Raw genomic sequence first — 41,221 nt, forward strand, 5'->3', positions numbered from 1 at the left:
GGCTAGTTATATGAAAAAGCCCGCTCAGTGATCTGAGCGGGCTTTTTTGCGTTCTGCAGCGCCAAACGGAACGAAAATGCCAACGCAGGTTGAACGCGTCGGCGGCGGAGCCGCCAACCCTACGCGATAGACGTCGCATCGGCTGGTTAAACGCGTGGACGACAAAGTCGTCCACGTTACGTCGATATCGCTGCTTCAAACACCCCAGAGAATGTCGGTCTTGTTGTCGCGGGCCGAGCGCAGCATTTCCAGCATCGGGTACATGCGGGTTGAGAAGCTGACGACCTGGATCGGTTCATGGTCGTGATCGTCGGCGTCGCGGTCGTGCGCCTGGATGTCTTGCGCCACTTGCTCGGAGGCTTGGTGCCTGCGGCTTTCCTCGATCTCTGGTTCGATCAGCTCGACTGCGCGCGCGGCTTCGGCCGACGTGATGACGCCGCGTTCCGGCTGCTTGTCCAGCAGATCGAAGATGCGCTTGGCGTGCTCCTGATACATCAGCACTTCGGGATACGACTTGCATTTAAATGTGATCAACATAGCTATCTCTTGGTTTTGTTAGTGATTAAACGATAGCACGTCTCACGCACACTTATCGTGCGCCGACGCTCACACGGCGCGATCGCGCTGCTGCCGCATCAGCCAGGATGAAGCGAGCACCAGCATCGCCACGCCGAAGGCGGCGCCGGCCCCAAGCGCGGCATTGCCGGACGGCGGCGTGAGCGTGGCATCGGCCAGCAGCCAGGCCAGCGCGCCCCATGACAGACTGTTGAACAGCTCGAGCATGTTCATCATGAATCCGCGCTTGCCGTTCGCCCTGAAGTCGCTGCGCACACTTGGCCGGCCACACCAGAACACGATCAGCCCGGCGCCCAGCACCGCGGCGCAGACCGTAAAGCACAGCACCAGCCCGGCCAATGGTGACCTCACGACCAGCCACAGCAAGGGCACGCTGACCAGTAGCAGCACCGGCATTACCGCCGCCGCCAGCTTGGCCAGCCGCAGCGCGCGCGGCGACGCCGGCGACACCAGCAGCAGGTCGGGCGCATCCTCGGCCGACAGCGCGATCCAGGCCAGCGACCCGGTCAGCGAGCTGGCCAGCAAGGTCAGCCCGGTGCCGACCGCCGGCACGTGCAGGCCGCTGTCGCGAAACACCACGAAGCACATCGGCACCAGGTACAGCAGTTGCAGCAGCACCTGCGAAATCAGCTGCGGGTCGCGCACGATCAGGCGCCACTCCTTGACGATGACCGTATCGAACAGGCTGCGACCGAAACGCGCACGCACCGGCGCGGCCTTGCGCGTCATCGGCGCCGACCCGGCCGATGCCGACAGCTGCAGCCCGACGGCAAAGAAGCGGTGCGTATAACGCGTCGTAAAAGCGAACGCCGCGATGCCGAGCAGCGCCAGCACCAGCATCGGGCCTGGCTCGCCTAGCAAGGCGCGCGCCGGCAGCCATACGAAGCTGTCCGCGGCCAGCACGCCGTCCGGCCCCAGCATGCCGACCAGCAGCTCGCGCGTGCGGCCCTGCCACTGGCGCCCGAACAGCGAATACGACTGCGAAGCGATCACCAGCAAGGCCCCGGCCAGCGCACCGATCACCTGCGCCACCACACGCGTACGGCGCGCCCCAATCAGGCGCACCAGCCCGAGCGTGAGTAGCATCGCGGCGCAGGCGCACAGCACCCCGACCCCAAGCAGCGCCGGATACACGCCCAGCCAGCGCCACTGTCCATGCAGCAGCGCGCCGTGCGCGAACGGCGCCAGGAAGAACAAGTGAATGCCGACGGTGCCGGCCACCACGCCGGCCAGGCGCACCGTGAAGATGCTGCGCGAGGGCAGGGGCGACGACAGCAGCAGGTCGAGGTCGCCGCGCTCGAACAGCGCCAGCACGCTCGACTTGATGGCGGAAGAAAGCATGAAGGTGCTGCTTGCCGCCAACACGGCCGTCACTGCCAGCAGGATGCGCGGATCGTCGCCCGGCACGGCGCCGAGTCTGCCCATCGCCAGCCAGCCGACCGCATGCAGCGCCAGCCACACCAGCGCGACGGTCGCGATCGCGCCGCGTCCCGGCCGGCGTCCGGCACCAATGCCCTTGCTGCTACCCGCGCCGTACCAGAACAGGCGCAGTTCGTGCCGCAGCAACCAGGCCGCACTCCCAGGTGCCGGCATCCAGCCGCGCTTCATGAGGTGGCGGTCAGCTGCAGGAACACCTCTTCCAGGCTGCCGCCCTGCGTCAACGCGCGCAGCTCGTCCAGCGTGCCTTCGGCGATCAGCTGCCCCTGGCGGACGATGCCGATACGCTGCGCCAGCCGCTCCGCCACTTCCAGGATGTGGGTGGTCAGGATCACGCTGCCGCCCGCCGCCACGTGCGACAGCAGCAGGTCTTTCACCTGCCGCGCCGCCGCTGCATCGAGCCCGGTGAGCGGCTCGTCCAGGATCAGCAAGTGCGGCTGGTGGATCAGCGCACCGGCCAGCGCCAGTTTCTGCTTCATCCCGCGCGAAAAGCCTTCGGTCAGCTCGTGCGCATGCTGGCTCAGGTCGAGCCAGTCGAGCAGCTCCTGCGCGCGCGGCGCGGCAACCTCGGCGCGCACGCCCCACAGGCCGGCGACGAATTCCAGGTATTCGAACGGTTTGAGCTTCCCGTACAGCAGCGGCTCGTCGGGCAAATAGGCCATGTGCATTTTGGCCGCGGCCGGCGCCGTCGCCAAATCGACGCCGAGCACCTCGATCGTGCCGGCGTCCGGCGCCAGCAGCCCGGTGACCAGGCGCAGCGTGGTGGTCTTGCCGGCGCCGTTGGGCCCGAGCAGGGCATACAGCTCGCCGCGCCGCACGGTCAGGTCGAGGCCATCGACCGCGGGACGGCCGAAGTGCTTGCGCAGCCCGCTCAGGCGCAGCGCGGGGGATTCGTTGTTCATCTGCTCGTCCATCGCGATTCCTATTGCGGCGTGAACGAGGTCAGGAACTGCTCGACCTGCTCGGGCGGCGCCGCCCCTGGCTTACCGAGCACGATCACCTGGAACATGCGTGCGCCACGCGCCACGAAGCGCCCGTTCAGCTGCACCGGCCGGCCGTTACTGCTGCCGCCGGCGTCCACCTGCAAACCGTCCTTCGCGGGGGCGTCGGAAGAGTCGGCGGCGCCGATATTGCGCAGCAGCGCGCGCCGCATCGCCGGCAGCGCCGCCTGCGCCCGCGCGGCATCCGGCGCGGTGGCGCTGCCGACGGCGAAGGTGACGCCGTCGACCTCGGCCGCCGTCATCGTCATCTCCACCTTCAGCCCGTCGAGGTCGACCGGGCGCGTGAACGTGGCGGGCTTGGCCGGGAACAGCACCTTGTAGGCGCCGTCCGGGCTGGCGTGGTCGCGCCAGTTATAGGTCGGGTTGCAGGCCGCCAGCAGTGTCGCCGCCAGCAAGGCGGTGGCCATCAGGGCGGCGCGCGCCCGGGACAGGATGAGTGGTCGCATGGGGCGATGGTAGCAGTCCCGGCGTCCCCGCTCACCGCTTTTTTGCGCGGTGCCGGCGGCGTTGACGTATGATCTGCAATCACGTGCCGTCGCCCGGCGACTATCGAGGACCACCATGAAACGCAGAATCGGCTTTTTGCTCCCGCCCGGATTCCAGGCGCTCGATCTGATGGCCACCACCGTGTTCGAGATCGCCAATCACCTCGACGGCGGGCCGTTCTACGACGTGACGCTGCTGTCCGAGCAGGGCGGGGTGCTGGGCAGCTCGTCCAGCGTCGGCGTGTTCACCGAAGCCTTCGAACGCCACGACTACGACACCCTGATCGTGGCCGGCATCATGCAGCCCCTGACGCAGCGCCCGAGCAGCGCCTTCCTCGACTTCCTGCGCGATGCCAGCCACGCTTCGCGCCGCACCGCCAGCATCTGCACCGGCGCCTTCATCCTGGCCGAAGCGGGCCTGCTCGAAGGCCGGCGCGCCACCACCCACTGGGCGCTGGCGCGCGACCTGCAGCGCGCCTATCCGCGCACGCGGGTCGAGGAAGACCGCATCTTCATCAACGACGGCCGCATCTGGACCTCGGCCGGCATGACCGCCTGCATCGACCTGTGCCTGGCGATGGTCGAGGCCGACCTGGGCAAGGATGCGTCGAAACACATCGCGCGCCAGATGGTGGTGTATCACCGCCGCAGCGGCGGCCAGTCGCAGTTCTCCGCCCTGCTCGAGCTGGAGCCGAAATCCGACCGCATCCAGCAGGCGCTCAGCTACGCCAAGCGCCACCTGCAAAAGCCGCTGTCGGTGGACGAGCTGGCCGAAGCGGCCAACCTCAGCACGCGCCAGTTCAGCCGCAGCTTCCGCCTCGAGACCGGGCAGTCGCCGGCGCGCGCGATCGAAGTGCTGCGAGTGGAGGCGGCGCGCGCCCTGATCGAAAGCAGCAACCATTCGATCGACGTGGTCGCGCGCGAGACCGGCTTCGCCGATCCGGAACGCATGCGGCGCGCCTTCCTGCGCGCCTTCGGCCAGCCGCCGCAGGCGATCAAGCGCGCCGCGCGCGAGCAGGCCGCCACGCCCGCCTGAAACGGCACTGGATCAGTCTTCGCGTAGCGCGCGGCGGTAGCCGATCGCCTCGGCCACGTGGTTCGCCGCCACGTGCTCGGCGCCGGCCAGGTCGGCGATCGTGCGTGCCACCTTGAGCACGCGATGATAGGCCCGCGCCGACCAGTGCAGGTGCTGGGCCGCGCTGTGCAGCAGGCGCCGCCCGGCGTCGTCGGGTGCGCAATGGCGGTCGACCTCACCCGGCGTCAATTGGCTGTTGGCGTGGCCCTGGCGCTCCAGCTGGCGCGCATGGGCCTGCGCCACGCGCGCCGCGATCAGGTGACTGGCTTCGCCCGCGGCCTGCGCCCCCATGCTGTCGGGCGGCAGGGCCGCCACCGGCAGCTGGATGTCGATGCGGTCGAGCAGCGGTCCAGAGATGCGGCCCTGGTAGCGCATCACCGCCTCGCCCGTGCAGCGGCACTTGCCGCTGGCGTGACCGAGCCAGCCACAGGGACAGGGATTCATCGCCGCGATCAGCTGGAAGCGCGCCGGGAAGTCGGCCTGGTGCGCCGCGCGCGAGATCGTGATCTGGCCCGACTCCAGCGGCTCGCGCAATACTTCCAGCACGCGGCGGTCGAACTCGGGCAGCTCGTCCAAAAATAGCACTCCGTGGTGCGCCAGCGAGACTTCGCCGGGGCGTGGCAGGTTGCCGCCGCCGACCAGTGCCACGCCGGACGTCGTGTGATGCGGGCTGCGAAACGGCCGCCGGCGCCAGCGCTCGGGCGAGAAGCCGCCGGCCAGCGACTGCACCGCCGCCGACTCCAGCGCCTCACGCTCGCTCATCGGCGGCAGCAGGCCGGGAAAGCGCGCCGCCAGCATGCTTTTCCCCGCGCCAGGCGGCCCGATCAGGATCGCCGAGTGCGACCCGGCGGCCGCCACTTCGAGCGCGCGCTTGGCGTGCTGCTGCCCCTTGACCTCGGCGAAGTCGGGATACACCGGCGCTTCCGGCAGGGTGGGGCGCTGGTAGCGTGCCAGCCTTGGCGCGTCCGGCGTGTTGGCGAAATGCGCGCACACCTCGAGCAGCGTGCGCGCCGGATAGATGGCGGCCGCGTCCACCAGCGCCGCCTCGTCGGCATTCGCCTGCGGCAGGATGAAGGCGCGCGTACTGTCTTCATCTTCGTTCTGGCGGATCATGGCGAAGGCCATCGCCAGCGCGCCGCGGATCGGGCGCAACTCGCCCGACAGCGACAGCTCTCCCGCGAATTCAAAGCGCTCCAGCGCGTCGTCGCGGATCTGGCGCGAGGCCGCCAGAATGCCGAGCGCGATCGGCAGATCGAAGCGGCCCGATTCCTTGGGCAGGTCGGCCGGCGCCAGATTGACCGTGATGCGGCGCGCCGGGATATCGAAGCCGGAATTCTGCAACGCCGCACGCACCCGGTCCTTGGCTTCGCGCACTTCGGTGTCGGGCAAGCCCACGATCGCCATGCCCGGCAAACCGTTGGCCAGGTGGACTTCGACATTGACCGCGGGCGCTTCCATGCCGGCCAGGGCGCGGCTTCTGAGGACGGCAAGACTCATGGCACTCCTTCTGCTGGGAACTGAAGTGGCCCTATGCTAAGGCGCTCGCAGGTTCGCCTGTTGAGAGCGGACAGCGTGCGCATGCGCGCCGTATGAGGTATGCATATGCCTGTGAAATCGTCTTCCATTCCCGGATTTCTACCGGCTGTCACAAAAATCTGACATTGCATTTCATTAACGTTACATTGGCTTAAACGACATAAATACGCTCGCGCGTGCTGCGCGACACACCATCCACGAACCGGGGAGTAGCAGCCGATGTTATCGATCAAGCAGCTCAACAAGACCTACGCCAATGGCGTCAAGGCCATCAACAACGTCAGCCTGGAGATCCCGAACGGCATGTTCGGCCTGCTCGGCCCGAACGGCGCCGGCAAGTCGTCGCTGATGCGCACCATCGCCACGCTGCAGGACCCCGACAGCGGCAGCATCCACTTCCATGGCCTGGACGTGTTGCAGGACAAGGAAGCGCTGCGGCGCCAGCTCGGCTACCTGCCGCAGGACTTCGGCGTCTATCCGAAGGTGAGCGCCGAGAAGCTGCTGAACCACTTCGCCGTCCTCAAGGGCGTCACCGCCAAGGGCGAGCGCAAGGAAGTGGTCGAAGCGCTGCTGCACCAGACCAACCTGTGGGAAGCGAGGAAGCGCGGCCTCGGTACCTATTCGGGCGGCATGCGCCAGCGCTTCGGCATCGCCCAGGCGCTGCTCGGCGCGCCGCGCCTGGTGATCGTCGACGAGCCAACCGCCGGCCTCGACCCCGATGAGCGCAACCGCTTCCTCAATCTGCTGGCCAAGATCGGCGAACAGGTGGTGGTGATCCTGTCGACCCATATCGTCGAGGACGTGACCGACCTGTGCCCGCGCATGGCGATGATCGCCAAGGGCACGGTGCTGCTGCAGGGCGAACCGCAGGCCGCGATCGACACGCTGAAGAACCGCGTCTGGCGCCGCACCGTCAGCCAGGAAGCGCTGCCCGAATACCAGCAGCGCTTCAATGTGCTGTCCACGCGCCTGGTGGCGGGGCGGCCGCAGATCAATGTATACGCCGAGTCGCAGCCGGACGACGGCTTCACCAGCGTCGAGCCGGACCTGGAAGACGTCTACTTCCTGCAGGTGCGCGGCGCCGGCAGTGCGCTTGGCGCCGCCGCCGGCAGCGCCGCGCCGGTGACGGCGTAAGGAGCGGCCATGCTGAGAGAATTCTTCAAGTTCGAGCTGGACTTCCAGCTGCGCCAGCCGCTGCTGTGGGTGTGCGCGCTGATCTTCGGCGCGCTGGCCTTCGGCGCCACCACCACCGACGCGATCCAGGTCGGCGGCAGCATCGGCAACGTCAACCGCAATGCGCCGACCGTGGTGGCGCAGCTGCTGGGTTTCTTCAGCCTGATCTCGATGTTTGTGGTCACCATCTTCATCGCCGGCGGCGTGCTGCGCGACGGCGAAGTCGGTATTTCCGACATGCTGTTCGCCACGCCGATGAAGAAGCGCGACTACCTGGTCGGGCGTTTCTTCGCCGGCCTGGTGGCCTGCCTGTTCATCTTCGCGCTGATCGTGGTCGGCATGATGCTCGGGCCGCTGATGCCGTGGGTCGATTCCCAGCGCGTCGGCCCGTTCCCGGGCGCGGCATTCCTGTGGGGACTGGGCGTGATCGTGATTCCCAACCTGTTCTTCATCGGCGCGCTGTTGATGCTGCTGGCCGCCACCACGCGTTCGATCATGATGGTGTACGTCGGCGTGATGGCCTTTTTCGTGTTGTGGATCGTCGCCGGCAGGTTCACGTCGAACATCGACAACGAGTGGATCGCCGTGCTGATCGATCCGTTCGGCATCCGTGCGCTGGGCCGCGCCACACGCTACTTCTCGACCGCCGAGTCGAATTCCGGCCTGCCCGATCTTGGCGGATTCATGCTGGCCAACCGGGCGCTGTGGAGCGCGATCGGCGTAATGCTGGTGGGGCTCACCCTGACCCTGTTCAAGCCGCAGCGCGCCGGTACCGGCCGGCGCCTGTTCGGCAAGGCGAAAGTCCAGGCGTCCACGGCCCCGGCTGCGCGTCCGGTACAGCCTGCGCTGCCGCGCTTTGTGCCACGCTTCACCACGACGACGCGCTGGATCCAGTGCTGGCATATCCTGAAGTTCGACGCCGTGTCGGTGTTTCGCAGCGTGCCGTTCCTGGTCATGCTGCTGTTCGGTATCCTGAACATGGTGGGCAGCGCGAGCCAGCTCGATGCGATGTTCGGCACCAACGTCTATCCACGCAGCTACCTGATGATCGAACTGCTCAAGGGCAGCTTCAACTTCTTCCTGATCATTATCGTGACCTTCTATGCCGGCGAGCTCATTTTCAGGGAACGCCAGGCCCGGATCGCCGACGTCAGCGACGCCATGCCGATGCCGAACTGGGCGCCGCTGGTGGCGAAAAGCCTGGCGCTGGCGGGCGTGGTGCTGGCCTTCCTGTTCGCCGGTATTCTGACTGCGATCGCCATCCAGCTGGTCCGGGGCGGGGCGCCGGTCGAATTCGGGGTGTACGTCAAAGGCATCTTCATGGCCGGCTTGCCGTACGTGCTGATGGCACTGGTCGCGGTGGCGCTGCAGGTGGTGACCAACAACAAATTCATCGGCTACCTCTTGATGATCGTCCTGATGATCGCGCAGATCGTGCTGAGCGTGCTGCACTTCGATCACAACCTGTATAACGTCGGGCTGCTGCCGGAGACGCCGTACTCGGACATGAACGGCTTCGGGCACTTCGTCGCCGGGTGGGCCTGGTTCGCGCTGTACTGGACCCTGTTCTGCGTGGCGGCGCTGATCGTGGCCCAGGCGTTCTGGGTGCGCGGCCTGGTCAGCGGATGGCGGGCCCGCCTGCGGGATGCGCGGCGCCGCCTGAAAGGTGGAGCGGGCGTGGCGCTTGCGCTGTGCACGATCGCCTTCGCGCTGGTGGGCGGCTGGATCTTCCACAACACCGTCACCCTGGACCGCTACGAGGCCAGGGACGTCAGCATGGACAAGCAGGCGCGCTATGAGAAGCGCTATCGCCAGTACAAGGACCTGCCGCATCCGAAAGCCGTCTCCGTGCGCGCAGCGGTCGACATCTTCCCGGAGCAGCGCCGCGTGATCGTCAGGGGCAGCTATGTCCTGCAGAACAAGACCGGCAATCCGCTCGACACCCTGCGCCTGCAGCGCAACGCCGACGTGGTCACCACCCTGGGCAAGCTGCCCGCGCACAGGGTGATCCTGGACGACCGGGAGTCCGGCTTCCTGATCCTGAAGCTGGACCAGCCCCTGGCGCCGGGCGCGCGCATGCCGCTCGACTTCACGGTCGATGCGCGCCGGCCGGGCTTCTCGAATTCGGGCAAGGCCGACACCTTCAACCTGAATGGCACCTTCTTCAACAATCGCGAGTTCTTCCCGATGATCGGCTACCAGGACGACTTCGAGCTGCTGGATCGCAACGAACGCCGCAAGCGTGGTCTGGGCGAACCGCAGCGCATGGCCAGGCTCGAGAACGCGGCAGCGCGCGCCGACACCGTGTTCGGCGCGGGCGCCGACTGGATCGACTTCGAGACCACGGTCTCCACCAGCGGTGGCCAGATCGCGCTGGCGCCGGGCTACCTGCAAAAGTCGTGGAAGGAAAATGGCCGCAACTACTACCACTACAAGATGGACCGCAAGATGATGCCGTTCTTCGCCTACCTGTCGGCCGACTGGAAAGTGAAAAAGGGCGAGTGGCACGGCATCCCGATCGAGGTCTATCACGATCCCAAGCATGGCTACAACGTGGAGCGGATGATCGAGGCGACCCGCAAGTCGCTGGACTACTTTACCACCCAGTTCACGCCCTACCAGCACAAGCAGGTGCGTATTCTCGAGTTCCCGAACTACCAGCGCTTCGCCCAGTCGTTCGCCAACACGATCCCGTTCTCGGAATCGATCGGCTTCATCGCCGACCTGCGCAAGAGCGAAGACATCGACTACGTGTTCTATGTCACCGCGCACGAGATGGCGCACCAGTGGTGGGGCCACCAGGTGACCGCGGCCAATGTGCAGGGCGCGAGCATGCTGCTCGAATCGCTGTCGCAGTATTCGGCGCTGATGGTGATGGAAAAGGAATATGGCCGCCATCAGATGCGCCGCTTCCTGCGCTACGAACTCGATCGCTACCTGCAGTCGCGCGGCGGCGAGAAGATCGAGGAGCTGCCGCTGGCGCGCGTGGAAAACCAGGACTACATCCACTACCGCAAGGGCAGCCTGATCTTCTATCGCCTGCGCGACGAGATCGGCGAAGAGGCGCTGAACCGCGCGCTCAAGCGCTTCCTGGTGGACAAGGGCTATCAGGAGTCGCCGTTCACGACGTCGGCCGAGCTGCTCGAGTACATCCGCGCCGAAGCGCCGCCAGCCAAGCATGCGCTGATCGCGGACATGTTCGAGAAAATCGTGTTTTACGATAACCGCGTGCTCGAAGCCAGCGCGAAGAAGCGCGCTGACGGCCAATGGGACGTGACGATGAAGCTGCACCTGGCCAAGATGGAAGCGGACGGCAAAGGCAAGGAAACCGCACGCACTTACGACGAGCCGGTGGAGATCGGCGTGTTCGCACGCACCAGGGGGGCAAGCGAAGCCGACGAGCGCACGCTGCTGCTGGACAAGCGCGTGCTCTCCGGCGACAACCCGGTAGTAACGGTCACGGTGAAGGAGCAGCCGTTCGACGTCGGCGTCGACCCTTACAACAAGATGATCGACCGCGTGGCGCGTGACAACCGCAAGGAGGTCACGATCGAGTAAGCCGCGCCGGCTTCGCCATGGGCGCCGCTGCAGGACCCCGGTCCGGCAGCGGCGCCGTTTCAGTACGGCGCGACCAGCATGCGCGAACAGGCATACTGGCGTCATCCGCATTTTCGATGGCTTCCGATGAAACCGATTCTGCTCGCAGTCAGCGCCGCGCTACTCCTGTCTTCGACCCTGGCGCATGCTGCACCCACCCCCGCCGCGCAGGCCGAAATCGCGCACCTGGTCGGCTACCTGAAAGCGTCCGGCTGCAGTTTCCATCGCAACGGCAGCTGGTACGAGGCCGGCAAGGCGGCCCAGCATCTGGACCGCAAATACGAGTATCTGGTCAAGCGCGACCTGGTCGCGACCAGCGAAGACTTCATCGCGCGCGCCGCCAGCGAAAGCAGCATCAGCGGCAAACCGTACCAGGTCCGCTGCGGCAACCAAGCGCCGGTGGCCAGCGCCGCCTGGCTGAAAACCGAGTTGGCGAAATACCGCACCGCCCAGCGCGCATCCCGTTAAGCGCAATCAGATTTCGGCTGGTGCAATGCCAGCCGATGTGCTGTCGCCGACTGCGATCGGGCACTGTCGTGCAACGTGTCGAATTTGCCGAATTCGCCAAAAATTTCGTGCGTCCTAGTACTCCTGTGTATTGACGAACAGTTACCCGTGTGTGACGATTTGTTCTCAATCAATAAAGACAGCGCTTATCCAGGGTGCATGATGTAGAGGCGGCCACGACGATGGTCTGCCCGCATGACGGGAGGGGAAAGCGATGCTTGCGAACGCGTGGTCGTGCTGGAAAACGTTGGCGCCGCTGGCGTTGACGCTGGTGGTACTGGTAGCGGCGTTGTCGGGCGGACCGGCGCAGGCGGGCCAGGCCGATTCCGTGGCGCAGATGGTGCACCTCAAGCGCTATGTCGAGGCCGATCGCGCCATCGTCGAGCGGCTGGCCGGCAATGCCAACGATGCGGCGGCGCTGGCCGGCGGCGTCGACCTGGCGCTGGCGCGCGCTCAGGACGGACACCTGCAGGAGGCGCGTACCCTGGCCGCGCGCTGCGTGCGCGCCAATCCCAACGCCAGCCCGTGCGCCGAAGCGCTCGGCAATGCGCTGGCGGCGCAGGCGCGCGCCGGCGGCGTGTTCGGCCTGGTGCGCCATGCGCGTTCGATCCGCGACAGCTACGAACGTGCGCTCGAACTCGATCCCAAGAACTACCGCGCACGCGTTGCGCTGCTGCGCTTCTATCTCGGCACGCCGTTCTTCCTGGGCGGTAGCGAGAGCCGTGCGCGCGAACTGGCCAGCGAAGCCCAGCGCACCGACCCCGACCTGACGCGCCTGATGCGCGCCCTGTATGCGCTGGAAGAGGGCCGGCCGGCCGACGCCGAGCAGTACATCCTGGCGGCCGACCTGTCCGAGTACGAGCTGGTGCAGGACAGCCAGCGTGAGCTGCTGCAGGAGCTGGCCGGTGCCCACCTCGACGCCGGCCGCTATCCCGAGAGTGCGCGCCTGTACCAGGAACTGGGGCGGCGCGTGCCGTCGAGCGAAGCCGGACCGTACGGACTGGCGCTGGTGGCGCGTGCCCAGGGCAAGCTGACCGAGGCCGCGGCCCAGCTGGAACGGGCGGCGCTGGTCGCGCCCAAACCCTACGTGTACAAGACGCTGGGCGAGGTGGCCGAAGCGCGGCGCGACAAGCGGCGCGCGATCTCCGCCTACCGCGCCGCGCTCACCGGCCATCCGCCGCTCGATCCGCGCGAGCAGGAAGAGGCCAAGGCGCGCCTGGCGTCCCTGAAGCAGCGCTGAACATCAGCGTTGAACGCCAGCCGCGCGACGTCGGACGCGACGACCGCACGCCGCTGCCGCTCACGCCGCGATGAGCGGATGCTTGGTAACCGCCACCGCCACGATGTAGCCGAAGCAGGCCAGCGCCGCGACGAAGGCGAGGGCGCGTACCCGCGGCGTGCGGCCGCGCTTGAGGGCCAGCGTGCCCAGGCCGATGTAGAGCAGCAGCGCCAGCAGCTTGGCAGCCAGCCACGGCGCCCGCCATGGATACTGGCCGCTCCACACCACCAGGCCGATGGCGCTGGCCAGCAGCAGGGTGTCGACGACGTGCGGCGCGATACGCACCCAGCACCGCTGCAGGTGGGCGGAGCCGGACAGCATCCATAGCCCGCGCAGCAGGAACAGGGCGCCGCTCGATGCGGCGAAGGTCATGTGAAGGTGCTTGAGGGCGTAGTAATCCACTCAGCCGCACTCGCCGACGTAGTGGCAGGATGCGCAGCGGGTGCAGCCGTCGACCTTGCGCAGCGCGCGGGCGCCGCATTCGGGGCACTTGGCGCCGTTGGTGGAGGGCAGGGCTGACAAAGGTTCGGCGACAGTGTCGTCATGCGCGTCCGATTCGGGCAGTGGCTGCGGCGCGGTGTCGGGCTGCGCCGCGACCGCGCGCGCGGCGAAGGCGCGCGCCAGCTGCGGCACCGACGCCCCGTTGCCATGTTCGTCGAGGAAGCCGCGCCGGATCAGGATCCGCTGCAGCATGAAGGCGATCGCCGCGACTTCGGAGTCGTGGTACACCGGCACCTGCACGCCATCGTCGCGTACCAGGTAACCGCAGCGCACCGGGCCTTTTTCCCACACCACGTCGCGCATGTCGGCCAGCGCACGCGCGATCGGCCCGCCGGCGCGCGCCACCATCGACAGCAGGCGCATCGAGGCCGTGATCCACTGGTGTCCGCCGGTGCGCTGGTTGGCCGGCATAAAGAACTCGAACGGCCGCTCGATCGTCACCGGCTTTCCCTCCCACACGCCTTCGGCGCGCAGGAAGCTCACCGTCAGGTAGGCGCTCTTGCGGCCTTCCTGGGTCGAGTACTCGATCTTCGAGGTCACCGATTCCAGCTCGCCCAGCGGCCGCCGTTCGAAGCGCTTGCGCAGCGGGTCGTCGTTGGCCGGCGGTATCGGCGGCTCGGGCTCGATCTGCGACGGCGTTTGCGGCGGTTGCGGCGCGGTCGACAGCACGCTGCCCAGTACCGTGTTGGGACGATAGGTGGCGAGGCCTTTCAGCCCGGCGCGCCAGGCTTCCAGGTACAGGTCGCGGAAGTCGTCATAGGGATAGTCTTCCGGCACGTTGACGGTCTTCGAGATCGCGGTATCGATGAAAGGCTGCACCGCCTGCACCATGCGCAGATGGTCGAGCGCGCGCATCTCGAGCGCGGTGACGAATTGCGGCGGCAGCGCGTCCATGTCGTGGCCGGCCTGGCGGTACAGGCGCCAGGCGTGGTCCGCCACCTCATAGCTGCGCGTGCCGCCGTCCGCCGTGCGCTTCTTGCGCAGATAGGTCCAGGCATACGGCGGCTCGATCCCGTTCGAGGCATTATCGGCAAAGGCGAGCGAAATGGTGCCGGTGGGCGCGATCGACAGCAGGTGCGAGTTGCGGATGCCGTGGCTGCGGATTGCGTCAAGCAGATGCGCAGGCAGGCGTCCGACGAACTGGCCGCGCAGATACTGCTCGGCATCGAACAGCGGGAACGCGCCTTTCTCTTGCGCCAGTTCGATCGAGGCGGCATAGGCGCTGTCGCGCAGTTCGGTGGCGATACGCGTCGCCATCGCGCGCCCTGCGTCGCTGTCGTAGCGCAGGCCGAGCATCACCAGCGCGCTGCCCAGGCCGAGGAAGCCGAGGCCGATGCGGCGCTTGGCCCGGCTTTCGGCCGCCTGCTGCGGCAGCGGCCATTCGGTAGCGTCCAGCACCAGGTCGAGCATGCGCACCGCTACCTGCGCCACCGCGCGCAGGCGCTCGAAGTCCAGGCGCGCTTGCGGCGTGAACGCATCGTCGATGAAGGCGGTGAGATTGAGCGACCCGAGATCGCAGCAGCCATAGGCCGGCAGCGGCTGTTCGCCACAGGGATTGGTAGCGCCCAGGCGCTCGCAATACCACAGGTTGTTCTCGAGGTTCATGCGGTCGACGAACAGCACGCCCGGCTCGGCATGGTCGTAAGTCGAGACCATGATGCTTTCCCACAGCATGCGCGCACGCACGGTGCGGTACACCCACAGGCCGTCGTCGCGCCGATAGCCGCCGGCGGCCAACAACTCGTCCCCCGGCTCCGCGCGGTGCACCAGTTCGAAGCCGGCGTCGGCTTCCACCGCGCGCATGAAAGCGTCGGTGACGCCGACCGAGATATTGAAGTTGGTGAGCGCGCCCTTGTCCTTGGCGGCGATGAAGCGTTCGATGTCGGGGTGGTCGACCCGCAGCACGCCCATCTGGGCGCCGCGCCGGGCGCCGGCCGATTCGACCGTGCGGCAGGACGCGTCGAACACTTCCATGTACGACACCGGGCCGGAAGCCTGGGAGGCGGTGCCGTGCACCTTGCTGCCGAACGGGCGGATGGCGCTGAAGTCGTAGCCGACGCCGCCGCCGCGGCGCAGCGTCTCGGCCGCTTCGGCCAGCGCGGTATAGATGCCGGGCAGGCCGTCGTCAGTACCGGTAATGGCGTCGCCCACCGGCTGCACGAAGCAGTTGATCAGGGTGGCGCGCAGATTGCGGCCAGCGGCGGCATTGATGCGGCCGGCCGGCACGAAGCCCTGTTCCTGCGCCCACAGGAAGCGCGCCTCGTGTTCGGCGCGCGCGTCCGGCAGCTCGAGCGCGGCCAGGGCGCGCGCCACGCGCCGGCGGACGTCGTCCACGCTGCGTTCGTCGCCGCGCGCGTATTTTTCGCGCAGGACGTCGAGCGACACCTCTTGCGGCGCAAGGCCGCCGGGGTGCTTGTCGATCGCATTCATGTTCGCTGCCGGTCCATGAATGCAGGTCCCCTTACTTCTTGTCGAGATTTGGCGGCACGACCACGGTCGGGTCTTCCGGCGCTGCCGGGAAGGCCGTGTCGGCGCGGGCGCCGGCAGCCGCGGTGGCAGCCGCTTCGGCGCGGGTGTTGGCGGCGCTGGCGGCGCCCGGCTGGCTTGACAAGCGTGCTTCCAGTTCGATCACGCGCAGCTCGAGCGCTTCGAGCTTGGCGCGGGTCTTGGCCAGCACCTGGGCCTGGATATCGAATTCCTCGCGCGTGACCAGGTCGAGCTTGGCGAAGCCCTGGGTCATCGCCGCCTTGACGTTGCGTTCGATGTCCTTGGCCGGACCGCTTTCGAGGGCCTGGTTGATCTTGCCCTGAATATCGCTGAAGAAGTTGCTGTTCATATCCCTGTATCCCTTTATGCCGGGGCTGCACGCACCACGACAGTGCAATGCAGCCTGATTTGGTGCGCCATGCCGCGCGCTGGACGCCCCGCGCGGTCGCTTGTGTTGAAGCAACACCGATATGGGGCGTGTTTACCAAAAAAACAAGGCGTTTTTTTGGCGCTATTGGAGCTGGCACGCATCCTGCTAAATCAACGATGAATGCGTTATTAGAAAAGGATTTTAAACCGCAACAGCTTTACCGTTCACAAGGGGGTTTGTCATGAAGTGCAAAGCAACACATGCAGCAGCCAGCCTGGCCATCCTGGCCTTTACCAGCATCCCGGGCATGGCTCAGGAACAACCCGCCGAACACCAGGTGAGCTACAACGCCAGCATCACCAGCGACTACCGTTACCGCGGCCTGTCGCAAACCCGCCTCGACCCGGCCCTGCAGGGCGGCGTCGACTACGTGCATGGCCCGACCGGCCTGTACGTTGGCACCTGGCTCTCCACCATCAAGTGGACCGAGGACCTGGGCGGCGACGGCAATATCGAATGGGATCTTTACGCCGGCAAGCGCGGCCAGCTGACCGAGACGGTCAGCTACGACGTCGGCGGCCTGTATTACTACTATCCGGACAACAGCCTGGACCCGAGTGCGAACACCTTCGAACTGTACGGCAAGCTCGGCTTCGGCCCGGCCTACATCAAGTACTCGCACTCGACGACCAATCTGTTCGGTACCGCCGACAGCAAGCGCAGCGGCTACCTGGACCTGGGCGCCGACCTCGATGTCGGCAACGGTTTCCTGCTCAACCTGCACGTCGGGCGCCAGCGGGTGAAGAACAACAGCGCATTCTCGTACACCGATTACAAGGTGGGCGTGACCAAGGACTTCGGCGTCGCCAGCGTGTCCCTGGCCTGGATCAAGGCCAACACCGATGGCTACCTAAGTCCGGAAGGCAAGAACCTGGGACGGTCGGCCGCCGTGCTGTCCGTGTCAAAAACTTTTTGATAGCAAAAGAGGCAATACCATGAAAATGATTACCGCCATCATCAAGCCCTTCAAGCTCGACGAGGTGCGAGAAGCGCTGTCGGAAATCAACGTGCAAGGCATGACGGTGACCGAGGTGAAGGGTTTCGGCCGCCAGAAAGGCCACACCGAGCTGTATCGTGGCGCCGAGTACGTGGTCGACTTCCTGCCCAAGATCAAGATCGAAGCCGCCGTCGACGATGCCGTGGTCGACCAGGTAATCGATGCGATCCAGGGCGCCGCCCGTACCGGCAAGATCGGCGACGGCAAGATCTTCGTGGCCGACCTGAACCAGGTCATCCGTATCCGCACCGGCGAGACCGGCAACGACGCACTGTAAGAGGGAAAGTTCCATATGAAGCGTATAACTACAACGATCCTGACCGCCATGCTGGGCCTTGGCACGGCCCTTCCGGCCATGGCGGCGCCGTCCATCAACAAAGGGGATACCGCCTGGATGTTCGTCGCCACGCTGCTGGTGGTGATGATGGTGATTCCAGGCCTGGCGCTGTTCTACGGCGGCCTGGTGCGCGCCAAGAACATGCTGTCGGTGCTGATGCAAGTGATGATGGTGTTCTCGCTGATCATCGTGTTGTGGTGCCTGTATGGCTACTCACTTGCTTTTACGCCGAATAACGCCTTCATCGGCGGCTTTGACCGCCTGTTCCTGAACGGGATCTGGGATCCGGCCGCCGGCACCTTCGCCATGGCCGCTACTTTCACCAAAGAGGTGATGATTCCTGAATTCATCTTCGTTGCCTTCCAGGGCACCTTCGCCGCCATTACCTGCGCCCTGATCGTAGGCGCCTTCGCCGAGCGCGCGCGCTTCGCGGCGGTGCTGGCCTTCGTGGTGATCTGGTTCACCTTCGCCTACCTGCCGATGGCGCACATGGTCTGGTTCTGGGCCGGTCCGGATGCGATCACCGATGCCGCTTCGCTGGCCACCGTCACTGCCGGTGCCGGCTACCTGTGGCAGCAGGGCGCGCTCGACTTTGCGGGCGGCACCGTGGTGCACATCAACTCGGCCGTGGCCGGCCTGGTGGGTGCCTATGTGATCGGCAAGCGCATCGGCTACGGCCGTGAATCGATGGCTCCGCACTCGCTGCCGCTGACCATGGTCGGCGCTTCGATGCTGTGGGTCGGCTGGTTCGGCTTCAACGCCGGCTCGGCGCTCGAAGCGGGCGACGTCGCGGCCCTGGCCTTCATCAACACCCTGCTGGCAACCGCCGCCGCTGCCGTATCGTGGGCCTTCGCCGAGTGGATCTTCAAGCGCAAGCCGTCAATGCTGGGCGCCGCTTCCGGCGCCATCTCGGGCCTGGTGGCAATCACCCCGGGCGCTGGCTTCGTGGGTCCGATGGGCGCTCTGATCATGGGCCTGCTGGCAGGCGTCATTTGCCTGTGGGGCGTGACCGGCCTGAAGCGCCTGCTGCGCGCCGACGATTCGCTTGACGTGTTCGGCGTGCACGGTGTGGGCGGTATCCTGGGCGCGTTGCTGACCGGCGTATTTGCATCTCCGTCGCTGGGCGGCCAGGGCGTGTGGGATTACACCACCAATGCCATGGACACCGCTTACTCGATCGCGGACAAGGTTCTGGTGCAGGCGCACGGAGTGGTCGTGACCGTCGTCTGGTCGGCCGTGGTCGCCTTCGTCGCCTTCAAGCTGGTGGACATGGTGATCGGCCTGCGCGTGCCGGAAGACGAAGAGCGCGAAGGCTTGGACGTGACCAGCCATGGCGAGTCGGCTTACCGCTATTGATTCCTGAGTAGTCGAAACGGCAACAGGGCGCCATCCCCGCGCAAGCGGGGGTGGCGCTTTTTTGTGCGCGCGGCATTCCCCTTTAAAATGGACGCGTCAGCCCCACATGACATACCCGACTCAATAAGAAGCGCATAAAGGACGTCCCACATGGTTCCGCACCTCGCCACCGCCCAGACCGGCCCCTTGCTCGACCTGGAAAAGAAAATCCTCGAAGCCACGCCCGCGATCGAACGCTGGTTCCGTCTCGAGTGGCAGGAGCACACCCCGCCGTTCTATTGCTCGGTCGACCTGCGCAATGCCGGCTACAAGCTGGCACCGGTCGATACCAACCTGTTCCCGGGCGGCTTCAACAACCTGGCGCCCGAGATGCTCCCGCTGACGGTGCAGGCCGCGATGGCCGCGATCGACAAGTATTGCCCGGACGCCCGTAACCTGGTGCTGGTGCCGGAAACCCATACCCGCAACCCGATGTACCTGCAGAACGTGGCGCGCCTGATGCAGATCTTCCGCCAGACCGGCCTGCACGTGCGCCTGGGCTCGTTCTCGCCCGAGATCACCCAGCCGACCCCGCTGGCGCTGCCGGACGGGAACATGCTGGTGCTGGAGCCGCTGGTGCGCTCGCCCAACGGCCGCCGCCTGGGCCTGGCCGACTTCGACCCGTGCACCATCCTGCTCAACAACGACTTATCTGGCGGCATCCCGCCGATCCTGGAAAACGTCTACGAGCAGGCGCTGCTGCCGCCGCTGCACGCCGGCTGGGCGCTGCGCCGCAAGAGCAATCACCTGAAAGCGTTCGATGAAGTGGCCAAGAAATTCGGCAAGCTGATCGACATCGACCCGTGGCTGGTCAATCCGCTGCACAGCAAGTGCGGCGAAGTCGACCTGCGCGAGAACGTCGGCACCGAAGAGCTGGCCGACAGCGTGTCGGCGCTGTTCTCGAAGATCAAGAAGAAGTACAAGGAGTACGGCATGAAGGAGCAGAAGCCCTTCGTGATCCTGAAACCGGACGCCGGCACCTATGGCATGGGCGTCATGACCATCAAGGACGCCAGCGAAGTGCGCGACCTGACCGCCGCCCAGCGCGCGCGCATGTCGGTGATCAAGGATGGCGTGGCGGTGACCGACCTGATCATCCAGGAAGGCGTGCCGACCCACGAGTCGATCGACGACGCCGTGGCCGAGCCGGTGGTGTACATGATCGACCGCTACGTGGTGGGCGGCTTCTACCGCGTGCACGCCGAGCGCGGCATCGACCAGAACCTGAATTCGCCGGGTTCGCAGTATGTGCCGCTGGCGTTTGCCCAGCAGCATGCGATGCCGGATCTGAAGGCCAAGCCGGGGACGGCGGCGCCGAACCGGTTCTATGTGTATGGCGTCGTGGCGCGCCTCGGCATGTTGGCGGCGTCGCTGGAGCTGGAGCGTACCGATCCGGATCCGGAAGTATATTGATCCGAGGATAATCCTGCGGATCGACCGCAACCTTCACGTTTCCTTTCGCACCACGTACATGAAATGCGACCTCAGCACCGGCGCGATCGCCGTCAGCAGCTCGCACGCCAGCCATGGCGCCCCGGCCAGCACGCGGTGGATCGGCGGCGCCAGCACCAGGCTGCGGTAGCGCTGGCCGGCGCCGGGCCACCACTCCTGCAACTCGGCGCGCGTGACCTTGCGCACGTTGCGGTTGCGCGGATTGTCATACCTGAAATCGAACACCAGGCACCAGCCGCCGGGCCGCAGCGCGCGCCACATCTGCGCCGCCAGCTCGCGCCGCAGCGATGGATCGAGCACCGAGGAAAACACCGTCTGCGCCGTCACCAGGTCGAAGCCTTCCTGCGGCATCGCCTCGAGCGTGCCCAGGTGCCACAGGACCCCGGGCGCGGTGCAGCGCCGCGCGTGGTCGAGCCGGTCTTTCTGCAGCTCGGTGCCGGTGAGTTTGGACGGCGTGGCGCCCCAGTCGATCAGCTGGCGCAGGAAGCCGCCGGTGCCGCAGCCGACGTCCAGCACTTCGACCGACGACAGATCGGAGCCGACTGTGTTCGACAGCAGCTCGGCGAAGCCGCGCGCCCGCGCCGCCACCTGCTGCAGGATCTCGGGACGGTTCCAGGCATAGCGCGCCAGCGCGGCGCCGCCGTGCCAGGCGCGGTAGACATGGCTGATGCGTTCCTGCTCGGCTTGGCTATTGGATTGGGGTTCCATGACGCTATGTTGACCCGCATGCGATGCAGCGCGATTGAGGCTGCTCACGTGGAAGGGCTGAGACCTCACAAATTGCCAAGGTGCATCTACTAGTTCGACATTGAAAAGCGGGGTGGCGGACCGAACCGGGGCCCCGGCCGCGAGGTTTGCCGTTTCGGGCTAAAATCAGGTCATCACCTCAATTGGATGCCCCATGAAAATCGCTTTTCTCGCCGACCCGCTGTCCGGCTTCAAGACCTACAAGGACTCGACCTTTGCGATGATGCGCGAGGCGGCGCGGCGTGGCCATGCCGTGCATGCCTTCGAGCAGCGCGACATGGTGCTGGAAGGGGGCGTGGTCAGCGCCAAAGTCGCGCGCATTCACCTGACCGGCGATGCGGACGACTGGTACCGCGCCGACCCGGCCGAGGACGTGTCGCTGTCGACCTTCGACGCCATCATCGAGCGCAAGGACCCGCCATTCGACATGGAATATGTCTACGGCACCTATCTGCTGGAGCTGGCCGAGCGCCAGGGCGCGCGCGTATTCAACCGCCCGTCGGCGATCCGCGACCACAACGAGAAGCTGGCGATCGGCCAGTTCAGCGACTACACCTCGCCGACCCTGGTGACGTCGAGCGAAGAGCGCCTGCGCGCCTTCCATGCCAAGCACGGCGACGTGATCTTCAAGCCGCTGGACGGCATGGGCGGCGCCGGCATCTTCCGTGTGAAGAGCGACGGCCTCAACCTGGGTTCGATCATCGAGACCCTGACCGCCAACGGCCGTCACACCATCATGGCGCAGAAATTCATCCCCGCCATCGAGAAGGGCGACAAGCGCGTGCTGGTCATCGGCGGCAAGCCGGTGCCGTTCGTGCTGGCGCGCATCCCGCAGGGCGGCGAAGTGCGCGGCAATCTGGCTGCCGGCGGCCTGGGCGTGGCACAGCCGATCAGCGAGCGCGAACGCGCCATCGCCGAGGCCCTGGGCCCGGTGCTGGCCGAGCGTGGCCTGTTGCTGGTAGGATTAGACGTGATCGGCGATTTCCTGACCGAGGTGAATGTCACCAGCCCGACCTGTTTCCAGGAGATCTTCGACCAGACCGGTTTCGACGTGGCAGCGATGTTCATCGACGCGGTCGAACAGGAAGCAAACAAGCAGGCACAGCAAGCAAGCAAGTAACCGAGCGAATATTGACATGGTAGGCATTCTGCTCCTGACCCACGCACCGCTGGGCCAGGCCTTCATCACCGCGGTGGCGCACGTGTTCCGCGGTCCCACCGAACGCTTCGAAGCGATCGACGTGGTCGCCGACCAGGACCCGCACGAGGTCAACAGCCTGGCCAAGGCCGCGATCACGCGCCTGGACGAAGGCGACGGCGTGCTGGTGATCACCGACATCAAGGGCGGCACGCCGTCCAACTGCTGCAACGCGCTGTCGAACAGCGACAACGTGCAGATCATCGCCGGCATCAGCCTGCCGATGCTGCTGCGCGCGATCACCTACCGGCGCGATACGCTCGACGTGGTGGTCGAGATGGCGCTGGCCGGCGCCCAGAACGGGGCAGTGCGGGTCGACAACCGGATCCGGGTCGGCAGCGGCTGATCCGGCGGCGCTCAGGGAAAAGCGCACAGGCGCGATGGCGATACAGATTCGACAATTAAAACGATAAAGCGAACATGATTCAACAAGAACTCGAGATCATCAACAAGCTGGGCCTGCATGCCCGTGCTTCCGCCAAATTCACCCAGCTGGCCGCGAAATACCAGAGCGACGTCTGGCTCACCCGCAACGGACGCCGCATCAACGCCAAGTCGATCATGGGCGTCATGATGCTGGCCGCCGGCAAGGGCGCCAAGGTGACCCTGGAAGCCGAGGGCAAGGACGAAGAAGCCGCGGTCGCCGCCCTTAGTGCCCTGGTCAACGACAAGTTCGGCGAAGGCGAGTAATGTCGCCGCCCGCTTACGGGTTCGACACGGCGCCGCGTTCTTCGGGCTCCAGCATGGCCGCTTTTCTCCTGCACGGCATTCCGGTCTCGCGCGGCATCGCCATCGGCCGCGCGCACCTGCTCACGCCGGCCGCGCTCGACGTCAAGCACTACCTGGTGCTGGAAGAGCAGGTCGAGGCCGAGGTGCGCCGCCTGCAGGACGCGATCGCCGCCGTGCACCGCAACCTGCAGGAACTGTGGACCGACCTGCCCAAGGACGCCCCGACCGAACTGGGCGCCTTCATCGACGTCCACGCCCTGATCCTGTCCGACCCGATGATCTCGGAAGCGCCGCTCGACATCATCCGCGCGCGCCGCTACAACGCCGAATGGGCGCTGGTGACCCAGATCGACGAGCTCTCGGCGCAGTTCGACGAGATCGAGGACGAGTACCTGCGCGAGCGCAAGCACGACATCCAGCAGGTGGCCGAGCGCGTGCTGAAGGTGTTGACCGGCACCGCCCTCAGCGTGCCGCCGATCGTGGTCGACCCCGACCAGCCGCCACCCCAGATGATCGTGGTGGCGCACGACATCTCGCCGGCCGACATGCTGGCCTTCCGCGACCGCCCCGGCGTGCCGCGCTCCTTCATCGGCTTCGTCACCGACGTCGGCGGCCAGAACTCGCACACCGCGATCGTGGCGCGCAGCCTGGACATCCCGGCGGTGGTCGGCATGAGCCAGGCCTCGCGCCTGGTGGAGCAGGACGACTGGGTGATCGTCGATGGCGACGCAGGCGTGGTGATCTGCAATCCGAGCCAGCTGGTGCTGGAACAGTACCGCGCGCGCCAGGCCGCCATGATCAAGGCGCGCAAGCGCCTGTTGAAGCTCAAGAAAACCCCGGCGGTGACCAAGGACGGCACCCCGGTCACGCTGCTGGCCAACATCGAGCTGCCCGACGACTGCCCGGCGGCGCTGGAAGCGGGCGCCAACGGCGTCGGCCTGTTCCGCTCCGAATTCCTGTTCATGGGCAGCGGCGCGCAGGCGCTGCGCATCCCCAACGAGGACGAGCAGTTCGAGCAGTACCGGCGCGCGGTGCTGGCGATGAAGGGCCGTCCGGTGACGATCCGCACGCTGGACGTGGGCGCCGACAAGCCGCTCGACCAGACCGAGCACACGGCGCTGAACCCGGCGCTGGGCCTGCGCGCGATCCGCTATTGCCTGGCCGAGCCGCAGATGTTCCTCACGCAGCTTCGTGCCATCCTGCGCGCGTCCGCCTTCGGCAAGGTGCGCATGCTGATCCCGATGCTGGCGCACGCCTTCGAGATCGACCAGACCCTGAACATGATCGAGCAGGCCAAGGCCCAGCTGCGCGACGAAAAGATCAAGTACGACGAAGGAATCGAGGTCGGCGCCATGATCGAGATCCCGGCCGCCGCGCTGGCGCTGCCGCTGTTCGTGCGCCGCATGGATTTCCTGTCGATCGGCACCAACGACCTGATTCAGTACCTGCTGGCGATCGACCGCGTCGATTACGAGGTGGCGCACCTGTATAATCCGCTGCATCCGGCGGTGCTGCAGCTGATCGCCTCGACCATCGCCACCGGCCACAAGGCCGGGCTGGACGTGGCGGTCTGCGGCGAGATGGCGGGCGACGTCAAGCTCACGCGCCTGTTGCTGGGCATGGGCTTGCGCGAATTCTCGATGCATCCGGCGCAGCTGCTGGCGGTGAAGCAGGAAATCCTGAACACCGACCTGGCGGCGGTCACGACCCGCACCCGGCGCATCCTGCGCGCGATGGAGCCGGGCGAGATCGCCACGGCGGTCGAGTCGCTGCAGACGCTGTAACACCGCACCTTGCGCCGGCCTCGCGCCGGCGCAGCACAACCCGCACCGCAATCACACACAGTAGCAATCATAAGTAGCGACACCTTCATGGGATCTCTTGGAATAGTCACACCGCAGGCGATGCACTTCGCCGAGCCGCTGCGCCTGCAAAGCGGGGCGGAACTCGGCGATTACACGCTGATGTATGAAACCTACGGCACGCTCAACGCCGACAAATCGAACGCGGTGCTGATCTGCCATGCGCTCAATGCCTCGCACCACGTGGCGGGCCACTACGCCACGCCCAAGAGCGCGGGCTGGTGGGACAATATGGTCGGCCCGGGCAAGCCGGTCGACACCGACCGCTTCTTCGTCATCGGCATCAACAACCTCGGTTCCTGCTTCGGCTCGACCGGCCCGATGCACGTCAACCCGGCCACCGGCAAGCCGTACGGCGCCGCCTTTCCGCTGGTGACGGTGGAAGACTGGGTCGCGGCCCAGGCGCGCCTGGCCGACCGCCTCGGCATCGACTGCTTCGCCGCCGTGATGGGCGGTTCGCTGGGCGGCATGCAGGCGCTGTCGTGGAGCATCATGTATCCCGAGCGCCTGCGCCACTGCATCGTGATCGCCTCCACGCCCAAGCTGTCGGCGCAGAACATCGCCTTCAACGACGTGGCGCGCCAGGCGATCCTGACCGACCCCGATTACCGCGGCGGCGATTTTTATGAACACAACGTGGTGCCGAAGAATGGCCTGAAAGTGGCGCGCATGGTCGGCCACATCACCTACCTGTCGAACGACGACATGGCCGAGAAGTTCGGTAGAAAACTGCGCAACGCGGCCGAGACCAACGACTACAACTTCGACTTCGGCATCGACTTCGAGATCGAATCCTATCTGCGCTACCAGGGCGACAAGTTCTCGGAATACTTCGACGCCAACACCTATTTGCTGATCACCAAGGCGCTCGACTACTTCGACCCGGCGCGCGAGCACGACGGCGACCTGGTAAAGGCGCTGTCGGGTACCAAGGCCCAATTCCTGATCGCCTCGTTCAGCACCGACTGGCGCTTCTCGCCGGAGCGCAGCCGCGAGATCGTGGAAGCCTTGATCAGCAACCGGCGCCGCGTGACCTATGCCGAGATCGACGCGCCGCACGGCCACGATGCTTTCCTGCTCGAGGACGAGCGCTACATGAACGTGGTGCGTGCCTACTACGACCGCATCGCACTGGAGCTGGCGATCGACCCCGCCGTTGCCAACATCGGCAGGGAGGCCGCATGAACTTCACCGACCTGAATACCCTGCGTCCCGACCTGGCCTTCATCGCCCACTGGGTGGGCGAACGCGCCCACGTGCTGGACGTTGGCTGCGGCGATGGCGCCATGCTGCGCTACCTCGAATCGGGCAAGCGCTGCAGCGGCTACGGCATCGAGATCGCCGACGACAAGGTGCTGGAAAGTACCCGCCGCGGCGTCAGCGTGATCCAGCACGACATGGAGCAGGGCCTGGGCCTGTTCGGCGACAACACCTTCGACACGGTGCTGTGTCTGAACTCCTTGCAGATGATGCAGCACGTGGAGGCGCTGCTGCGCGACATCGTGCGCGTGGGTCACGAAGCGATCGTCTCGTTCCCGAATTTCGCCCACTGGCCGCACCGCCTGGCGCTGCTGCGCGGACGCATGCCGGTGTCGCGTTCGCTGCCGTACCAGTGGTACGACACGCCCAACGTGCGCTGCGCCACCATTTACGACTTCCAGGAGCTGGCCGAGGAGTGCGGGCTCGAAGTGCTGGAATGTGTGGCGCTGGACGACGGCAAGGTGATCAACTTCCTGCCGAACCTGCGCGGGAGCCTGGCGGTGTTTCGTTTGCGCAAGAAAGTAAAGCCTGCCGGCTGACGGAGCGATCCCTTATGTGCGTTGGCGGCTAGAACGACAACGCTGTATGGACGATCATCGCCGCTGAGCTGAGCTGCGCCGTGCGCCGCCAGAACCGTGCCGACCAACTTCTGAGAGGATGGACCGCCAACAACGGTCCCCCACCGAACCGATGAAAAAAATGAAACAGCTTGCCGCGCACCTGACCCTGTCGCTGTCCGTGTTCGCCGTCACCGGCCTGGCCGTCGCCCAGGATAGCAGCCAGGTGGTCCAGGACGGCATCGCCGTCAAGCCGCTGTCGCGGGTGCGCGTGCTGGCGCCGGAGGAAACCGTCAACGAGGCGGCGCGCCAGCAGTACGCCGAGATGCTCAGCCAGGCCCAGCAGAAAGGCGCACTGGTGCCGACCAGCGACCCACAGGTCAAGCGCCTGCGCGCGATCGCCCAGCGCATCATCCCGCACGCGCCGCGCTGGAACCAGGCCGCCACCAAGTGGGAGTGGCAGGTCAACCTGTTCCAGTCGAACGAGGTGAATGCCTTCTGCATGCCGGGCGGGCGCATCGGCTTCTATACCGGCATCATCAGCCAGCTCAAACTCAACGATGACGAGATCGCGGCCGTGATGGGCCACGAAATCGCCCACGCCCTGCGCGAGCACGGGCGCGAGCGCATGGCCAAGAGCGGCCTGACCTCGCTCGGCGCGCGCGTCGGCGGCGCCCTGATCTCGGGCATCTTCGGCGTCGACCCCAACATTACCGGCACCGTCGCCAACCAGGCCGGCCAGTTCCTGGTGCTGAAGTTCTCGCGCGATGAGGAACGCGAGGCCGACCTGGTGGGCCTGGACATCTCCTCGCGCGCCGGCTACGACCCGCGCGCCGGCATCGCCCTGTGGCGCAAGATGGCGCAGCTGAACCAGGGCGCGCCGCTCGAGATCTTCTCGACCCACCCGGGCGGCGAGACCCGCATCAAGGACATGGAAGCGCACATGAACGTGCTGCTGCCGCTGTACGCGCGGGCCAAGAACACCACGGTGGCCAAGCTGCCGTCGTACCAGAGCACCGCGCTGCGCTGACCGGAACCGATGGCAAAAGGCGTACCCGGTCACCAGGCCGAAGCAAATGCAGTTGTGCCGCTGCCGACGCGCGACGGCGTCGCACCCAGCTACCTGTGGCTGACCGAAACCCGCGCCGGCGGCATGCTGCGCTTCCTGGTCGAGCGCTTTCCCGACGTGAGCGAAGCGGCGTGGACGGCGCGCCTGGCGCGCGGCGAGATCGTCGACGCCAGAGGGACGGCGCTGCACGCCGACAGCCATGTACGCCAGGGCATGCGCATCTGGTACTACCGCGAGCTGGAACACGACGAGACGCCGATCCCGTTCCGGGAACGGGTGCTGTTCATGGACCAGCACCTGCTGGTGGCCGACAAGCCGCACTTTTTGCCGACCATCCCGACCGGGCGTTTTTTAAAGGAGACGCTGCTGGTGCGCCTGAAGCGCGCGCATGACCTGCCGCACCTGGTGCCGATCCACCGCCTCGATCGCGAAACCGCGGGCGTGGTGATCTTCTCGCACAATCCCGATTCGCGCGGCGCCTACCAGTCGATGTTCCAGAAGCGTGTGGTGAAGAAGACCTACGAGGCGCTGGCCGGCTTCATCGAGGGCAGGGAATTCCCGTTCACCTACCGCAGCCGCATGCAGGACGCCGAGCAGTTCTTCGTGAGCGAGGAAGTGGATGGGGAGCCGAATTCGGAGACGCTGATCGAGCTCCTGGAGCGGCGCGGCGACGTCGCGCGCTACCGCCTGCACCCGCACACCGGGCGCAAGCACCAGCTGCGCCTGCACCTGTCGTCGCTCGGCGCGCCGATCGTCAACGACACTTTCTATCCGGTGGCGCTGCCGTGCAAGGGCGACGACTACAGCGCGCCGCTCAAGCTGCTGGCGCGCTCGATCGCCTTCGACGATCCATTGAGCGGCCAGCCGCGCAGCTTCAGCAGCGAATTCACGCTGGAGTGGAACTGAATCTAAGCGCTACCTACAGATCGTAGTCGATGATCAGGGGCGCGTGGTCCGAGAACTTCACGTCCTTATAGACCGACACGGTTTTCGCGCGTGCGGCGATGCCCGGGGTGGCGACGTGGTAGTCGATGCGCCAGCCGACGTTCTTGGCATAGGCCTGGCCGCGGTTGCTCCACCAGGTGTACTGCTCGGGGCGCGGATCGAGCCCGCGGTGCACGTCGACCAGTCCCAGTTCGTCGAAGATGCGCGTCATCCAGGCGCGTTCTTCCGGCAGGAAGCCCGAGTTCTTCAGGTTGCCCTTCCAGTTCTTGAGGTCGATCTCTTTATGGGCGATGTTCCAGTCGCCACAGATCACGACTTCGCGGCCCTCGGCCTTCAGTTCCATCAGGTGCGGCAGGAATACTTCCATGAAGCGGAACTTGGCCAGCTGGCGCTCGGGCGACGAGGAGCCGGACGGCGCGTACAGCGAAATCACGGTCAGGTTGCCGAAGTCGCAGCGGGTGTAGCGCCCTTCGGCATCGAACTCGCCGCAGCCGAAGCCGATGCGGTGGGTGTCGGGGGCGGTCTTGCTGTACACGCCGGTGCCCGAGTAGCCTTTCTTTTCGGCGTAGTGGAAGTGGCCGTGGTAGCCGTGCGGACGCAGGAAGTCCTCGGTCATGTCGGCTTCCTGGGCCTTGAGTTCCTGGACGCAGATGTAGTCGGCCTGCTGGGTGGCCAGCCAGTCAAAGAAACCCTTCTTGTGGGCGGAACGGATCCCGTTCAGGTTGGCGGAAATAATTCGTGGCATGGTGATATGCGAAAGCAGTGGAGGGACCGCCGGACGGCGATGTTGATAATGTCCGGCAACTTCAAGCGGCAAGTGTAACGCGTTTGTCCTGACCGGGGATAGGCTCTCGCTGTTGCGCAAATGCAGTAAGGACAGTGTCACTAGGAAACGATCTGTTACACTAGCCAATCCTTCCGCGCGCTGGACTTCATCTTTGCCGCGCCACTTACGCATCCCAATTTCATGAACAACCACAAATCGTTCGCCGTCGAACCCGGCGCGCGCCTGCACGATGCTTCGGTCACGGAGCTGGCCGACTTCGTCGAGAACGCCGTCGAAGGCCTGCACCGCGTCGGCCCCGACGGCACCATCCTGTGGGCCAACCGCGCGGAGCTGCAGATGCTCGGCTACGGCTGGGAAGAATACGTCGGCCGCCACATCGCCGAATTTCACGAAGATGCGTCGACCATCGATCACATCCTGAGCACGCTGCTGTCGGGCGGGGCGCTGTACGACCAGCCGGCGCGCCTGCGCTGCAAGGACGGATCGATCAAGCGCGTGCTGATCCACTCCAACGGCCACTTCGAAGACGGCGAGCTGCGTTATACCCGCTGCTTTACGCGCGACGCCACCGAGCGCCACGAGCGCGACGTCGCCCTGGCCCAGCGCGACGCGATGCTGATGGCGGCGCCGGTGGCCGCCGCGCTGCTGAGCGGCCCGGAGCTGCGTTTCCACCTGGCGAACCATCGCTATTGCGAACTGGTCGACTGCACGGACCTGAAGGGCAAGACCTTCCTCGAAGCCTTCCCGCAGCTCGATGGCAGCGTGGTGGCCGAGGCCATCGCGCGCGCCTACCGCAGCGGCGAATCGTTCAACGAAGAAGAGCTGGCACTGCAGGTGCCGGATGCGGATGGCGAGGCACAGGAGCGCTTCTTCCGCTTCAGCCTCGAGCCTTTGACGGGCGCCGACGGCCGGCCGGAAGGCGTGATCCTGGTCCAGGTCGAAGTGACCGAACATGTGCGCAACCGCCAGGCGGTCGAGCGCGCGCAGCGCGAGCGCGAGCAGCTGCTGGTCGACCTGAGCGCGGCCAGCCAGGCCAAGGACGAGTTCCTGGCCATGCTCGGCCACGAGCTGCGTAATCCGCTGTCGCCGATCGTCACCGCGCTGCAGCTGATGCGCATGCGCGGCGACGGTTCGCACGGGCGCGAGGTCGCGATCATCGGGCGCCAGGTCGACCATCTGGTGCGGCTGGTGGACGACCTGCTCGACGTGTCGAAGGTCACGCGCGGCAAGATCGAACTCAAGATCGAACGGGTCGACCTGGCGCAGACGCTGGGCAAGGCGGTCGAGATGGCCAGCCTGCTGATCGAGCAGCGCCGGCACCGGCTGGACGTCGAGATCGAGCCGGGCGTGGCGTGGGAGGGCGATCCGGTGCGGCTGGCGCAGGTGGTCTCGAACCTGCTGACCAATGCGGCGCGCTACACCGAACCGGGCGGGCATATCCGCCTGCAGGCGCGGCGCGACGGCAATGACGCCGTGGTGAGCGTGCGCGACACCGGCATCGGCCTGGCGCCGGAAGTGCGCGGACAGGTGTTCGACCTGTTCTTCCAGGGCCGGCGCAGCATCGACCGCGCCGAAGGCGGGCTCGGGATCGGGCTGGCGCTGGTCAAGAACATCGTCGAGCTGCACGGCGGCCGGGTCGAGGCGCGCAGTGAAGGACGCGGCCTGGGCAGCGAATTCGTGGTGCGCCTGCCGCTGCAGCGCGGCGCCGGCATGCTGACGCCGGTGTCGGCCGATGCATTGACGCTGCCGCTGCCGTCGGCGCCAAACGTGGCGCCGCAGCGCGTGCTGCTGGTCGACGACAATGCCGACGGCGCCGATACGCTGGGCCGCCTGCTGCGCGCGCATGGCCACGAGGTCGAGGTGTATTACGACCCGGTGACGGCGCTGGCCGCGCTCGAGCGCCTGCGGCCGACCGTGGCCTTGCTGGACATCGGCCTGCCGGTGCTGGACGGCTACCAGCTGGCCGCGCGCATCCGCGCGTCGGAAGCGGGGCGCGCTTGCCGTCTGGTGGCGCTGAGCGGCTACGGCCAGGAGGCCGACCGCGAACGCAGCCGCGCCTGCGGCTTCGAGCGCCATCTGGTCAAACCGATCAGCCCGGACGATGCAGCGCGGGTGGTCGCGGGCGGCGAGCCAAGCGCGTAAAATAGCCGCTTTCGACATTCAGGGGGAAGCACGTGAGCGATCTGCGCCAGCAATTCATTGGATTTTCGGTCGAGGCCGAGGTATTAAAGTTCGGTCAATTCACGACCAAGGCCGGGCGCCTGTCGCCGTACTTCTTCAACGCCGGCCTGTTCCACGACGGCGCCACCCTCGGCAAGCTGGCCGAGTTCTACGCCCAGACCCTGCTCGATTCGGGCGTCGAGTTCGACATGCTGTTCGGCCCAGCCTACAAGGGCATCACGCTGGCCAGCGCCACCGCGGTCGCGCTGGCGGCCAAGGGCCGCGACACCTCGTTCGCCTACAACCGCAAGGAAGCCAAGGACCACGGCGAAGGCGGCACCATCGTCGGCGCCAAGCTGACGGGCAAAGTCGTGATCATCGACGACGTGATCTCGGCCGGCACCTCGGTGCGCGAATCGGTCACCATGATCCGCGCCGCCGGCGCCGAACCGGCCGCCGTGCTGATCGCGCTGGACCGCATGGAACGCTCGGGCAAGGACGACGCACTGTCCGAACTGTCGGCAGTACAGGAAGTCTCGCGCGAGTTCAACATCCCGGTGATTTCGATCGCCAACTTGAGCGACCTGTTCAGCTACCTCGACACCCACACCGCCGACGCCCGCCTGTCCCAACACAAAGACGCCGTCGCCGCCTACCGCACCCGCTACGGCATCTAACCAGCCGCCGCCAGCCTCACTCTCAATTAGGGTCAGAGTTAAATTGTTTGACAACTTTCGAATGTTGTCATTCAATTCGACTCTGACCCTAATTATTTTGCAACTGTTTCTCTAAAAACAAATTAGGGTCAGAGTCGAATTGTTTGGCAACTTTGAAAAATTGCTCAACAATTTGACTCTGACCCTCATTATTTTTAGGGTGCTTTGTTGCTGGTGAATAGTTTTATTGATGCGCGGTTCAGCGGTATCTGCAGGCATTCAGAAAAGCCTCAAATTCAATTGCGAGCTGCAACTTTTGAAGCCAAAACAATGAGGGTCAGAGTCGAATTGTTGGGCAATTTCTCGCGCATCGGCGTTAAATGGGGACAGGGTGCCTTCGATAGGAAATTGCGTGCGGTGAAAAGCAATCAGGGTCAGCAGTCAAATCGCCGGGCAACGTGAGAAATTGCCCAACAATTTGACTCTGACCCTAATTATCGGGGCGGAGCGGGGAGCTCAGCCGGCGAGTTTCTTCTTCAGGAGCTCGGTGACTTGCGCCGGGTTGGCCTTGCCCTTCGAGGCCTTCATCGTCTGGCCGATCAGCGCATTGATGGCGGCTTCTTTACCGGCGCGGTATTGTTCGACCGACTTGGCATTGGCGGCCAGGACTTCGTCGACGATCGCTTCCAGCGCGCCGGTGTCCGAGATCTGCTTCAGGCCTTTCTGGTCGATGACGGTGTCAGCCAGGGCTTCGTCCTGCGACTTGGCTTCCCACATGGCAGCGAACACTTCTTTCGCGGCCTTGTTCGAGATGGTGCCGTCGGCAATGCGCTGCAGCAGCAGGGCCAGCTGGGCGGCGCTGACCGGGGAATCGACCAGCTCGACGCCTTCGCGGTTCAGGGTCGACGAGACGTCGCCCATCATCCAGTTGGCGGCCGCTTTCGCGTTTTCCTTGCCGGCCTTGGCCACCACGGCTTCGTAGTAGTTGGCCATCGCCTGCGACGAGGTCAGCACCAGACTGTCGTATTCCGGCAGGCCGTAGTCGCCGGTGAAGCGCGCGCGCATGGCTTCCGGCAGTTCCGGCATCTCGGCCTTCACGCGCTCGATCCAGTCCTGGCCGATGATCAGCGGCGGCAGGTCCGGGTCCGGGAAGTAGCGGTAATCCTGCGCGTCTTCCTTGGTGCGCATCGAGCGGGTTTCCTTGCGGTCCGGGTCCCACAGGCGGGTCGCCTGGATCACCTTGCCGCCGTCTTCGATCAGCTCGATCTGGCGCCGCACTTCGTAGTGGATCGCTTCTTCCATGAAGCGGAACGAGTTCAGGTTCTTGATCTCGCAGCGGGTGCCGAATTCCTTCTGGCCGAGCGGACGTACCGAGACGTTGACGTCGCAGCGGAACGAGCCCTCTTGCATATTGCCGTCGCAGACGCCCAGCCACATCACCAGCGAGTGCAGCGCCTTGGCGTAGGCCACGGCTTCTGCAGCGCTGCGCATCTCCGGCTCGGACACGATCTCGAGCAGCGGGGTGCCGGCGCGGTTCAGGTCGATGCCGCTCATGCCGGCGTAGTCTTCGTGCAGCGATTTACCGGCGTCCTCTTCGAGGTGGGCGCGGGTCAGGTTGACGGTCTTGGTTTCCAGCTTGCCGTCCTTCTCGTAGGCGAAGCTGATGGTGCCGCCCTGGACCACCGGATCGTCCATCTGGCTGATCTGGTAGCCCTTCGGCAGGTCAGGGTAAAAATAGTTCTTGCGCGCGAAGACCGACTGCGGCGCGATTTTTGCGCCGACCGCCAGGCCGAAACGGATCGCGCGCTCGACGGCGCCGCGGTTCAGTACCGGCAGCACGCCCGGCAGCGCCAGGTCGACCGGGCTGGCCTGCGTGTTCGGCTCGGCGCCGAAGCGGATCGAGCTGCCGCTGAAGATTTTCGATTGGGTCGTGAGCTGGACGTGGTTCTCAAGACCGATGACGACTTCCCATTGCATAGTGTTCTCTCTTTGTTCAGTGTCGACGGACTTACACGCCTTGCGGCGCGCGGGTATGCCAGTCGGTCGCCTGCTGGTACTGGTGCGCGATGTTCAGCAGCTTGGCTTCGGCGAAGTAGTTGCCGATGATTTGCAGGCCGACCGGACGCTTGCCGTTCTTTTCACCTTCGCCGAAACCGCACGGGATCGACATGCCCGGCAGACCGGCCAGGCTGGTCGACAGCGTGAAGATGTCGGCCAGGTAGTTGGCCACCGGGTCGTTCGATTTCGAGCCCAGGTCCCATGCCACGGTCGGCGCCACCGGTCCCATGATCACGTCGCACTTGTCCGCGAACGCGGCCTGGAAGTCGTCGGCGATCAGGCGCCGGATCTTCTGCGCCTGCACGTAGTACGCGTCGTAGTAGCCGTGGCACAGCACATAGGTGCCGACCATGATGCGGCGCTTCACCTCGCTGCCGAAACCTTCGGCGCGGGTTTTGCGGTACATGTCTTGCAGATCCTTGTACTCGCTGGCGCGGTGGCCGTAGCGCACGCCGTCGAAGCGCGACAGGTTCGACGACGCTTCGGCTGGGGCGATGATGTAGTAGGTCGGGATCGACAGCGCGGTCTTCGGCAGCGAGATGTCCACCAGGGTCGCGCCCAGTTTTACGAACTGCTCCAGCGCCGCGCGCACCGCGCTTTCGACGTCAGGCGCCAGGCCTTCGCCGAAATACTCGCTCGGCACGCCGATGCGCAGGCCGTTCAACGGCTGGTTCAGGTCGCGGGTGAAGTCTTCCTTCCGGTTGCCCTGTTCCGGCGTCAGGCTGGTCGAATCGCGCTCGTCGAAGCCGATCATGTCGTTCAGCAGCAGCGCGCAATCCTCGGCGGTCTGGGCGATCGGGCCACCCTGGTCGAGCGACGAGGCGAACGCGATCATGCCGAAGCGCGACACGCGGCCGTAGGTCGGCTTGATGCCGGTGACGCCGCAGAAGGCCGCCGGCTGGCGGATCGAGCCGCCGGTGTCGGTGGCGGTGGCGGCCGGCGCCAGGCGCGCGGCGATCGCGGCGGCCGAACCGCCCGAGGAGCCGCCCGGCACCGCCGTGGCGTCCCATGGATTCTTGACCGCGCCATAGGCCGAGTTCTCGTTGGCCGAACCCATCGCGAATTCGTCCAGATTGACTTTACCCAGCGTGACCATGCCGGCCGCGCCGAGGCGCTCGACCACGGTGGCGTCGAACGGGCTGACGTAGCCCTGCAGCATCTTGGAGCCGGCGGTGGTGCGCCAGCCGCGCGTGACGAAGATGTCCTTGTGCGCGATCGGCACGCCGGTCAAGGCGCCGGCGGTGCCGGCGGCGATGCGCGCGTCGGCCGCGGCGGCCTGCGCCAGCGACAGTTCGCGGTCCACGTGCAAGAAGGCGTTGTGGGCGCTGGCGTCGATGCGGTCGAGGTAATGGCGCGTCAGTTCGGTGCTCGAGACCTGCTTCGATTGCAGGAGCGCGGACAGCTCTTTGAGGGTCTTGTTATGCATAGTGGTTCGATTCAAAAACGATTCAAGAGAGCAGGGCGATTACTCGATGACCTTCGGCACCAGGTACAGGCCGTCCTGGGCTTTCGGGGCCGGCGCCTGGTAATCCTCGCGGCGGTTCTGTTCGGTGACCACGTCGTCGCGCAGGCGCAGCGGCAGGGCCAGGATGGCTTCCAGCGGCTGGGCTAGCGGCGCCACGCCGCTGGTGTCCACCGCCCCCATCTGCTCGGCCAGGGCGAAGATGCCGTTCAGCTCGGCCAAAGCGGTCTCGGCATGGGCATCGTCCATGTCGAGCTGGGCCAGGTTGGCGATGCGTTTTACGTCTGAAAGAGTCAGGGACATGGCAAATAGGCACGCATTGAGGCGCACGAAAATATGATTGGGCGAATAATGAATGTTAGCAAGTTGTCAGCAAACGGCGTCCTTCGGTCGATAAAACCCTGCAAACACCCCTGAATTCGCTTGCTAATCGGCCGGTAAAAGCGCCGGTATTCAGCATGTAAACGTCAAATTATAAGGTAGAATGGCGGGCTAATGCGTTGTCGTGCCGAAAGCCAGGCGCGCATGCAGCCAAGCCCGCGCCGCCCTCGGTTGGCAGCTGCGGCAAAGAATTCCCGATCAATGTTTAGGCGCACATTGATGCGCATCAGGACACCCATGTTTGGTTTTTTACGCAGCTACTTCTCGAACGACCTGGCGATTGACCTCGGCACCGCCAATACGCTGATCTACGTCCGCGGCCTGGGCATCGTGCTGGACGAACCGTCGGTGGTGGCAATTCGCCAGGAAGGCGGCCCGAACGGCAAAAAGACGATCCAGGCGGTCGGCAAGGAAGCCAAGCAAATGCTGGGCAAGGTGCCGGGCAATATAGAAGCGATCCGCCCGATGAAGGATGGCGTGATCGCCGACTTCACGGTCACCGAGCAGATGCTCAAGCAGTTCATCCGCATGGTGCACGACTCGAAATTCTTCCGTCCGTCGCCGCGCATCATCATCTGCGTGCCGTGCGGCTCGACCCAGGTCGAGCGCCGCGCGATCCGCGAATCGGCGCTCGGCGCCGGCGCCTCGCAGGTGTACCTGATCGAAGAGCCGATGGCGGCCGCGATCGGCGCCGGCCTGCCGGTGTCGGAAGCGACCGGCTCGATGGTGGTCGACATCGGCGGCGGCACCACCGAGGTGGGCATCATCTCGCTGGGCGGCATGGTCTACAAGGGCTCGGTGCGCGTCGGCGGCGACAAGTTCGACGAAGCGATCGTCAACTACATCCGCCGCAACTACGGCATGCTGATCGGCGAACAGACCGCGGAAGCGATCAAGAAGGCGATCGGCTCTGCGTTCCCGGGTTCGGAAGTCAAGGAAATGGAAGTCAAGGGCCGCAACCTGTCCGAAGGCATCCCGCGCTCGTTCACCATCTCGAGCAACGAGATCCTGGAAGCGCTGACCGATCCGCTGAACCAGATCGTGTCGGCCGTGAAGAACGCGCTGGAACAGGCACCGCCGGAACTGGGCGCCGACATCGCCGAGAAGGGCATGATGCTGACCGGCGGCGGCGCGCTGCTGCGCGACCTCGATCGCCTCTTGATGGAAGAAACCGGCCTGCCGGTGCTGGCGGCCGAAGATCCGCTGACCTGCGTGGTGCGCGGATCGGGCATGGCTCTCGAGCGCATGGACAAGCTGGGCTCGATCTTCTCGTACGAATAAAAACAGACGGGCGCGCGCGATGGCGAAAGGCGGGCAGTACGCACGGCGGCGAGCCGCTTGCGGCTGTCCGCCTTGATCGCATCCGCGCGCTTCTTTCGTCTCTTCACCCGACGTCATGGAATACAGTCCTCCGCCGCTGTTCAAACAAGGCGCGCCCGCGCGCGTCAAGGTGACGGTGTTCGCGCTGATCGCGATCGTGCTGCTGGTGCTGGACGCGCGCATGAACCTGCTCGCCGGCGTGCGCAGCGTGGCCGCCACCGTGCTGTACCCGGTGCAGATGGCGGCCCTGATGCCGCGCGAAGCGCTGTCCAACATGGGCGGCTACTTCTCGTCGGTGTCGACGCTGCAGCGCGAAGTGCGCGCCCTCAAGGACGAGCAGATGCAGCAGGCGACCCTGCTGCAGCAGGCCAGGCTGCAGATGGCCGAGAACGCGCACCTGCGCCGTCTGATGGAAGGCAAGGCCCAGCTGCCGGTGCAGTCGCAGATGGCCGAGATTCTGTACGACGCACGCGACCCGTCCACCCGGCGCGTGGTGATCGACCGCGGCTCGCGCGCCGGCGTCACGCTCGGCCTGCCGGTGATCGACAATGCCGGCGTGGTCGGCCAGGTCACGCGCGTGTTCCCGTTCACCTCCGAAGTCACGCTGCTGACCGACAAGGACCAGGCGATTCCGGTGCAGGTGCTGCGCAGCGGCTTGCGCAGCATCGTGTATGGCCGCGGCCATTCGGGCCTGCTCGACCTGCGCTTCGTGGCCCAGGATGCCGATATCCAGGTCGGTGATGTGCTGGTGACCTCGGGCCTGGACGGGATGTACCCGGCCGGACTGGCGGTGGCGCGCGTGACCCAGGTGGAAAAGGCGGCCGGTTCGTTCGGACGCGTGGTCGGCCTGCCGCTGGCCGGCATCGACCGCAACCGCCAGGTGCTGGTGATCATGTCGCACAACGCGCTGCCGGAACGCCCGCAGCCGGCACCGGCGCACGAGACCAATCGCCGCAAGCTGCCGAAGATGGACCCGGTGCCGCAGCCGCCGCTGGCTTCGGCGCCGCTGCCGCCGGCCGGCGCGCAGCCGGCCGGGACTCAAAACGGCGCGCAGAACGGCGCAACGCCTGCCGCAGGTACGCCTGCCGCTACCCCTGCCGCAGCCGCCCGCACCACGCCGCCGGCCGCCGCGCCGCAATCGGCCGCAGCGCAGAACACCGCGCAAGCCGCAGCGCCGCGCGCCACCGCACCGCAGGCCGCAGCACCGCAGGCCGCCGCACCGCGCGCGGCCGCCCCGACACAGCCTGCCGCACCGCGCCCGGCCACCACGGCCGCCACCCCGAGCGGTGCGCGAACGGAGTAAGCACTCATGCCCGGTAACCGTCCCCATTACATCCTGCTGCCCGTCAGCCCGCTGTTCATCGCGTTCAGCCTGGTGTGCGCCTTCATGCTCAACCTGCTGCCCTGGGGCCGCTGGGTCGGCGCGCCCGACTTCGTCGCGCTGGTGCTGGTGTTCTGGGGCATCCACCAGCCGCGCAAGGTCGGCATCGGCGTCGCCTTCGGCATGGGCCTGCTGATGGACGTGCACGACGCCAGCCTGCTCGGCGAAAACGCGCTGGCCTACACGCTGCTGTCCTACCTGGCGATCATGATCCACCGCCGCGTGCTGTGGTTTCCGGTGCTGACCCAGGCCATGCACGTGTTCCCGCTGCTGCTGCTGGCGCAGGCGATCCAGGTGCTGGTGCACTTCTTCGTCTCGGGCCGCTTTCCGGGCCTGCTGCAGTTCATCGAAAGCGTGGTGGCGGTGGCCCTATGGCCGGTGATCACCTGGCTGCTGCTGGCGCCTCAGCGCCGCGCCGTCGACCGCGACCACACCCGTCCGATCTGACTTTCAGGTCCATCTTGACCCGCATCCTTCTCGCATGACCGAGTTCAAAGACAACGACCGCGAGATCCACCAGTTCCGCACCCGCCTGACGGTGCTGGTGGGCCTCGTCTTCATCTGCTTCGGCATCCTGGTCGCGCGCGTGGTGTGGCTGCAGGTGCTGCACCACGACCAGTACGCGGCCCAGGCCGAGGACAACCGCATCGCGCTGGTGCCGATCGTGCCGAACCGCGGCCTGATCGTCGACCGCAACGGCGTGGTCCTGGCGCGCAACTACTCGGCCTACACGCTCGAGATCACGCCGTCGAAGCTGCAGGCCAACATGGAATCGGTGATCGACGAACTGGCCAAGCTGATCGAAATCGATGCGCGCGACCGGCGCCGCTTCAAGCGCTTGCTGGAAGAGTCGCGCAGTTTCGCCAGCGTGCCGCTGCGCACCCGCCTGACCGACGACGAAGTGGCGCGCTTCACCGCCCAGCGCTTCCGCTTCCCCGGCGTGGAAGTGCAGGCGCGCCTGTTCCGCCAGTACCCGATGGGCGAAGTCGCCTCGCACGTGATCGGCTACATCGGCCGCATCAACGCCAGGGAAGCGGCGGCGCTGGAAGAAAGCGACGCCGCCGCCAACTACAACGGCACCGACCATATCGGCAAGGAAGGCGTCGAGAAGCGCTACGAGCGCCAGCTGCATGGCATCACCGGCTACGAGCAGGTCGAGCGCTCGGCCGGCGGACGCGCGATCCGCACCCTGCGCCGCACGGCGCCGACCCCGGGCAGTAACCTGATCCTGTCGATCGACATCGAGCTGCAGAAGATCGCCGAGGAAGCCTTCGGCGACTACCGCGGCGCGCTGGTGGCGATCGAACCGTCCACCGGCGACGTGCTGGCCTATGTCTCGCGCCCGGGGTTCGACCCGAACCTGTTCGTCGACGGCATCGACACCCAGAGCTGGAACGAATTGAACACGTCGCTCGACCGGCCGCTGATGAACCGTCCGCTGTCGGGCACCTATCCGCCCGGCTCGACTTTCAAGCCCTTCATGTCGCTGGCGGCGCTCGAGATGGGTTTCCGCCGTCCGCACGACGCGATCCGCGACCCCGGCTTCTACATGCTGGGCGGGCACCGCTTCAACGACGACAAGCCGGGCGGCCATGGCATCGTCAACATGTACCACTCGATCGCGCACTCCTGCGACACCTATTACTACCAGCTGGGCAATGAGATGGGGATCGATAACATCTCGAAGTTCATGCGCGAATTCGGCTTCGGCCAGCCTACCGGGATCGACCTGGACCACGAAAAGACCGGTGTGCTGCCGTCCAAGGAATGGAAGGCCGAGCGCTTCAAGCGCAACCGCGCGGCCCAGAAATGGGTGGGCGGCGACACCATCTCGATTTCGATCGGGCAGGGTTTCAATAACTACACCATGCTGCAGCTGGCGCATGCAACCGCGATCCTGGCCAATAACGGCGTGGTCATGAAGCCGCACCTGGTCAAGATGGTCGAGGATGGATCGACCCACGAGCGCACCCTGACCGTGCCCAAGGAAACCCGGCGCCTGGCGATGAAGCAGGAGCACATCGACTTCATCAAGGATGCCATGGCGGGTGTGATCCGCGAAGGCACGGGCCAGCGCGCCTTTGCCAGCGCCAGCTACACCGCGGGCGGCAAGACCGGCACCGCGCAGGTGATCGGCCTGCGCGGCAAGAAGTACAACGCCAATGCGATCGACGAACGCCATCGCGACAACGCGCTGTTCACCGCCTTCGCGCCGGCCGAGCAGCCGCGCATCGCGATCGCGATGGTGGTCGAGAACGCCGGCTTCGGCGGCGTGGTGGCGGCGCCGATCGCGCGCAAGGTGCTCGACTACGCCATCCTCGGCAAGCGTCCGGCGCCGCCGCCGGAACCGCCGGCACCGAAAAACGGCGCCGCACCGGCCACTG

General features: G+C 65.9%; 36 protein-coding genes and 1 pseudogene. 24 read left to right on the forward strand and 13 right to left on the reverse strand.

Translation table 11 applies throughout. The annotated features are described in order from the left end of the window. Positions 1–195: 195 nt before the first annotated feature. The 4 genes from RTQ83_RS21055 to RTQ83_RS21070 form a co-directional block, all read right to left on the reverse strand. Positions 196–537, reverse strand: a complete 342-nt coding sequence (locus tag RTQ83_RS21055; protein WP_312518990.1) for a DUF1840 domain-containing protein — start codon at positions 535–537, stop codon at positions 196–198. 69 nt (positions 538–606) lie between these two features. Further along, a complete protein-coding gene (locus tag RTQ83_RS21060) occupies positions 607–2,184 on the reverse strand; it encodes a hypothetical protein (protein ID WP_312518993.1) in 1,578 nt (525 codons plus the stop codon). Continuing rightward, positions 2,181–2,927, reverse strand: a complete 747-nt coding sequence (locus RTQ83_RS21065; RefSeq protein ID WP_312518996.1) for an ABC transporter ATP-binding protein — start codon at positions 2,925–2,927, stop codon at positions 2,181–2,183. Before RTQ83_RS21065 ends, RTQ83_RS21060 begins: the two co-directional genes overlap by 4 nt. A gap of 8 nt (positions 2,928–2,935) precedes the next feature. Continuing rightward, positions 2,936–3,460 carry a hypothetical protein gene (locus RTQ83_RS21070; protein WP_312518998.1) on the reverse strand — a complete coding sequence of 175 codons (525 nt, stop codon included), beginning with the start codon at positions 3,458–3,460 and terminating at the stop codon, positions 2,936–2,938. 115 nt (positions 3,461–3,575) lie between these two features. Here RTQ83_RS21070 and RTQ83_RS21075 point away from each other — a divergent pair, with 115 nt between their 5' ends. After that, positions 3,576–4,535, forward strand: coding sequence for a GlxA family transcriptional regulator (locus tag RTQ83_RS21075; RefSeq protein WP_312519001.1), 960 nt, complete (start codon positions 3,576–3,578; stop codon positions 4,533–4,535). A 12-nt stretch (positions 4,536–4,547) separates the two neighbouring features. On the opposite strand, the gene RTQ83_RS21080 is transcribed toward RTQ83_RS21075, so the two are convergent. Next, positions 4,548–6,071: a YifB family Mg chelatase-like AAA ATPase gene (locus RTQ83_RS21080; RefSeq protein ID WP_312519004.1), complete on the reverse strand. Its 1,524-nt coding sequence runs from the start codon at positions 6,069–6,071 to the stop codon at positions 4,548–4,550. A 258-nt stretch (positions 6,072–6,329) separates the two neighbouring features. Here RTQ83_RS21080 and RTQ83_RS21085 point away from each other — a divergent pair, with 258 nt between their 5' ends. The 4 genes from RTQ83_RS21085 (at position 6,330) to RTQ83_RS21100 (ending at position 12,627) form a co-directional block, all read left to right on the forward strand. Next, positions 6,330–7,244 (forward strand): ABC transporter ATP-binding protein, encoded by a 915-nt coding sequence (locus RTQ83_RS21085; RefSeq protein WP_312519006.1) that lies wholly within the window; start codon positions 6,330–6,332, stop codon positions 7,242–7,244. Positions 7,245–7,253: 9 nt separating this feature from the next. After that, on the forward strand, positions 7,254–10,841 hold the full coding sequence (locus RTQ83_RS21090) for an ABC transporter permease/M1 family aminopeptidase (protein ID WP_312519008.1): 3,588 nt from the start codon (positions 7,254–7,256) through the stop codon (positions 10,839–10,841). A 126-nt stretch (positions 10,842–10,967) separates the two neighbouring features. Continuing rightward, positions 10,968–11,348: a DUF5329 domain-containing protein gene (locus tag RTQ83_RS21095; RefSeq protein ID WP_312519011.1), complete on the forward strand. Its 381-nt coding sequence runs from the start codon at positions 10,968–10,970 to the stop codon at positions 11,346–11,348. 253 nt (positions 11,349–11,601) lie between these two features. Beyond that, positions 11,602–12,627: a tetratricopeptide repeat protein gene (locus RTQ83_RS21100; RefSeq protein WP_312519014.1), complete on the forward strand. Its 1,026-nt coding sequence runs from the start codon at positions 11,602–11,604 to the stop codon at positions 12,625–12,627. A gap of 60 nt (positions 12,628–12,687) precedes the next feature. Here RTQ83_RS21100 and RTQ83_RS21105 read toward each other — a convergent pair whose 3' ends face one another. From RTQ83_RS21105 to RTQ83_RS21115, 3 genes and pseudogenes are all read right to left on the reverse strand, one after another. Then, positions 12,688–13,068: a SirB2 family protein gene (locus RTQ83_RS21105; RefSeq protein ID WP_312519017.1), complete on the reverse strand. Its 381-nt coding sequence runs from the start codon at positions 13,066–13,068 to the stop codon at positions 12,688–12,690. Beyond that, a complete protein-coding gene (locus RTQ83_RS21110; RefSeq protein ID WP_312519020.1) occupies positions 13,069–15,597 on the reverse strand; it encodes an adenosylcobalamin-dependent ribonucleoside-diphosphate reductase in 2,529 nt (842 codons plus the stop codon). A 175-nt stretch (positions 15,598–15,772) separates the two neighbouring features. Beyond that, a pseudogene (locus tag RTQ83_RS21115) lies at positions 15,773–16,003 on the reverse strand (accessory factor UbiK family protein); the annotation flags it as partial. Between the two features lie 47 nt (positions 16,004–16,050). Here RTQ83_RS21115 and RTQ83_RS21120 point away from each other — a divergent pair. From RTQ83_RS21120 to gshA, 5 genes are all read left to right on the forward strand, one after another. Continuing rightward, entirely contained in the window at positions 16,051–16,269 is a 219-nt protein-coding gene (locus RTQ83_RS21120) for a hypothetical protein (protein ID WP_312519023.1), read from the forward strand. Next, positions 16,266–17,000 (forward strand): TorF family putative porin, encoded by a 735-nt coding sequence (locus RTQ83_RS21125; protein ID WP_312519026.1) that lies wholly within the window; start codon positions 16,266–16,268, stop codon positions 16,998–17,000. Before RTQ83_RS21120 ends, RTQ83_RS21125 begins: the two co-directional genes overlap by 4 nt. A gap of 19 nt (positions 17,001–17,019) precedes the next feature. Then, on the forward strand, positions 17,020–17,358 hold the full coding sequence (gene glnK / locus RTQ83_RS21130; RefSeq protein WP_005667790.1) for a P-II family nitrogen regulator: 339 nt from the start codon (positions 17,020–17,022) through the stop codon (positions 17,356–17,358). A 15-nt stretch (positions 17,359–17,373) separates the two neighbouring features. Further along, on the forward strand, positions 17,374–18,774 hold the full coding sequence (amt, locus tag RTQ83_RS21135; protein WP_312519029.1) for an ammonium transporter: 1,401 nt from the start codon (positions 17,374–17,376) through the stop codon (positions 18,772–18,774). Positions 18,775–18,924: 150 nt separating this feature from the next. Next, entirely contained in the window at positions 18,925–20,226 is a 1,302-nt protein-coding gene (gshA, locus tag RTQ83_RS21140) for a glutamate--cysteine ligase (protein ID WP_312519031.1), read from the forward strand. A 33-nt stretch (positions 20,227–20,259) separates the two neighbouring features. Here the strand turns inward: gshA and RTQ83_RS21145 are convergent, their stop codons facing one another. Further along, positions 20,260–20,973, reverse strand: a complete 714-nt coding sequence (locus RTQ83_RS21145) for a class I SAM-dependent methyltransferase (RefSeq protein WP_312519034.1) — start codon at positions 20,971–20,973, stop codon at positions 20,260–20,262. A gap of 193 nt (positions 20,974–21,166) precedes the next feature. Between RTQ83_RS21145 and gshB the strand changes: the two genes are divergently transcribed. The 8 genes from gshB to RTQ83_RS21185 all read left to right on the forward strand — a co-directional run bounded on the left by gshB (position 21,167) and on the right by RTQ83_RS21185 (position 28,593). Next, a complete protein-coding gene (gene gshB / locus RTQ83_RS21150; RefSeq protein ID WP_312519037.1) occupies positions 21,167–22,132 on the forward strand; it encodes a glutathione synthase in 966 nt (321 codons plus the stop codon). 16 nt (positions 22,133–22,148) lie between these two features. Beyond that, the gene (locus RTQ83_RS21155) at positions 22,149–22,556 is read left to right on the forward strand and encodes a PTS fructose transporter subunit IIA (RefSeq protein ID WP_312519040.1); all 408 of its coding nucleotides are present in this window, start codon (positions 22,149–22,151) and stop codon (positions 22,554–22,556) included. A gap of 74 nt (positions 22,557–22,630) precedes the next feature. Next, positions 22,631–22,900 carry an HPr family phosphocarrier protein gene (locus RTQ83_RS21160; RefSeq protein ID WP_312519043.1) on the forward strand — a complete coding sequence of 90 codons (270 nt, stop codon included), beginning with the start codon at positions 22,631–22,633 and terminating at the stop codon, positions 22,898–22,900. A gap of 53 nt (positions 22,901–22,953) precedes the next feature. Further along, positions 22,954–24,723, forward strand: coding sequence for a phosphoenolpyruvate--protein phosphotransferase (ptsP, locus tag RTQ83_RS21165; RefSeq protein WP_312519046.1), 1,770 nt, complete (start codon positions 22,954–22,956; stop codon positions 24,721–24,723). An 87-nt stretch (positions 24,724–24,810) separates the two neighbouring features. Beyond that, the gene (locus RTQ83_RS21170; protein WP_312519048.1) at positions 24,811–25,986 is read left to right on the forward strand and encodes a homoserine O-acetyltransferase; all 1,176 of its coding nucleotides are present in this window, start codon (positions 24,811–24,813) and stop codon (positions 25,984–25,986) included. Continuing rightward, complete coding sequence (gene metW, locus RTQ83_RS21175; RefSeq protein ID WP_312519051.1) at positions 25,983–26,600, forward strand: methionine biosynthesis protein MetW; 618 nt, start codon at positions 25,983–25,985, stop codon at positions 26,598–26,600. Before RTQ83_RS21170 ends, metW begins: the two co-directional genes overlap by 4 nt. A 151-nt stretch (positions 26,601–26,751) precedes the next feature. Continuing rightward, positions 26,752–27,648, forward strand: a complete 897-nt coding sequence (locus RTQ83_RS21180) for a M48 family metallopeptidase (RefSeq protein WP_409456140.1) — start codon at positions 26,752–26,754, stop codon at positions 27,646–27,648. A 9-nt stretch (positions 27,649–27,657) separates the two neighbouring features. Then, positions 27,658–28,593, forward strand: a complete 936-nt coding sequence (locus RTQ83_RS21185; RefSeq protein ID WP_312519056.1) for a pseudouridine synthase — start codon at positions 27,658–27,660, stop codon at positions 28,591–28,593. A gap of 13 nt (positions 28,594–28,606) precedes the next feature. On the opposite strand, the gene RTQ83_RS21190 is transcribed toward RTQ83_RS21185, so the two are convergent. Beyond that, positions 28,607–29,377, reverse strand: coding sequence for an exodeoxyribonuclease III (locus tag RTQ83_RS21190; protein WP_312519059.1), 771 nt, complete (start codon positions 29,375–29,377; stop codon positions 28,607–28,609). A gap of 222 nt (positions 29,378–29,599) precedes the next feature. Here RTQ83_RS21190 and RTQ83_RS21195 point away from each other — a divergent pair, with 222 nt between their 5' ends. Together RTQ83_RS21195 and pyrE are read left to right on the forward strand one after the other, a co-directional pair. Beyond that, entirely contained in the window at positions 29,600–31,561 is a 1,962-nt protein-coding gene (locus tag RTQ83_RS21195; RefSeq protein ID WP_312519062.1) for an ATP-binding protein, read from the forward strand. Between the two features lie 32 nt (positions 31,562–31,593). Continuing rightward, positions 31,594–32,256, forward strand: a complete 663-nt coding sequence (gene pyrE, locus RTQ83_RS21200) for an orotate phosphoribosyltransferase (protein WP_312519064.1) — start codon at positions 31,594–31,596, stop codon at positions 32,254–32,256. Between the two features lie 495 nt (positions 32,257–32,751). On the opposite strand, the gene gatB is transcribed toward pyrE, so the two are convergent. Genes gatB through gatC form a run of 3 tightly spaced genes read right to left on the reverse strand, consistent with a single transcriptional unit; the run spans position 32,752 to position 36,058 of the window. Beyond that, positions 32,752–34,212 carry an Asp-tRNA(Asn)/Glu-tRNA(Gln) amidotransferase subunit GatB gene (gatB, locus tag RTQ83_RS21205; RefSeq protein ID WP_312519065.1) on the reverse strand — a complete coding sequence of 487 codons (1,461 nt, stop codon included), beginning with the start codon at positions 34,210–34,212 and terminating at the stop codon, positions 32,752–32,754. A gap of 31 nt (positions 34,213–34,243) precedes the next feature. Then, complete coding sequence (gene gatA / locus RTQ83_RS21210; protein WP_312519068.1) at positions 34,244–35,719, reverse strand: Asp-tRNA(Asn)/Glu-tRNA(Gln) amidotransferase subunit GatA; 1,476 nt, start codon at positions 35,717–35,719, stop codon at positions 34,244–34,246. A gap of 39 nt (positions 35,720–35,758) precedes the next feature. Beyond that, the gene (gene gatC, locus RTQ83_RS21215; protein ID WP_312519071.1) at positions 35,759–36,058 is read right to left on the reverse strand and encodes an Asp-tRNA(Asn)/Glu-tRNA(Gln) amidotransferase subunit GatC; all 300 of its coding nucleotides are present in this window, start codon (positions 36,056–36,058) and stop codon (positions 35,759–35,761) included. 315 nt (positions 36,059–36,373) lie between these two features. Between gatC and RTQ83_RS21220 the strand changes: the two genes are divergently transcribed. From RTQ83_RS21220 to mrdA, 4 genes are all read left to right on the forward strand, one after another. Next, complete coding sequence (locus tag RTQ83_RS21220) at positions 36,374–37,417, forward strand: rod shape-determining protein (RefSeq protein WP_005667820.1); 1,044 nt, start codon at positions 36,374–36,376, stop codon at positions 37,415–37,417. A 115-nt stretch (positions 37,418–37,532) separates the two neighbouring features. Next, on the forward strand, positions 37,533–38,759 hold the full coding sequence (gene mreC, locus RTQ83_RS21225) for a rod shape-determining protein MreC (RefSeq protein ID WP_312519074.1): 1,227 nt from the start codon (positions 37,533–37,535) through the stop codon (positions 38,757–38,759). A gap of 6 nt (positions 38,760–38,765) precedes the next feature. Further along, positions 38,766–39,284 carry a rod shape-determining protein MreD gene (gene mreD / locus RTQ83_RS21230; RefSeq protein WP_312519076.1) on the forward strand — a complete coding sequence of 173 codons (519 nt, stop codon included), beginning with the start codon at positions 38,766–38,768 and terminating at the stop codon, positions 39,282–39,284. Between the two features lie 34 nt (positions 39,285–39,318). After that, a partial coding sequence (mrdA, locus tag RTQ83_RS21235) for a penicillin-binding protein 2 (RefSeq protein WP_312519079.1) occupies positions 39,319–41,221 on the forward strand: 1,903 nt, incomplete at its 3' end.

The organism is Massilia sp., assembly GCF_031995545.1.
In the GTDB taxonomy this organism is placed as follows: domain Bacteria; phylum Pseudomonadota; class Gammaproteobacteria; order Burkholderiales; family Burkholderiaceae_D; genus Telluria.

Excerpts from the sequence above, each read along its gene's own strand:
- RTQ83_RS21055 (WP_312518990.1), bottom strand. The coding sequence starts at position 537 with ATGTTGATCACATTTAAATGCAAGTCGTATCCCGAAGTGCTGATGTAT.
- RTQ83_RS21060 (WP_312518993.1), bottom strand. The coding sequence starts at position 2,184 with ATGAAGCGCGGCTGGATGCCGGCACCTGGGAGTGCGGCCTGGTTGCTG.
- RTQ83_RS21065 (WP_312518996.1), bottom strand. The coding sequence starts at position 2,927 with ATGGACGAGCAGATGAACAACGAATCCCCCGCGCTGCGCCTGAGCGGG.
- RTQ83_RS21070 (WP_312518998.1), bottom strand. The coding sequence starts at position 3,460 with ATGCGACCACTCATCCTGTCCCGGGCGCGCGCCGCCCTGATGGCCACC.
- RTQ83_RS21075 (WP_312519001.1), top strand. The coding sequence starts at position 3,576 with ATGAAACGCAGAATCGGCTTTTTGCTCCCGCCCGGATTCCAGGCGCTC.
- RTQ83_RS21080 (WP_312519004.1), bottom strand. The coding sequence starts at position 6,071 with ATGAGTCTTGCCGTCCTCAGAAGCCGCGCCCTGGCCGGCATGGAAGCG.
- RTQ83_RS21085 (WP_312519006.1), top strand. The coding sequence starts at position 6,330 with ATGTTATCGATCAAGCAGCTCAACAAGACCTACGCCAATGGCGTCAAG.
- RTQ83_RS21090 (WP_312519008.1), top strand. The coding sequence starts at position 7,254 with ATGCTGAGAGAATTCTTCAAGTTCGAGCTGGACTTCCAGCTGCGCCAG.
- RTQ83_RS21095 (WP_312519011.1), top strand. The coding sequence starts at position 10,968 with ATGAAACCGATTCTGCTCGCAGTCAGCGCCGCGCTACTCCTGTCTTCG.
- RTQ83_RS21100 (WP_312519014.1), top strand. The coding sequence starts at position 11,602 with ATGCTTGCGAACGCGTGGTCGTGCTGGAAAACGTTGGCGCCGCTGGCG.
- RTQ83_RS21110 (WP_312519020.1), bottom strand. The coding sequence starts at position 15,597 with ATGAATGCGATCGACAAGCACCCCGGCGGCCTTGCGCCGCAAGAGGTG.
- RTQ83_RS21120 (WP_312519023.1), top strand. The coding sequence starts at position 16,051 with ATGCAGCCTGATTTGGTGCGCCATGCCGCGCGCTGGACGCCCCGCGCG.
- RTQ83_RS21125 (WP_312519026.1), top strand. The coding sequence starts at position 16,266 with ATGAAGTGCAAAGCAACACATGCAGCAGCCAGCCTGGCCATCCTGGCC.
- glnK (WP_005667790.1), top strand. The coding sequence starts at position 17,020 with ATGAAAATGATTACCGCCATCATCAAGCCCTTCAAGCTCGACGAGGTG.
- amt (WP_312519029.1), top strand. The coding sequence starts at position 17,374 with ATGAAGCGTATAACTACAACGATCCTGACCGCCATGCTGGGCCTTGGC.
- gshA (WP_312519031.1), top strand. The coding sequence starts at position 18,925 with ATGGTTCCGCACCTCGCCACCGCCCAGACCGGCCCCTTGCTCGACCTG.
- RTQ83_RS21145 (WP_312519034.1), bottom strand. The coding sequence starts at position 20,973 with ATGGAACCCCAATCCAATAGCCAAGCCGAGCAGGAACGCATCAGCCAT.
- gshB (WP_312519037.1), top strand. The coding sequence starts at position 21,167 with ATGAAAATCGCTTTTCTCGCCGACCCGCTGTCCGGCTTCAAGACCTAC.
- RTQ83_RS21155 (WP_312519040.1), top strand. The coding sequence starts at position 22,149 with ATGGTAGGCATTCTGCTCCTGACCCACGCACCGCTGGGCCAGGCCTTC.
- RTQ83_RS21160 (WP_312519043.1), top strand. The coding sequence starts at position 22,631 with ATGATTCAACAAGAACTCGAGATCATCAACAAGCTGGGCCTGCATGCC.
- ptsP (WP_312519046.1), top strand. The coding sequence starts at position 22,954 with ATGGCCGCTTTTCTCCTGCACGGCATTCCGGTCTCGCGCGGCATCGCC.
- RTQ83_RS21170 (WP_312519048.1), top strand. The coding sequence starts at position 24,811 with ATGGGATCTCTTGGAATAGTCACACCGCAGGCGATGCACTTCGCCGAG.
- metW (WP_312519051.1), top strand. The coding sequence starts at position 25,983 with ATGAACTTCACCGACCTGAATACCCTGCGTCCCGACCTGGCCTTCATC.
- RTQ83_RS21180 (WP_409456140.1), top strand. The coding sequence starts at position 26,752 with ATGAAAAAAATGAAACAGCTTGCCGCGCACCTGACCCTGTCGCTGTCC.
- RTQ83_RS21185 (WP_312519056.1), top strand. The coding sequence starts at position 27,658 with ATGGCAAAAGGCGTACCCGGTCACCAGGCCGAAGCAAATGCAGTTGTG.
- RTQ83_RS21190 (WP_312519059.1), bottom strand. The coding sequence starts at position 29,377 with ATGCCACGAATTATTTCCGCCAACCTGAACGGGATCCGTTCCGCCCAC.
- RTQ83_RS21195 (WP_312519062.1), top strand. The coding sequence starts at position 29,600 with ATGAACAACCACAAATCGTTCGCCGTCGAACCCGGCGCGCGCCTGCAC.
- gatB (WP_312519065.1), bottom strand. The coding sequence starts at position 34,212 with ATGCAATGGGAAGTCGTCATCGGTCTTGAGAACCACGTCCAGCTCACG.
- gatA (WP_312519068.1), bottom strand. The coding sequence starts at position 35,719 with ATGCATAACAAGACCCTCAAAGAGCTGTCCGCGCTCCTGCAATCGAAG.
- gatC (WP_312519071.1), bottom strand. The coding sequence starts at position 36,058 with ATGTCCCTGACTCTTTCAGACGTAAAACGCATCGCCAACCTGGCCCAG.
- RTQ83_RS21220 (WP_005667820.1), top strand. The coding sequence starts at position 36,374 with ATGTTTGGTTTTTTACGCAGCTACTTCTCGAACGACCTGGCGATTGAC.
- mreC (WP_312519074.1), top strand. The coding sequence starts at position 37,533 with ATGGAATACAGTCCTCCGCCGCTGTTCAAACAAGGCGCGCCCGCGCGC.
- mreD (WP_312519076.1), top strand. The coding sequence starts at position 38,766 with ATGCCCGGTAACCGTCCCCATTACATCCTGCTGCCCGTCAGCCCGCTG.